At 31.1% G+C, this 45,581-nt stretch carries 47 protein-coding genes and 2 pseudogenes; 24 read left to right on the top strand and 25 right to left on the bottom strand.

All coding sequences use genetic code 11. From position 1 onward, the window contains the following. From F7B34_RS03520 to F7B34_RS03465, 12 genes and pseudogenes are all read right to left on the bottom strand, one after another. A pseudogene (locus F7B34_RS03520) lies at positions 1-261 on the bottom strand (serine/threonine protein kinase); the annotation flags it as partial. Beyond that, positions 249-650 (bottom strand): WD40 repeat domain-containing protein, encoded by a 402-nt coding sequence (locus F7B34_RS03515; protein WP_292460412.1) that lies wholly within the window; start codon positions 648-650, stop codon positions 249-251. The pseudogene F7B34_RS03520 and the gene F7B34_RS03515, both read right to left, overlap by 13 nt. Continuing rightward, positions 611-772 (bottom strand): hypothetical protein, encoded by a 162-nt coding sequence (locus tag F7B34_RS03510; protein WP_292460411.1) that lies wholly within the window; start codon positions 770-772, stop codon positions 611-613. Before F7B34_RS03510 ends, F7B34_RS03515 begins: the two co-directional genes overlap by 40 nt. 65 nt (positions 773-837) lie before the next feature. After that, complete coding sequence (locus F7B34_RS03505; RefSeq protein ID WP_367116339.1) at positions 838-2,055, bottom strand: 26S protease regulatory subunit; 1,218 nt, start codon at positions 2,053-2,055, stop codon at positions 838-840. A 76-nt stretch (positions 2,056-2,131) separates the two neighbouring features. Continuing rightward, a complete protein-coding gene (locus F7B34_RS03500; RefSeq protein ID WP_292460409.1) occupies positions 2,132-2,767 on the bottom strand; it encodes a hypothetical protein in 636 nt (211 codons plus the stop codon). A gap of 124 nt (positions 2,768-2,891) precedes the next feature. Next, positions 2,892-3,926, bottom strand: a complete 1,035-nt coding sequence (locus F7B34_RS03495; RefSeq protein WP_292460408.1) for an ATP-binding protein — start codon at positions 3,924-3,926, stop codon at positions 2,892-2,894. Between the two features lie 96 nt (positions 3,927-4,022). Beyond that, on the bottom strand, positions 4,023-4,664 hold the full coding sequence (locus F7B34_RS03490; protein ID WP_292460407.1) for a chromosome assembly protein: 642 nt from the start codon (positions 4,662-4,664) through the stop codon (positions 4,023-4,025). Between the two features lie 47 nt (positions 4,665-4,711). Then, positions 4,712-6,448, bottom strand: coding sequence for a hypothetical protein (locus F7B34_RS03485; protein WP_292460406.1), 1,737 nt, complete (start codon positions 6,446-6,448; stop codon positions 4,712-4,714). Further along, complete coding sequence (locus F7B34_RS03480) at positions 6,445-6,969, bottom strand: hypothetical protein (protein WP_292460405.1); 525 nt, start codon at positions 6,967-6,969, stop codon at positions 6,445-6,447. Before F7B34_RS03480 ends, F7B34_RS03485 begins: the two co-directional genes overlap by 4 nt. 360 nt (positions 6,970-7,329) lie before the next feature. Further along, the gene (locus F7B34_RS03475) at positions 7,330-7,521 is read right to left on the bottom strand and encodes a hypothetical protein (protein ID WP_292460404.1); all 192 of its coding nucleotides are present in this window, start codon (positions 7,519-7,521) and stop codon (positions 7,330-7,332) included. A gap of 61 nt (positions 7,522-7,582) precedes the next feature. Beyond that, positions 7,583-8,275, bottom strand: coding sequence for a precorrin-2 C(20)-methyltransferase (cobI, locus tag F7B34_RS03470; protein ID WP_292460402.1), 693 nt, complete (start codon positions 8,273-8,275; stop codon positions 7,583-7,585). A gap of 98 nt (positions 8,276-8,373) precedes the next feature. Next, the gene (locus F7B34_RS03465; protein ID WP_292460416.1) at positions 8,374-9,243 is read right to left on the bottom strand and encodes a shikimate kinase; all 870 of its coding nucleotides are present in this window, start codon (positions 9,241-9,243) and stop codon (positions 8,374-8,376) included. A 260-nt stretch (positions 9,244-9,503) separates the two neighbouring features. On the opposite strand from F7B34_RS03465, the gene F7B34_RS03460 reads away from it, so the two are divergent. The 3 genes from F7B34_RS03460 (at position 9,504) to F7B34_RS03450 (ending at position 13,263) form a co-directional block, all read left to right on the top strand. Beyond that, entirely contained in the window at positions 9,504-10,736 is a 1,233-nt protein-coding gene (locus F7B34_RS03460; protein ID WP_292460401.1) for a translation initiation factor IF-2 subunit gamma, read from the top strand. Positions 10,737-10,884: 148 nt separating this feature from the next. After that, positions 10,885-12,540, top strand: coding sequence for a fumarate reductase (CoM/CoB) subunit TfrA (tfrA, locus tag F7B34_RS03455; RefSeq protein ID WP_292460400.1), 1,656 nt, complete (start codon positions 10,885-10,887; stop codon positions 12,538-12,540). A gap of 57 nt (positions 12,541-12,597) precedes the next feature. Further along, positions 12,598-13,263 (top strand): metallophosphoesterase, encoded by a 666-nt coding sequence (locus F7B34_RS03450; RefSeq protein ID WP_292460399.1) that lies wholly within the window; start codon positions 12,598-12,600, stop codon positions 13,261-13,263. 8 nt (positions 13,264-13,271) lie between these two features. Here the strand turns inward: F7B34_RS03450 and acs are convergent, their stop codons facing one another. The 6 genes from acs to F7B34_RS03420 form a co-directional block, all read right to left on the bottom strand. Further along, the gene (acs, locus tag F7B34_RS03445; protein ID WP_292460398.1) at positions 13,272-15,389 is read right to left on the bottom strand and encodes an acetate--CoA ligase alpha subunit; all 2,118 of its coding nucleotides are present in this window, start codon (positions 15,387-15,389) and stop codon (positions 13,272-13,274) included. 173 nt (positions 15,390-15,562) lie between these two features. After that, positions 15,563-16,714, bottom strand: a complete 1,152-nt coding sequence (pscS, locus tag F7B34_RS03440; RefSeq protein WP_292460397.1) for an O-phospho-L-seryl-tRNA:Cys-tRNA synthase — start codon at positions 16,712-16,714, stop codon at positions 15,563-15,565. Positions 16,715-16,769: 55 nt separating this feature from the next. Continuing rightward, positions 16,770-17,567: an ATP-dependent sacrificial sulfur transferase LarE gene (larE, locus tag F7B34_RS03435; protein WP_292460396.1), complete on the bottom strand. Its 798-nt coding sequence runs from the start codon at positions 17,565-17,567 to the stop codon at positions 16,770-16,772. Next, the gene (gene bioB / locus F7B34_RS03430) at positions 17,561-18,583 is read right to left on the bottom strand and encodes a biotin synthase BioB (RefSeq protein WP_292460394.1); all 1,023 of its coding nucleotides are present in this window, start codon (positions 18,581-18,583) and stop codon (positions 17,561-17,563) included. The genes larE and bioB overlap by 7 nt, the downstream gene beginning before the upstream one ends. Positions 18,584-18,727: 144 nt before the next feature. After that, the gene (locus F7B34_RS03425; protein WP_292460393.1) at positions 18,728-19,948 is read right to left on the bottom strand and encodes a 2,3-bisphosphoglycerate-independent phosphoglycerate mutase; all 1,221 of its coding nucleotides are present in this window, start codon (positions 19,946-19,948) and stop codon (positions 18,728-18,730) included. Between the two features lie 239 nt (positions 19,949-20,187). Further along, positions 20,188-20,481, bottom strand: a complete 294-nt coding sequence (locus F7B34_RS03420) for a HesB-like protein (RefSeq protein WP_292460392.1) — start codon at positions 20,479-20,481, stop codon at positions 20,188-20,190. Positions 20,482-20,799: 318 nt separating this feature from the next. Between F7B34_RS03420 and psmA the strand changes: the two genes are divergently transcribed. From psmA to F7B34_RS03355, 13 genes are all read left to right on the top strand, one after another. After that, a complete protein-coding gene (gene psmA / locus F7B34_RS03415; RefSeq protein ID WP_292460391.1) occupies positions 20,800-21,579 on the top strand; it encodes an archaeal proteasome endopeptidase complex subunit alpha in 780 nt (259 codons plus the stop codon). A 96-nt stretch (positions 21,580-21,675) separates the two neighbouring features. Further along, a complete protein-coding gene (locus F7B34_RS03410) occupies positions 21,676-22,377 on the top strand; it encodes a ribosome assembly factor SBDS (RefSeq protein WP_292460389.1) in 702 nt (233 codons plus the stop codon). A 93-nt stretch (positions 22,378-22,470) separates the two neighbouring features. After that, positions 22,471-22,761: a 50S ribosomal protein L37Ae gene (rpl37A, locus tag F7B34_RS03405; protein WP_292460388.1), complete on the top strand. Its 291-nt coding sequence runs from the start codon at positions 22,471-22,473 to the stop codon at positions 22,759-22,761. Positions 22,762-22,818: 57 nt separating this feature from the next. After that, the gene (locus F7B34_RS03400; protein ID WP_292460387.1) at positions 22,819-22,959 is read left to right on the top strand and encodes a DNA-directed RNA polymerase subunit P; all 141 of its coding nucleotides are present in this window, start codon (positions 22,819-22,821) and stop codon (positions 22,957-22,959) included. Positions 22,960-22,990: 31 nt separating this feature from the next. Beyond that, on the top strand, positions 22,991-23,509 hold the full coding sequence (locus tag F7B34_RS03395) for a Brix domain-containing protein (protein ID WP_292460386.1): 519 nt from the start codon (positions 22,991-22,993) through the stop codon (positions 23,507-23,509). A 62-nt stretch (positions 23,510-23,571) separates the two neighbouring features. Then, entirely contained in the window at positions 23,572-23,901 is a 330-nt protein-coding gene (locus tag F7B34_RS03390) for a KEOPS complex subunit Pcc1 (RefSeq protein ID WP_367116336.1), read from the top strand. A 63-nt stretch (positions 23,902-23,964) separates the two neighbouring features. After that, positions 23,965-24,312, top strand: coding sequence for a prefoldin subunit beta (locus F7B34_RS03385; RefSeq protein ID WP_292460385.1), 348 nt, complete (start codon positions 23,965-23,967; stop codon positions 24,310-24,312). Positions 24,313-24,463: 151 nt separating this feature from the next. Then, entirely contained in the window at positions 24,464-26,092 is a 1,629-nt protein-coding gene (gene pyrG / locus F7B34_RS03380) for a glutamine hydrolyzing CTP synthase (protein ID WP_292460384.1), read from the top strand. Positions 26,093-26,151: 59 nt separating this feature from the next. Beyond that, entirely contained in the window at positions 26,152-27,084 is a 933-nt protein-coding gene (guaA, locus tag F7B34_RS03375) for a glutamine-hydrolyzing GMP synthase (RefSeq protein WP_292460382.1), read from the top strand. A 324-nt stretch (positions 27,085-27,408) separates the two neighbouring features. Next, a complete protein-coding gene (gene speB / locus F7B34_RS03370) occupies positions 27,409-28,254 on the top strand; it encodes an agmatinase (protein ID WP_292460380.1) in 846 nt (281 codons plus the stop codon). A 59-nt stretch (positions 28,255-28,313) separates the two neighbouring features. Beyond that, positions 28,314-29,108: a DUF2334 domain-containing protein gene (locus F7B34_RS03365; protein ID WP_292460378.1), complete on the top strand. Its 795-nt coding sequence runs from the start codon at positions 28,314-28,316 to the stop codon at positions 29,106-29,108. A 21-nt stretch (positions 29,109-29,129) separates the two neighbouring features. Then, positions 29,130-29,360: a tetratricopeptide repeat protein gene (locus F7B34_RS03360; RefSeq protein WP_292460377.1), complete on the top strand. Its 231-nt coding sequence runs from the start codon at positions 29,130-29,132 to the stop codon at positions 29,358-29,360. A gap of 52 nt (positions 29,361-29,412) precedes the next feature. Beyond that, a complete protein-coding gene (locus tag F7B34_RS03355; protein ID WP_292460375.1) occupies positions 29,413-30,573 on the top strand; it encodes a DUF2117 domain-containing protein in 1,161 nt (386 codons plus the stop codon). Between the two features lie 12 nt (positions 30,574-30,585). On the opposite strand, the gene purQ is transcribed toward F7B34_RS03355, so the two are convergent. From purQ to F7B34_RS03340, 3 genes are all read right to left on the bottom strand, one after another. Beyond that, positions 30,586-31,266, bottom strand: a complete 681-nt coding sequence (gene purQ, locus F7B34_RS03350; RefSeq protein ID WP_292460373.1) for a phosphoribosylformylglycinamidine synthase I — start codon at positions 31,264-31,266, stop codon at positions 30,586-30,588. Positions 31,267-31,342: 76 nt separating this feature from the next. Next, positions 31,343-31,642: a histone family protein gene (locus F7B34_RS03345; RefSeq protein ID WP_292460370.1), complete on the bottom strand. Its 300-nt coding sequence runs from the start codon at positions 31,640-31,642 to the stop codon at positions 31,343-31,345. A 195-nt stretch (positions 31,643-31,837) separates the two neighbouring features. Continuing rightward, positions 31,838-33,073: a U32 family peptidase gene (locus F7B34_RS03340; RefSeq protein ID WP_292460369.1), complete on the bottom strand. Its 1,236-nt coding sequence runs from the start codon at positions 33,071-33,073 to the stop codon at positions 31,838-31,840. Between the two features lie 297 nt (positions 33,074-33,370). Between F7B34_RS03340 and F7B34_RS03335 the strand changes: the two genes are divergently transcribed. The 8 genes from F7B34_RS03335 (at position 33,371) to F7B34_RS03300 (ending at position 40,752) form a co-directional block, all read left to right on the top strand. Next, the gene (locus F7B34_RS03335; protein WP_292460414.1) at positions 33,371-33,847 is read left to right on the top strand and encodes a helix-turn-helix domain-containing protein; all 477 of its coding nucleotides are present in this window, start codon (positions 33,371-33,373) and stop codon (positions 33,845-33,847) included. 70 nt (positions 33,848-33,917) lie between these two features. After that, positions 33,918-35,417 (top strand): tetraether lipid synthase Tes, encoded by a 1,500-nt coding sequence (gene tes / locus F7B34_RS03330; protein ID WP_292460367.1) that lies wholly within the window; start codon positions 33,918-33,920, stop codon positions 35,415-35,417. A gap of 291 nt (positions 35,418-35,708) precedes the next feature. Further along, positions 35,709-36,866: a phosphate ABC transporter substrate-binding protein PstS gene (gene pstS / locus F7B34_RS03325; protein ID WP_292460365.1), complete on the top strand. Its 1,158-nt coding sequence runs from the start codon at positions 35,709-35,711 to the stop codon at positions 36,864-36,866. A 129-nt stretch (positions 36,867-36,995) separates the two neighbouring features. After that, positions 36,996-37,937, top strand: a complete 942-nt coding sequence (gene pstC / locus F7B34_RS03320; protein WP_292460364.1) for a phosphate ABC transporter permease subunit PstC — start codon at positions 36,996-36,998, stop codon at positions 37,935-37,937. After that, positions 37,924-38,790, top strand: coding sequence for a phosphate ABC transporter permease PstA (pstA, locus tag F7B34_RS03315; RefSeq protein WP_292460362.1), 867 nt, complete (start codon positions 37,924-37,926; stop codon positions 38,788-38,790). Before pstC ends, pstA begins: the two co-directional genes overlap by 14 nt. A 10-nt stretch (positions 38,791-38,800) precedes the next feature. Next, complete coding sequence (pstB, locus tag F7B34_RS03310) at positions 38,801-39,559, top strand: phosphate ABC transporter ATP-binding protein PstB (protein ID WP_292460360.1); 759 nt, start codon at positions 38,801-38,803, stop codon at positions 39,557-39,559. Between the two features lie 46 nt (positions 39,560-39,605). Continuing rightward, positions 39,606-40,280, top strand: a complete 675-nt coding sequence (gene phoU / locus F7B34_RS03305; protein WP_292460358.1) for a phosphate signaling complex protein PhoU — start codon at positions 39,606-39,608, stop codon at positions 40,278-40,280. 40 nt (positions 40,281-40,320) lie between these two features. Continuing rightward, on the top strand, positions 40,321-40,752 hold the full coding sequence (locus F7B34_RS03300) for a DUF2226 domain-containing protein (protein WP_292460356.1): 432 nt from the start codon (positions 40,321-40,323) through the stop codon (positions 40,750-40,752). A 211-nt stretch (positions 40,753-40,963) separates the two neighbouring features. Here F7B34_RS03300 and rfbD read toward each other — a convergent pair whose 3' ends face one another. The 4 genes and pseudogenes from rfbD to rfbA all read right to left on the bottom strand — a co-directional run bounded on the left by rfbD (position 40,964) and on the right by rfbA (position 45,300). Then, entirely contained in the window at positions 40,964-41,857 is an 894-nt protein-coding gene (rfbD, locus tag F7B34_RS03295; RefSeq protein ID WP_292460354.1) for a dTDP-4-dehydrorhamnose reductase, read from the bottom strand. Positions 41,858-41,861: 4 nt separating this feature from the next. After that, positions 41,862-44,003 (bottom strand): GDP-mannose 4,6-dehydratase, encoded by a 2,142-nt coding sequence (locus F7B34_RS03290; protein ID WP_367116337.1) that lies wholly within the window; start codon positions 44,001-44,003, stop codon positions 41,862-41,864. Positions 44,004-44,057: 54 nt separating this feature from the next. Then, positions 44,058-44,315, bottom strand: a pseudogene (locus F7B34_RS07820) (GDP-mannose 4,6-dehydratase); the annotation flags it as partial. A gap of 106 nt (positions 44,316-44,421) precedes the next feature. Then, complete coding sequence (gene rfbA / locus F7B34_RS03285) at positions 44,422-45,300, bottom strand: glucose-1-phosphate thymidylyltransferase RfbA (RefSeq protein ID WP_292460352.1); 879 nt, start codon at positions 45,298-45,300, stop codon at positions 44,422-44,424. Positions 45,301-45,581 lie beyond the last annotated feature (281 nt).

The raw sequence follows: 45,581 nt of genomic DNA, 5'->3' as shown, positions 1-45,581 counted from the left end.
TAAGTTAGGAACTTTTAATGCTAATGGTTGTGTTCCACCCTTTCTTTTAACTTTGAATACCTTTCCAAATCCTCCTTCTCCTAGTTTTTGTAGGGGGATGTATTTATTTAACAGTTCTTTTGGGAAGTCTGGAATATTGATTATTGGTTCTGTTTTAGGTGTTGTTTTTATTTCCTTTGTTTTAATTTCTTCGGGTTTGGATTTGAATTTTTTAGTTGCTATGACTATTCCTAAAATTAGGAAAATTATTAATAATCCCATTCCTCCAAGGTTATGAGATTATTCTGTTTTTCCAAATTGTCTTTATTTTCAATATAGCTATTTGAATTTGCTGATTGTTGTTCGTTTAGTTTTTCTTCTGCTATCTCTTTGTTATTTTTTGCCAATTCATCGTTTTGAATATTATTGTTTAAAATTTTTTTATTATTAAATAAATAAACATAACCATTATTACCTCCTGCAACTATATACTTCCCATCAGGAGTTATGGAGATAGAATCAATCCAACCCTCTATTATATCGTACTTCCACAACAAATCTCCATTAGTATTGAAAAGACAAATACTGCCATTATGACTCTGACTCTTACAATCATACCCACTTCCAGCAACTATATACTTCCCATCAGATGTAATATGGACTGACCCCACATAACCTCCAGTTTATATTTCCACTCAGGATTGATATCTATACTATCCCCTGCAAAAACTACGCCAACATTTACAAAAATTCCAATTAACAACAATCCAATTATTAAATTTTTCAACTTCAAAATCTTACCTCCTAAAATTTTTAAAAATAAAACTTTTAAAAAATATTTAAATCGAAATATTTAAATTACCCCCCAAATTCCTCCCCCCATTTCTCATACTTCTCAATCTCCGATTTAGTTAAAGGACTCTTTATTTTCTTAAATGCCTCTTCAAAATCATCATCAGTTAATGCCCTAACTTTTAACTTCCTCCTCTTCAACTCCTTATAGGACAAATTAGCCATTTTATATAAATCCTTATTTACATCCCTAATCATGTTCCAAATAGCATCCTGACAGAGATTTTTTAAATCCCTACCAGAATATAATCTCTCCACACACTTATTGGCAATATCATCTAAATTAACATCTAATTTAACCCCTTTTGTGTTAATTTTAATAATTTCCTTTGTGGCATCCTTATCAGGTAAAGGAATATAAATTCTCCTTGAAAACCTTGAAAGCACGGCCTCATCTAAATCCCATGGTGTATTTGTTGCAGAAAGTGTTAATATTAACCTATCGCTCCCCTTATCTTGAAAACCATCCAATTCAGTTAATAAGGTTGATAACATCCTCCTTGATGCCTCACTAACCCCATCACTTCTTTTTGTTGTTAGGGCATCGATTTCATCAATAAATACAATACTTGGATGCATTTCCCTAGCAACATCATATAATGCACTTACAATTTTTGAAGATTCGCCGTAGTATTTACTTGATACGGATGATGCTTTAACATTGAAAAATGTTGCCTCCAAACTTCCAGCACATGCAGAAGCTAATAGCGTTTTACCTGTTCCCGGCGGTCCAAATAATAAAATTCCTTTCCATGGTTGTATTGATGCAGGTTTTTGAAGTGCTGAAATTACTATGGTTTCCATCATAAGTTGTTTTACTTCCTCCAATCCCCCTATATCATCCCACTTCATAGTGGATTTTTGTATTAAATTATTTTTCACAAAATTTTTAAACTTATCAATTTCATCCTCTGCCCCATCCTCCGTGGTGTTTGGTGAGCTCTGTTTATTTGATGATGGTTTTTTTGTAGATTTGGGTTTATTAGCTTTTGATGGATTAACTGCTTCTTCTATGTTGTTTGCTACCATTTCCCATTTTTTTGCCTTTTCTAAATAGCTTTTTTCATTGTATCCATCATATTTTGCTATTTGTCTCAATAATTTGGCACATTCTAATGCCTTTTTTCTAGCAATACTTTCGTTCTTTTTCTCCTTTGCTATTTCATATTCTTTTTTAGCTCTTTTAAATTGACTCATTAATGGACCTGAAAGGTCTATTTCCATAACCATCCCTCCACTCTAAATATAAATATTAAAAATAATTAATTTAAAATAATTAAAAATAATAAATAAAAACGTATTATTCTTCTAATATTTTCTTTAATTCCTTTTCAAAATCGTCTTCTTCTTCCTTCTCCTTTTCCTCGGATATTATTTCCTTTGCATCGTCAATATCCAATTCCCCCTCTTTAACTGCATGTATTGTATTTAAAATATCAGCAATATCCTCATCATGTTCTTCTGATGCCGAGCTCAGCATGTCATCGGTGATACCGAGAGCGTTATTTAGTGTTCCGATAATATTTTCACTGTTTATTTTCATGTTTATTAAGTGATTTTCCAACTCCTGTGGCGACATACTGTTTAATATATTCCATAACGGCGTAGATTTTAAAATCTGCTCATTTTCTTTTATTACTAAAAGATTATCTACGAATCTCATCTGTTTATTTAATAAGCCATGGACATTTTGTAATTGCTTTTTTCTTTGACTGAGAGTTTTTATTTTTGTAGCAATTGTCAATTCTTCACTTTTACTTTTAGAGCTCTTTGCCTTATTAAATAACATTGTGATTTGGTCATCTATTTTTGAGAGCTCATCTTCTAATTTTTTAACTTGAATATCCAATTTTATTTTTGATTCGTTTAGTTTATTTAGTGGCATGTCTAATGGATTTTTATTTTTGGAGAATAATCCTTTTAATTTACTTAACATTTTTATCACCTCAATGTATGAAATTATGATTATGATGATTGTAGAAGTTAGGTTATTGTAGGAGCTCTGTTATATTATTTAATTCAATTGATTGAGTTGGTTTTAGATGGGTTTTATTGCCCACTCAATTCTTCAATAGTTCTTTAATAGAATACCATTTTTTGACGGAAGTAGGTTTAATTATACCGTTTATTACATCATAAAACAGTATTTCATTTTCAACTAAAAATTTGAACTCATTTATAGTTTCTTTTTTAATAATGTCTTCATATTTAACTTTAATATCGTTTTTAAATTTGCCTAAAATTTCATTTATCTTATTTTCGTTTAATTCATCGGGAACATTTGCAATTAGATATAATAATTTATTCTTTTCTATATTTATCCACTGTTTTATGGTCTCTTCCACAGATAAACCCAGTTTTTTATTGTTTACCAATAATGCTATTTCATAAGGTAGGGAAATATAATTTATAGCATAATTTATTTCCTCTTCTGTAAATCCTTCTTCTTTTAGAATATCCCTTACGCACCCTTTTCTTAACCAGTTGATTAGGTAATATTCGGATGTGTTTTCCAATGTGGAATTGCTATATACTTCTTCAATAAACAATGTATCAGATGTTAGACAAATTACATGGCAGAGGTGTCTAACTTTTGTTAAATGAACAAATAGATTGAATAACTCATTTAGTAGAGATTTTCCTTCTTCCCCTCCATGATTGAAGTAGATATTTTTTAACTTCTGCAATTCATCAATTATTAAAATTGGTTTTTTACCTTCTTTGACAGCCTCTTTAATACTTTCTTTTATTTTGGTAAAAACCTCATTTAGAGAGAGATTGTTAAAATCAAAATTTTCCTCAATTCCAAATTTAAATATTTTTAAGTTAATTTCTAATTTGTTTAATAGGTATTTTTTATCCCCCTTCTCGAAAAAAATATTTAAAAACTCATCCTTTGTTGGTGTCGCATACTCCCTTAAATCATAATAAAAGAAAATAATATCATCTCTTTTATTTAGTTCTTCTATAACTTTTAACATAACTGTTGATTTTCCTGATGATTTTGGACCATAAACGAATAATATAGAATTTGGTTCTAATTGGCAGTAGGTTTTTAGATAGTTTAATTCTTTCTCTCTATTGTAGAATTTCATAATTTTCACCGTTTTTTAATTAAAACCAGTTTTATAGATTTAGTCATAAATAACAATATTTGAATAATCTGGTTTAAAAAAATAAAAATTAAATTATTATTGATTCTCCTTCTCTAATCTCTTAAATAATTCTTCATCGTCCTCTTCTTCCTCCCCATCAGCATCCAAATTCAAATTGCTCACAATCTCATCTGCCTCCATACTACCACTTTCAGCCTGCCCCCATGCATCAAATAGTTTTTTCTCTGCACTATCAACTTCCTCATCAAACTCATCAATTCTCATTTCAAAGACCTTATTCAACCCCTCAACAGTTTGGTCAAACTCCTTACCATCAAGTATTATATCACTTAATTTTGACTCCAAGAGCTCCGGTTGTATGCTGTTAATCTTACTCCACATTCCTATATTTTTCAATTCTTTTTCGTATTTTTTAACGATTACTAAATTATTTACAAAATTAAACTGTTTCTGATAAGTTTGGAAGGATTTATACTTTAATCTCATTTCCATTTCAATGCTTTTTATGTCCTGTGCAAGCATTTTTTTAGTTAGTTTATCAGCTCCAATACCTTCCTTAAATAATTGCTTCTTTTGTTTATCCAATGATTTTATATCTTTTTTCACCCTATCCAATTTACTTTTTAATCTAATTTTTTCTCCCTCTAAATCCCTTATTGTTAATTTTTCTATTGGATTTTTTTGGAATTTCCCTTTTATTTTATTCCATAAACTCATTGTTATCACCTATTTTATTTCTTCTTTTATTTTCATAATATTTCCAATTATTTTTTAACAAGAACAAAGCCAACTTCTTTAATATGTTTGGTTTCCCCCTTTCCAGAGGATTCATACTCATAAAATACTTTTTTTGCTACTCTCTCGTCCCCTACTTCATTAATAGCCTCTTCCAGCGTAATATACCCTTTTATAATTATATTCTCATCAATATACTTTTTCAATCTTTCAACCTTCTCTTTATCAAATTCTAAGCTCATCAATGGTGCAAATGCCTTAGCATACTCATCCACTTCATTATAGTATAAATTCCCAGTTTCAACATCAAGAAGGGCAAGAGCTATCTTTTTGGATAAATATCTCATTTTAAAGTCATCAGAATTAACAAATTTAATTACTCCATCCTCAAAACCCGTTGGTGAGGCAATTAACAATACAATTTTATCAAAACTGCCATCTTTCACATTCTCCACCACCTCAATTATTTTACCCAATGATACTGGATAAACATCAAAGCCCATTTTTTTGTAATTGTCAATGTTTGCTAAGAACATCCCCTTTAACATTGCCTCCATCTTTTTACCAAACGGATTAAGTTTTTTCTCCTTTAATACCGCCTTTATCTGTTTATTTTTAGGAAGTTCCACTGAATTGTTTGGATTAAATACCTCTTCAATGGATATTACTTTAAAAGTCTTATTTTCTACATTCACACCCGTTTTCTTCATTTCATCTAATTTTTTATCCAATCGTCCAATAAACCATTCCTCATAGGATAATGCGTTTTCTGTTCTTACAAATCTTGAACCCTCTTTTTTAGCATCCCTTATCCTTTTTAAAAGGTCAGTTAATTTCTCATTTTTCTCTTTTAAATTTGTTTTTTCTGATTCCAAGGATTTTATTTTCTCATTTAACTCATCAATAAGGTCTCTGTAATTATCTTCGATATATTCAATTTCTCTGTTTAGTTTTTCTTTTAGTTCTCTATTTTTCTCCATTTCAATTTCCATTCTTATCTTTTCTTTTTCCCCCTCAAATCTTCTTTTTAGCTCTTCCCTCATTTCCTCAATTTTTGAGAGCCCTATTTCGTTTTCCTTTTTAAATTCCTCTCTTAACCTTCTTTTTTCGGTTCTTACAAAATCACGGAGCTCGTAAATTTCATTTTCAAGTTCGTTAATTTTATTATCAATGCCGGTTATAAAATCACTAAACCAGTCTATTTCTTTCATTGCTCTGAATATAGCTTCATCCATTTTATTTTTGTATTCTTCCCATTTGGTTTTTGCATAATCCCTTATTGGAAGTTTTATTGTGTGGTCTTTTATTATCTCATCGACTTTTTTTCCTATGTTGTTGTAATACTCTTTAAGGAGATTTAGCGTCTTATCTGTGCCGTCTCTATTTGCTTTGCTTATTTCCCTTAAAATGTCTTCTGCTGTCCAGATTTCAAACACATTATACTTTAAAATATATTCTACAAGTTGGAGCTCCTTAAAACTATATCTTTTAATTGCTGGGAATTGTTCGTTATTGTGATAAAAACTAAATGCAAGTGTTGCCAATGCCCATTCAAAGTCTCTTCTTGTGCTGTTGTCAATATCTTTTGAGAATGTTCCACATTCTCCATCTTTGTATTTTTCATAGTTTTCTTTTATCCTATTCCACAAATCCACCCTTTTTTCATAAGGTTCATATATTATATCGTATCCATCACTTAATACCCTGTTTGCTTTCTGTTTTAGTTTTTCCAATTGTTCATAATTCCCCTCTGAAAACAAACTCATAATATCCCCTCAATAAACAATTTCATATCGTTATCAATTCTATTTTTTATTAAATCGACACTTTCACCATAGCCTTCAATTTCAAAGTTTATTATTAGTTTTTCATTATTTTCTTTTAATTTGATTGAAATGGAACAATTCCCTTTTTTTGTATATACTTCGTATTTTTTTGTGTTGTTTATAGAACATTCGTAGCTTGCACCGAGTTTTATCATAAGATATTTTAAAAAACTCTCTATCACCTCTTTTTTATCTGTAATCTCATAGTTTAGTGTAGTTTTTTTTGAAGATATTGTTTTTTTTAATTCTTTGATTTCGTAGATTCTTACCTTCTCTTCTGGATTTCCTTCCAAACGGGACATAATATCTTCTACAAAATCATCTATGTTGTCTATATCTGCAATTATTGCCATCTTTCTTATTTTCTCTATATTTCCCTTATTTGACCATCTTTCGATTAGGTAGTCAATTCTCTTTCTCTCAGCATCTTTGTCATAATCTACCACTATTAAATTGCTCATAATATCACAAAATACAATTTGATTTTTAGATTATATATGATTTTTGGTTTTTTGTAATAATTTTAATTTTATCCATTTTGGATAAATGGATATAATATATTACCAACATTTCAAGTACATATAATACATAATAGTGTTGGTCATATTACACTCTAACCTCTAAGACTTTCATATAAGGATAATCTCTGGTGATGAGGTTATATAATGCTAAAAGAATACTTTTTTACGAATATAACCTTTGATATTAATCCAATACTTATTCATAAAACTTCTTTAATATTAATTGGTGTGCTCTATTTTAACTCTTATCTTAGAAACTTCCGAAGGAAGTTTCTTTTTTTTCTACCTAATCTTCTTGGATTATGTGCTGTTATAGTTTCGTTTTCGTATAATTCCATCGCTTTTTTTAAATCTTTTATCATAACTCGCATCTGCACAGGATTTCTTAGTGCATCCTAATAATAATTTATCAGCTACTTTAATCATGAGTATTTGCTTGGTAAATTCTGCTCTCAATGGTATTCCTAACTTATCTACTTCCTCAGCCTTCATAATATTGTCTTTTTTATAATATTGTAGTTAGTATAGGTTATATATATTTTGACCATACTAATTATTTAATCTTCTTAATCACTGCAAGAGATAAATACTCATTCACCTCATCAAAATTAATTTCATCAATTTTCCCTATTTGAATTTTCTCATTTTCGCAGCATGCTCTGCACACAATACCCACAAGATAATCATTTTTATGTTCTTCATCAAGGAGAGCTCTAAGTTTTTCCCCCAAACTTTTAGTCTTCATAACTACGATGGTATCGAATACTCCCAAATATTTTTCCAAATCCTTCCCCTGCGGAAGTATTACAAGATTTTCATCCCCTTCAACAAGTGGAATATTTAACCTTCCCGCACCTGCAAAAGGTGAAGGTATGCCGTTTATAATCTCAACAGGAATATTATTTTCCTTTAAGTAGTTCCAAACATAAGAAAATGTGCTGTAAAGAGTAGGATCTCCTATCGTAATCACTGCCACCTCCCCATCTGTGTTTTTGATAATATTAAATGCTTCTTCCCAGTGTTTTTTTAAATAATTTAGGTCTTTACTCATAGGGAATAATAATTCCACAATATTTTTATTTTCATCTACAATATTTTTAATAATATCATAGGCAACAGATGTTTTTCCTTTTTTAGATATTGGAACAAAGATAGTATCTACTTTTTTTAATACTTTTACCGCTTTTAAAGTTAATAATTCCTCATCTCCGGGTCCCACCCCTATTCCATAAACTTTACTTACCACTATTTCACCTTTTATTTAAATTTATTTTAATATTTTATTTTAACTTTATTATTTATTTTTTTATTTACATTTTTATTTACTTTTTTCATTATATTGCCTTATTTGATTATTTCAGCTCCTTTATTATTCAACTTTGTAATGATTACATTACCGTATTTTTCAAGAACTCCTTTAACTTTCTTAGTATTCTCTTTATTACATAGTGCTATATATGATGGACCTGTTCCAGACAATCCTGCTGTCAGAGCTCCCATTTCAATTGCTTCTATGGCAATATTAGTTGGGAAGTTAAGAGCAGAAGCATATAAAATTCCATTTAAAAACAATGCATTACAGTAGTTTCCACTTAAACACTCGTTAAATGCCACTTCAACATAGTTTTTTAAGAGTTTCATCCTATTTACATCTACATTTTTATTTAAATTTGGTATAAGCACCAAAACATCTATTTCATCATTTTTTATTCCTTCTTCTTTGAAAATATCTCTTTTAATTATTTTCCTGTTTAGATTGTCTGTAATGGTAATTCCACCATAGTATGACGCCGTAGCATCATCATAAGCTCCGGTAATGGTTAAACCTTCATCAAATGACGATTTTATTGCCAAATCAAGTATAAGTTTATCATCTATTTTTTCGTTCAGAGCTCCGAAGGTTGCCAAAACTACCGCATTTGATGTTGCACTACTACTGCTTAAACCTGATTTTATTGGAATTTCTGTTTCTGTAATGACTTTCGCCGAATAATCCAGCTCAAAATAATCTAAAACATTTTTTACGCATGTTTCTATGAGATTTGTCTTTACATTGGGGTGGTCTTTTACCTTTCCCACTATGTGTTTTTTGCCATCATCCATGAGCTCGACAGTTGCCTTTACCTTTAAATCAATGCCAAATGCGGAACCTTTTCCCGTAGCTATTGCGTTTATAATTGTTCCCGATGCAAGGGATACTGCGGAGGATTTCATATTATTATCACTGTTATACATAATTCCACCAAATATACTTTACTTCACAATTAGTTATTTTATATTGTAGATAGAATATGTAATTATTTTTCTTATTTAATGTAAATTATATATATGGTGTCGTATAAATGGTATATGGTGTTAATGAATTTTAAGAGATAGAATATGTAATGCTAATTCTCTTTTATTATTCTTATTATAATGTTCTAATTATAATATGCAAATACGGAAAAAAAATAAAAAATATTTAGAGGGATAATATGGCAAAGACTAGACAATCAGAAGTAAATATTGGAATGGTTGGACACGTGGATCATGGAAAAACTAGCTTAACAAAACAGCTCACAGGCGTATGGACGGACACACACAGTGAGGAATTAAAAAGAGGTATCTCCATTAGATTGGGATATGCTGACTGCGAGATAAGAAAATGTCCAAAATGTCCAGAGCCTGAGGCATATACTGTAAATCCAGTATGTCCAAGATGCGGTTCAAAAACTAAACTACTTAGAAAGGTATCCTTTGTAGATGCACCGGGACACGAAACCCTTATGGCTACAATGCTTTCAGGAGCCTCATTAATGGACGGTGCAATATTGGTAATTGCAGCAAACGAGGAATGCCCACAACCACAAACAAAGGAGCATTTAATGGCATTGGATGCTTTGGGAATTAAAAATATAATAATTGTCCAGAACAAAATAGACCTTGTGGATGAAGAAAGAGCCAAGGAAAACTACAAACAAATAAAAGAGTTTGTAAAGGGGACCGTTGCAGAAAATGCCCCGATTATTCCGATTTCAGCACACCATGGTGCAAATATTGATGTTCTCTTAAAGGCAATTGAAGACATCATACCAACACCTGAGAGAAATACAGAGCTTCCAGCAAGAATGTATGTTGCAAGAAGTTTTGATATAAACAAACCAGGATGTAGAATAAAGGATCTTAAAGGTGGGGTCATTGGGGGGAGCATTATTCAAGGTGTTCTTGAAGTTGGAAATGAGATTGAAATAAAGCCAGGGTTAAAAATTACAGAGGGAAATAAAACCCATTGGGAGCCGATTATTACAAAGATTACATCCCTTGGAGTTGGAGGTAATAAGGTTAAAAAGGCGTATCCTGGTGGATTGGTGGGGGTTGGAACTGAGCTCGACCCTGCCCTTACAAAATCAGATGCTCTCAGCGGAAGCGTTGCGGGAGAACCTGGAACACTACCTGAAACATTGGATAAAATCACTATAAAAGCACATCTCCTTGAAAGAATCGTTGGTGCAAAAGAGGAATTGATAATCGAGCCATTGAAATCAAATGAGGTATTAATGCTGAATGTGGGGACTGCAACAACAGTTGGTGTGATACTCTCTGCAAGGGATGATATTGCAGATATAAAATTAAAACTCCCAATATGTGCGGATAAAGGGGACAGGGTAGCAATGAGCAGAAGAATAGGTTCAAGATGGAGATTGATTGGATACGGTGTAATTCAGTAAATAATTAAAAATAATTAATAAATTTTAAAATACTTTTTTAATGAATTTTATTTAATATACGTTTTGATGTTATATGATGTTAATATATATTATAAGATTAATAATATTCAATGTAAAATAATGATATTATTTTTTTACAGGTGATTTTATGATTACGGATGTTTTAATAATAGGTGGAGGAGGAGCTGCGGCAAGATGTGCCATAGAGTGTAGCAACAAAAATGTAATCATCGCAGTTAAGGGGCTTTTTGGTAAAAGTGGATGCACAGTTATGGCAGAAGGTGGCTATAATGCAGTATTAAACCCAGAAGATGATTTTAAGAAGCACTTTGAGGATACTATGAAGGGGGGGGGATATATAAATAACCCCAAACTTGTAGAAATTCTTGTAAAAAATGCTCCAAAAGAATTAAAAAACTTGGAAAAATTCGGTTCCATATTCGATAGAAACGACGATGGAACAATAGCTCAAAGACCCTTTGGTGGGCAGAGTTTCAATAGGACATGTTATAGTGGAGATAGGACTGGGCATGAGCTCATGGCAGGTTTGATGGAGTATATAAATAAACTTGAAAAAGTTAAAATTTTAGAAGATACCATGGCAATAAAATTAATAGTAAGGGATGATAGGTGCTATGGAGCTCTGTTTTTAAACATGATTACAGGAGATATTTTCCCAATATATGCAAAATCCACAGTCCTTGCAACAGGAGGGGCTGGGCAGTTATACCCAATTACTTCAAATCCTGTCCAGAAGGTTGGAGATGGTTTTGCAATGGCATATAATGAGGGGGTGGAATTAATAGATATGGAAATGGTGCAGTTCCACCCAACAGGAATGGTTGGAACAGGAGTCCTTGTTACAGAAGCTGTAAGGGGAGAAGGGGGAATTTTATACAACAAAAATAAAGAAAGGTTCATGGTAAATTATGACAAAGATAGGTTAGAGCTCTCCACAAGGGATGTAGTTGCAAAGGCAATATACAATGAAATACAGGAAGGAAGGGGAGTAAATGGGGGAGTTTATTTAGATGTATCTCATCTCGATGATGAAATCATTGAAGAACGACTTGAAACTACATTTAAACAGTTCATGGATATCGGCGTAGATATAAGAAAGGAACCAATGATTGTAGCACCAACTGCACACCATTCAATGGGCGGTGTTAAGATAAATGAAAAATGTGAAACTAATATAAAAGGACTTTTCGCCTGCGGTGAAGTTGCAGGAGGAATACATGGTGCAAACCGACTTGGTGGAAATGCACTTGCTGATACTCAGGTATTTGGAGCAATTGCTGGAAGAAGTGCGGAAGAATTTGCAGAAGAAAGCCAATTTAATTTAAAATATATAAAAGAATATGCAAATAGATTAATAATGGATATTAAGGAGGAACTTGCCAGTAAAATGGATAATGAAAATAATAAAAACGAAAACAAAAACAAAAATAACAATGAAAACAACGCCGATGTATATAATGTATTTGAATTAATAAATTCACTTAAAAGTATTATGTGGGACTATGTTTCAATAGTGAGGAACGAAGAGGGACTAAAAAAGGCACTTTCAGAGATAAATGACTTAAAAAATAAAGCAGAAAATGTAAAAATAAACGGAGTGGTTGAAATTCAAAAATACTTTGAATTGAAAAACATGATTACTGTTGCAGAAATTATTGTAAGATGTGCATTGGAAAGGAAGGAAAGTAGGGGAGCTCACTACCGTTCTGACTATCCAGAAACAAAAGAGGAATGGAAGGGAAATTTAGTTGTATGTAATGATGAGATAAAATTTTTAAAATAATGAAAAAAAGAAATAATAAATAAACAATAAATAATAGGATGATAAAAGAGGGATTTTATGCGGATAGCAGGATTAACCGACTTGCACGGAAGAATTGTGAATTTCAGCAGAGTTTTATTATATAAACCAGATATAGTTATTGTTTCTGGGGATATCACCCATTTTGGAAGGGATTTAAGGATAATTGATTATTTGAAATATATAAAGGAAAATGAAAATGTGCAAGTCTTAACAGTTCCTGGAAACTGCGATAATAGGGAATCCATAAATAAATTAAATGAATATAATATAAACATCGATGGAAAATGCGTCGAAATAAACAACATAAAATTTATAGGAATTGGGGGAAGTAATCCAACACCATTTAACACGCCCAATGAATACACCGAGAAAGAATTATACAAGAAGTTTAAAAATGCGATTAAAGGCATAAAAAAAGAGGACTTGATAAATAATTTTATTTTAGTAACTCATTCACCGCCAAAAAATACCATGGCAGATAGAGTTGGGGAGGATAATGTTGGAAGCGAATCGGTAAGAGAGATTATTGAAGAATACGGTCCATCTTTGGTTATATGTGGGCATATACATGAAAGTAAATGCATTGATAAAATAAATAACAGTTATATTGTTAATCCATCGCAGGAATCATTTTTCATATCCGATGTCTTTGACAAAAATAATAAAGTTAATGTCAAAAATATAGAATTAATTGATTTATAGATTAATTATTAATTTTCATTATTTTCAACAATAATCAAAGCATCACCAACACATCCGCCCTTTCCATCCTCTTTTACAAACAATGGATTTATATCAATTTCTTTTATTTCAGGATATATTTCCATTATTGTCCCTAATCTAACCATAATATCAATTATAAAATCGATATCTCTTTTGGGTCTTCCTCTAATTCCTTCTAAAACTTTATATGATTTCAATTCTTTCAATTTATCCAATGCATAATCCCTTGTAATTGGATGAATACCGAATGAAACATCCTTCAAAACTTCGACAAATACCCCACCTAACCCCACCATTATAACAGGACCGAACACGGCATCTCTTTTTCCCCCAACAATAATTTCAATACCTTCAATATATTCCTCAATTAGGACTCCATCAATAACCCCTTCAATTCCGTTTTTTTCCAAATATATTTTTCCGTTTTCCATGATGGTATTAAATGCTTCTTTAATATCTTTTGGTTTAACTATTACGCATCCAGCATCTGATTTATGCAGAATATCAGGGGAGGATATTTTCATTACAACATCATCTAAATTAGATGCATAATTCTCTGCTTCTTCGGGAGTTTTTGCTAAATATCTTTTTGGAACTTTCATTCCATGTATTTTTAAAAATTCCTTTGAATTATATTCATTAGGATTATTAAGAAGGTTTTTAACAATATCCTTATACTTTTCTTTTATTTTCAATAGTTCGTCTTTTATGCTGTTTAAATATTCACAACTATCTTCTTTTATTTTCATGGTGTTGTATTTGTAGGAGCTCGACAGTGCCTCAATTCCACTTTCAGGAGAAATATATGCAGGAACTCCATTTTTTCTTAAATAGCTTTTTGCTCCTTTGATGGATACCCCTCCAACGAATGATGCCACAATCGGCTTACTTATTCCTTCATTTTTCATTTTATTTTTTGTTTCAACAATCACATCTGCAACTTCCAAGGGCTTTGTCATCTCTTGCGGTGTAAGTATTACAAGCATTCCATCGATATTTTTATCGTTTTTAACGATATTTAATGCGTTTTTATATCTATTAGTATCTGCATCACCAATTAAATCAAGAGGATTTGAAATGGATGATGTTGGTGGAAGGTATTTTTTTAATTCTTCCCGCGTAGATTCTTCAAACTCCCCAATGGTTAAACCATACTTTTTACAGCTATCGGCAGCTATTACTCCAAATCCTCCCGCATTTGTAATAATTCCTATTTTATCACCTTTCATAAGTGGTTGTGTTGAAAATACATGCATTAAATTAACCAATTCTTCAAAGGTTTCCACTGTAAGGACTTTTCCTTTTTTAAATGCAGCATTATATATTTGGGCATCCCCCGCCAAACTTCCAGTATGGGATGATGCTGCCTTAGCTCCTGCTTCTGTTTTTCCACTTTTTAAGGCTATAATTGGTTTAACCTTTGCAAGTCTTTTTGCAGATTCTATAAATTTTTTATCCTTTAATCCTTCAATATAAAATACAACAACCTCCGTAGTATCATCATGAATTAAATATTCCATTAAATCGCTTTCCTGAATGTCAATTTTATTCCCAAGGCTGATTATTTTTGAGAATCCCAAATTTAAAAGGGGTGCTATATCAAGTATGGCTGTTAATATCGCTCCACTTTGGGATATAAATGTTATATTTCCCTCTTTAAAATATTCTTTGCTGAATGAGGCGTTTAATCTGTTGTGCATGTTTATTATCCCTAAACAGTTCGGACCTATTATTCGTATGTTATATTTTTTTGCTATTGTTTTTACTTTCTCTTCGAGCTCGTAATTTCCAACCTCTGAAAAACCTGCGGATATTATCACCGCTCCTTTTATCCCCTTCTTTCCACATTCTTCTAAGGTATTCGGTATAAGTTTTGCAGGTATGGTTATTACCGCTAAATCAATATTATCGGGAACCTCCAATACAGATTTATAGCACTTGATGCCCAGTATTTCGTCGTATTTTGGGTTTATTGGATAAATTTTGTTAGTGGGGTTTTTTCCAAATGCCATTAGATTTTTCATTATGGCGTGCCCCACTTTCCCCTCGGTGCTGGATGCTCCAATTACTGCAATGGATTTTGGATTAAAGATTTTATCAAGCATATTTACCCCCTAATTTTTTTAGTTAAATATTATTTTATAATATATATCTTAATCTTATAAAGTTATATCTTAACTTTAATTTATAAAAATTTTATTTTTTATTTAAAATAAAATATTAAAAATAAAAATTAAAGTGTTTTAAAAATAATAAAATAATTTTTTTTATATTAAGATTATTTTCCACAATTTTCAACAATTTCTTTAATACTGCCTACAACATACACCACCTGTTCCCAAGTTAAACCATAAACACTCATTTTTACTTCTTTTGTGGTTCCTCTCCTTATACCGCCGATTCCTCTTTTCTTCAATTCGTCGTAGAAGAAATAGCCTCTTCTTTTATCTCTCTGTGCTATTTCATCAAGCACTGGGGTTTCAAATTTGATTAAATCATGTTCCTTTGGTTTTACTCCAATTTGTTTAAATCCAATCTCTTCGAGCTTATCCACTACAAACCTTGTTTTCTTAATTTCTTCATCCCAATGTTTAACCCTTTCTACAATGTGCGGGAAGCTCGCCATAAGAGATACTATCGGAGCTCCCCTACTTGTGCATCCAAGCATTTCAACTTCTTTAATAGGGTGGGTTTTTGATGTTCTCAATACCTCCTCTGCAAATTCAGTTCTTATAGCCAATAACCCTATTGGACCAGAAGCCGCCATACTTTTATGTCCCGAACATGCTAAAAAGTCAGCATTTAATTTTTTACCTTTTACAGGCATTCTTCCAACGCTATATGCACAATTCAATAAAAATGGATAACCCCTATCTTTTGCAATTCTTCCTACTTTTTTAGCATCTGCAAGGTTTCCATAGTTTCCATCCACATGTGTAAGGAGTATTAAGCCGATATTTTTCCCTTCATCCTCTAAATTATCGATAACTTCTTTATAGCCTTCGGGATTTATTCTATATGTAGGATAGCCCTCGCTTTTTACCTCTGCATAATTTAATTTCGCCCTTTCCATAGCAACATAGGATGTGTAATGGGCGTTTTCATCAAGAACTACATAATCCCCTTCTTTACATATTGAGTGCATGACAATAAATTTACTTTCCCGAGCTCCGTGTGTTGGTCTTGATATATCCATATCTAAAAATTTTGACATGTCGTTTAAGAATTCGCAGATTGGTGGAGTTTCAACCTTATCAAGTCGCCCTCCACAGTAGTCGCAAACACTGTATCCATCCCAGTATTCATACATTACTTTTTTTGATTCCACTGGAAGAACCCCTCCTCTTTGAATGGGGTTTAAATCAATCATTTCTCTTCCGAGATGTCTTCTAATGTTTCTGTATTTATCAAGATTTATATTTTCCTCCATACAATCACCATTATATTATAATATATAATATACTTTTAATTTATTTATATTAAGATTATTTTAGATTAATATCCAATAGGCATTTTTTAAATCCTATTTCTCTAAATTTCTTATCTATTGTTTTTAATTTATCTATATCCATTTCAAATTTATAAACTTCCTCTTTATTTATTTCAATAATGGCAATACCATAAAAATGCCTTACTCTGAAATAACCCTCAATATTTAAAAATGATGCTAAAAATCTTTCGGCTTTTTCTACCATTTTTAGTTTATCCTTCGTAATGGGCGGATTTAAAACCCGCGTAGCTAAACAAGTATCTTTTTTTGGAATATCGAGATTTAAATATTTTGAAAGGTTGATTATATCATTTTTGGAAAATTTTAGTTCTGCAAGTGGTGATTTTATATTATATTCTTTATATGCCATCATCCCAGGTCTATCTTCAAACAAATCATCATAGTTTGTTCCATCCACGATGATTATGTCATCATCAATTGCATCGTTGCTTAATTTATTTTTTTCTTTTAGGAGCTCCTCCGCCATGAACTTTTTACAGTAGTAGCACCTATTTTTTAAATCGTTATTTATTTTAGATATTATATTTTCACTATCCATATAATTTAATGTTATGACTTTATGATTTATATTATGTTTTTTAGCTCGTTCTATTACATTATTTACGGCATCCTCTGAAAAAAAGCCGTTATTTAGTGTAATGGCAAGAGTGTATTTTGCGTTATCGGAGCTCACCTTGGCTACCAATGAACTATCTATGCCACCGGAATAAGACACTATCACTTTTTTTCCTTTAAAATAATCTTTTAATTTTTGGTATTTTTCCATTAACATTTAAATCCCATATCATTTATCATTTTTATATCGTCATCAATATTTCTTCCCTTAGTAGTTAAGTAGTCTCCAACCATAAGTCCATCAAGGGATAAAAGAGCCAAACTCTGCAAATCATTTAAATTATATTCCCTTCCACCGCAGAGCCGTATCTCTCTATCTGGTAAGTATATTTTTGCTATTGCTAAGGACTTTAATGCCTCAATTGGTGTAATTCTTTTTATTTTATTTTCCACAATTAAGTTATATATTTTTGTTCCCTCCATCGGATGGATAATGTTTAAAGCTATGCCATCTACATTAAGGTTTCTCAATTCCTCAAACATCTTAATTCTGTCTTTGAAAGTTTCTCCAAGTCCAAATATTCCCCCACTACAAACCTCCAATCCCAATTTTTTGGCAGTTTTTATTGTTTTTATTTTGTCATCGTATTTATGTGTGGTGCATATATTATCAAAATAATCCCTCGAAGTTTCCAGATTGTTATGTATTCTAACATTTAATTCTTTTAATTCTTTTAATCTGTCTTTATCGAGAATCCCCAATGAAGCACAGACCTTTAAATTTGTTTTTTCTTTTATTTCCTTTATTGTATCGATTATTTTTTCAAATTCGTCATCATTTACAGTTTTTCCACTTACAACTATTGAAAGCCTGTGGCTGTATTTTTCTATGTATTTTGCATATTTTAAAATCTCTTCCTTGGGTTTTAAGTCATAAATATTGATATTTACCTTATTATATATGGACTGAGAACAAAACGCACAGTTTTCAGGACATCTTCCAGATTTTGCATTTATTATGGAACATAAATCGATTTTATTGGTATTACTATTGGTACTATTATTAGTATTTTTGCTATCATCATCATTGCCGTATTTTTTATTGTTATAATATTTTTTAACGGAATATGCTATATAAAGCAAATCATAAACATCATAGTCCCAAAGTTCGATGGCATCTTTATATGTTATTTCGTTTCTAATAGATTTTTCATAAAATTGTAGGAGCTCCATGGTATCACTAAAATGAGTATATAAAAATTATAATAAAAATAGCAAATATGATAAATATATAGTATATATGGCATATAATGAATATAATGTATAAATATAATGTATAAATAGAATATATAAAATAAAAAAATATAAAAATTAAACCTATGCACCGTATTTTTTGGATAACCCCATCAAATCAAGCAGTATTGGTAATATATATTTACCTCTTATCCAGCATAACCCTCCTTTATATGTGGAAAACTCGTCGAATTTTTCCACATCATCAACCCTTACACTTTTACCCCATATTAATATAGGAATTGGGTCTGCTGAGTGGTCTTTTTCCTCTATCGGTGTAGAGTGGTCTCCGGTCAATACTATATAAACCTCGTTTTTATCGATATTATCAAGTATATATTTAAACATTTCATCTACTTTTTCAATCACTTTCTTTTTGAGTTCGTAGTTTCCGTCATGTGAGGCTTCATCTGCACCTTTCACATTGATTAATATAAAGTCATAGGTTTTAAGTCCATTCACAATAGCCCTTGCCTTATTCATGAAGTTTGTTTCAGGCGTTCCAGTAGCTCCTTCAACATCTATGTAATCCAATTTTACCATTTTTGCAATACCTTTTATAAGACCAGTTCCTGCAATACATGCTCCTTTTAATCCATATTTTTCACTGAATGGCTGAATAGTTGGAACCTTTCCAACACCCCTTGGCAATATAATATTTGCAGGAGGAAGTCCATTTTTCCTTCTTTCTTCATTTACTGGATGGTTATTTAATTTTTCATAAGATATTTTTATTATTTTATTTACTATATCAGCGGTTCTTTTTGCCTCTTCTGAATCATCCAGAGGTTTTATTTCTGGAACCTTTAATCCTTCGTGGTGTGGGTCTCCTTCGGTTATTTTATCGCTTAATTTGTCTCCCCTTAAAACAAGTGCTGCCCTATATCCACCTGATTGTTTGAAGATTACCTTAACTCCATCAACTTCAATACCATCAATTGCTTTTTCGAGCTCTTCCGTGTTTTTTATCCTTCCAGCTCTTCTGTCGATTACGACAAAATTTTCATCAACGGTGGCAAAATTACATCTAAATGCTATATCCCCAGGTTGCACATCAATGCCTACACCCGATGCTTCAAAAGGCCCTCTTCCAGTGTAGTTTTCATGAGGGTCATATCCCAATATAGCCAAATGTGCAGTATCGCTTCCGGGTCTAACTCCAACATCAACGGCATTCATTATACCACAAATACCTTCTTTTGCCATTCTGTCTAGTGTAGGCGTATTAGCTTCTTTTAAAGGCGTATTTCCCTCAGCATTTGGTCTATCACCTACTCCATCAATAATAAAAATAATAGATTTCACTATATCACCACTACTTTTTTATGAGATATAATTTTTAAATTATTAAAATCTTTTGGTTAATAGTAAAATTGACTTTAATATTTCTATTAATGTGTAAATTTACATTTAATTCACTAAAAGGGATTAATAATAAAAATATTTGCAATTGATAAGAATAAGTATGAAAATAAGAAAATTAAAAAAGAAATCAAAAAAGAAATTAATGAACCTAATCCCATAAGGGTTCTTAGGTTCAGCACTTAGCATTTTCCGCCCATACCTTTAATGGCAAGATATTTCCCATAAAACATTGATTTTTTTAATACAATATTGACTTCATTGAGGAATTGTTTTGCCAATTTGTCAAGGTATATCTTAAATTCCCCATTGTAAATTAGTTCATCACTTTCATTTGGGGATTTTATATCTATTCCAAATTTAGGTCCGCCTCATCCAAATCCTTCGAAGTATATTACCAAGGAATCAGCGTTTGCTTTTTTAATCTTTTCTTTTATAAATTCCATGGCATCTTCGGAAATGCTCACAGGTATCATAAAATATCACCATCTTTAAATAGGTAAAAATATTCAATAATATATAGCATTATACTATTAGATTTTATAATATATAAATGTTGTGTCATAATTATGAACATATGTGTATTTAAATTTTCTTATGGCATAAAGTATATTATATACAGTATATAAAAAATATATATAATAACGACATAAATTAACCAATAATTATAAAAAATATGGGAAAAGAAGATAAAAAGGCATAGTCATATATGTTAAAAAATAAAAATTTAAATTAATTTAGTTATCTTTTCCATAACTATATATTATAATTTATAAAAAATTGGAGGGATATATATGCAAATGGTTCCAGCATCAGGATATGATAGGGCAATTACTGTATTCAGCCCAGAAGGAAGACTTTATCAGGTAGAATATGCTAGAGAGGCTGTTAGGAGAGGTACCACAGCAATAGGTATTAAATGTAAAGATGGAGTTATTTTAGCAGTAGACAGGAGAATAACAAGCAGATTAATAGAGGTATGCTCCATAGAGAAAATATTTCAAATAGATGATCACATAATGGCGGCAACTTCTGGACTTGTAGCTGATGCAAGGGTTTTAATTGATAGGGCAAGAGTTGAAGCTCAGATAAACAAAATAACTTATGGAGAACCTGTAACAGTTGAGGCTCTTGCAAAAAAAATTTGCGACATTAAACAGGCATACACACAACACGGTGGGGCTCGACCATTTGGTATTTCCCTATTAATTGCAGGTATTGATAGACACAGTTCAAGACTATTTGAAACAGACCCAAGTGGGGCGTTGGTTGAGTATAAGGCAACGGCAATAGGCTCTGGAAGACCAGCTGCAATGGAAATCCTTGAAGAAAAATATAATGAAGATTTAACGATTGAAGGGGCTCTTGAACTTGCAATATATACATTGAGTAAAATTACAGGGGGAGAATTAAAACCAGAAAATGTAGATATGGCAGTGATTAAATCAGAAGAAAAAATTGTAAAAAAATTACCATTTAAAGAAATTGAAATGCATGTAAAAAAAGCATTAGATGATTTAAAGGCGGAAGAAGAAAGCGAAGAAGAATTAAATAAAAATAGTAAAAATGAATAATATAAAAAATAATAATAAAAATTTTTTTTATTTTTTAAGTTTTATTTTTAACAATATCTATTCATCGAAAGGTATATAAATAAAAAAAGGGATATTATGGTGTCGTTGGAAAAGGCTGTAATTGCACGGCTTCAATCCCATGGGGAAAAATTTGAAATATTGGTGGACCCTTATTTAGCTGCTAAATTAAAAGAAGGTCAGCCAATAGATATTTCTGACATACTGGCGGCTGAGGCGGTTTATAAAGATTCTGGAAAAGGAGAAAAAGCTTCAGAAGAATTGCTGGAAAAAGTTTTTGGAACAACAGATATTCATGAAATAGCCAAAAAAATTATATTAAAAGGCAATGTTCAACTTACCGCCCAGCAGAGAAAAGAGATGAAAGAACAGAAGAGAAAACAAATCGTTTCTTTAATTGCAAGAAACACTATAAACCCTCAAACTGACACCCCTCATCCTCCAAAAAGAATCGAAAATGCATTGGAGGAGATACGGGCAAACATTGATATTTATAAAAGTGCCGAAGAGCAAATTCCTAACATTATTAAAGACCTTAAAAGAATATTACCAATTAAATTTGAAAAAAGGGAAATTGCAGTCAGAATACCGCCAGAATATGCTGCTTCAGCTTACCATTCACTCCATGAATATGGAACAATAAAACAGGAGGAATGGCAGTCCGATGGTTCTTTGGTATTTGTTATTGAAATCCCAAGTGGAATTGAAAATGAATTCTACGGATATTTAAACAAAGTTACAAAGGGCAATGTTCAAACTAAACTCTTAAAAAGATTTTAATAAAATAAATAATTAATAGCGGTTTGAAAATTATAAAATATATTATAAAATATATATCATAAATTACATAAAAAAATAAAAATGGTGATAAAAATGACGGAATTTAGCCACACAAAAAAGATAGGTTCAGCAGGAAGATTCGGACCAAGATACGGTAGAAAAATTAGAGTTAGAGTTAGAGATGTTGAAATAAAACAGAAAAAGGATTATAAATGTCCCGTTTGTGGATTCCCGAAATTAAAAAGAGTAGGCACTTCCATATGGCTGTGTAAGAAATGCGGTGCTAAAATAGCTGGTGGAGCATACACACCAGAAACAGGTGCTGGTAAGGTAGTGGCAAAGGCTATAAGAAGAGTTATTGAGAGTAAGAACAGAGAAATCTAATTATTTAATTTTTTAATTTTATTTAATTCATTAGTTATTTTTTATTTTGGTGAGATTATGGCAGAATATAGATGCTCAAATTGTGGCAAAATAATAACCCAGGAAGAATTAGGTTTAAAGGCAAAATGTCCTTATTGCAGTAATAAAATTTTGATAAAATTAAGACCAAGAGTGGTCAAAAAAGTAAAAGCAAGATAATTAGGCAAAATATATTGCAATAGGTAATAGAATGATGGTAATTACAACATCAAGAAAACCTTCTCAAAGAACACGAAGTTTTGTAAATGATTTGGCAAGAATACTCAATGCAAAAATATTAACCCGGGGTAAAACTCCATTAAAAGATATTCTCAACGAATATAATAAATTGATTGTTGTAGGAGAATATAAGGGAAACCCTGGAAAAATAAAGTTTTATGATGTTAATAGAAATAAAATAATATCTATATTAATATCTGCAAAGCTTCAAAGAGAAGTCTGCGAAGAAGAAACTGCAAATTTGAAAGGAAAAATAAGCATGGAGTTCATGGGAAATGCCAAAAAATATCGAAAACTATTTTATGATTTTTTTAGTAATTTCAATATAGTGAATGATAATTCGCCATTTAGAATGTGTTTTGAAGGTTCTTCATCAGATAAGAATATATTTTATATACAATTTTATGAAAATGATAAAAAGATTGGACCATTAATTATTGTTAAATCTTTAAAGATTTTAGAAGTTAATAAAGATATTAATATGATATAATGTTGCTGCAATAGGCTTAATGTAATTTTATTAAAATAATTAATATAAAAAGGATAAATATTATGAACACCGATATATCCAATACTGTGGGTACATTAAATATAAATGTAGATAAATTCAATACTGATAAAGTTAATTCAGATAAGTCCATATGTTTTAGTTTGGAAATAGAATGCAGTTCAGTGGATAAGGCAAAAATAATATATGATAGCATACTTTTAGAACATCTCAATTCTCAGGTAAGGTCAAAGAGCGTTATGAAACTTGAGAATAACATAATATTTATAGAAACTGTTGCAGATGAGCTCAGTATTTTAAAGGCATCGTTGTATTCATATATTAGATGGATAAAGGTTGCGGAAAGTATTTATAAATTAACATCCGAACAATAATTATAATAGATATATAATATTTATACATCATATAAAAAATATAAATAAAAAAGGAGGGAAATTATGGAATTACCACCAAATGTTCAAAATCAATTAATGCAGTTTCAACAACTTCAACAGCAGTTGCAGGCTATTGTTTTCCAAAAACAACAGATAGAAACCCAAATAAAAGAAATAGAAAAGGCTTTGGAAGAAATGGATAAATCACAATTGGAGGAAGTATATAAAATGGCTGGTGGCATACTGGTAAAAAGAAATAAAAAAGAAGTAGGAGAAGAATTAAATGAAAAATTGGAAACCTTAAAATTAAGGACTAAAACATTGGAAAAGCAGGAAGAAAAAATGCAGAAGAGATTAATGGATTTGCAAGAATCATTACAAAAAACCCTTCAAGGTGCTAATGTAGCATAATTCTTTTTTTAATTTTAATTTTTTATATTTATTTGCATATATTTTTATATAATTTTCAACAAGATATATTCTTTATATTTTTAAGTAAAGCTACGAATGTATGTTTTAGATATCATTTATTATTACTTTATTTATTATTTGAGGAGATAAGATGAAGTATATATTTATCACTGGTGGTGTGGTTTCTTCATTGGGAAAAGGAATTACCGCTTCATCCATAGGGAGACTTTTAAAAGCAAGAGGATTTAAAATAAACATGATAAAAATAGACCCCTATTTACAGATAGATGCTGGAACCATGTCTCCCTATGAACACGGTGAGGTATTTGTCACAGATGACGGTGGGGAAACCGATTTAGACCTTGGAAACTATGAAAGATTTGTTGATATATGTTTAAAAGCAGATAACAACATTACCACAGGAAAGATATATTGGAGCGTCCTTTCAAAAGAGAGGAGAGGAGATTATTTAGGAAAAACAGTCCAAGTAATCCCCCACATTACCAACGAAATAAAGGATAGGATAAAAACACTTGGAAAAGAAAGCGACATTACAATAGTGGAAATCGGAGGAACTGTTGGAGATATTGAAAGCCTTCCGTTTTTAGAGGCAATAAGGCAATTTAAGAAGGATGTAGGAAGGGATAATGTATTGTATATCCATGTATCGCTCCTGCCATTCATAAGAACTGCTGGTGAGGTAAAGACAAAACCAACTCAACACAGTGTAAAGGAACTCAGAGGAATTGGAATTCAACCCGATATATTGGTTTGTAGAACTGAGATACCAATAGGTGAAAAAACCAAGGAAAAACTTTCATTATTCTGCGATGTTGAAAAAGAGGCAGTAATTGAAGCAAAAGATGCAAAAACAATTTATGAAGTTCCATTAAATCTTGAAAAAGAAGGCATTGCTAAATTAATTGCAAAAAAACTTAAATTAAATGAGATAAATAATGCAGAGCCAGATTTAAAGGAATGGAGAATAATAGTAGATAGAATAATAAACCCATTAAACGAAATTACAATAGGTATTGTAGGTAAATATGTGGTGTTAAAGGATGCCTATATGAGCATAATAGAGGCTTTGGTTCATGCTGGGGCTAAAAATGATACAAAAGTAAATATAAAGTGGATAAGTTCAGAAGAGCTTGAAACTGATAACTATGAAGAAATACTAGATAATTATAGGGAAAATGAAATTTTAGATGGGATACTTATCCCAGGTGGATTTGGTGAAAGAGGAGTTAATGGAAAGGTTAATGCCGTTAAATATGCTAGGGAAAATAAAATCCCATTTTTGGGAATATGTTTAGGTATGCAGTGTGCAGTAATTGAGTTTGCAAGGAATGTTTGTAATTTAAAGAATGCAAATTCCACAGAATTTGATAAAGAAACACCATATCCTGTAATAGACCTTCTTCCAGAGCAGAGGGAAATAGAGGAGAAGGGAGGAACAATGAGACTTGGGGCATATCCTGCAATTTTAAAGGAAGGAACCCTTGCACATAAATTGTATGGAAAAACAGAAGTAAATGAAAGACACAGACACAGATATGAAGTAAATCCAGAATATCACAAGATTCTTGAAGAAAATGGATTGGTTATTTCTGGAACATCACCAGATGGAAAACTTGCAGAGTTTGTAGAGCTCCCAAATCATCCATACTTCATAGCTACACAGGCACACCCTGAATTTAAATCAAGACCAAATAAACCACATCCATTGTTTGATGGGCTTGTTAAGGCTTCTTTAAAGAATAAACAAAAAAATAAATAAGAATAAATAAGAATAAATAAAATTAAAAATCTAATATGGAATGTAAATGGTGATATTATATGTTTGATGCTAAAAAATTCATTGAAGAATCCATTTCAGAAATAAAGGAACAAATAGGAGATAAAAAAGCAATAATTGCACTTAGTGGTGGAGTTGATAGTTCAGTAGCCGCAGTTCTTACCGACAGGGCAATAGGGGACAGACTTTTAGCAGTCTTTGTTGATACAGGGCTTATGAGAAAAAATGAAGCAGAGGAAATTTATAAAATATTTAAAGAGGATATGGGTCTTAACTTAAAAATAATCAATGCAAAAGATTTATTTTTAAAAGAATTGAAGGGAGTGGATGACCCAGAAGAAAAAAGGAAGATAATAGGAAGGTTGTTTATTGAAGTGTTTGAGGAAGTTGCAAAGGAAAACGGTGAAGAGGTTCTTGTTCAAGGAACTATTGCACCAGATTGGATAGAAAGTGAAGGGGCTATTAAAACACACCACAACATAGCATTGCCAAGCGGAATGGTGCTTGAAGTTGTTGAACCGTTGAGAGAATTATATAAGGATGAGGTAAGAATATTAGCTAAGGAATTGGGGCTTCCAGATAAAATAGCAAACAGACAGCCATTCCCAGGTCCAGGTCTCGCAGTAAGAATTTTAGGAGAAATTACAGAGGAAAAATTGAAAGTGTGCAGGGAAGCAAATGCCATAGTTGAGGAAGAGATAGAAAAAGAAGGTCTCGATAAAGATTTATGGCAGTATTTTGCTGCTGTGCTTGATACAAAGGCAACGGGTGTTAAAGGAGATATAAGGGAATACAACTGGGTTGTAGCAGTAAGGTTTGTTGAATCCCTTGATGCCATGACTGCAGGTGTGCCTGAACTCCCATTCAGTGTGTTGAAAAGAATAAGTAAAAGAATCACATCAGAAGTTCCAAATGTTGCAAGGGTTGTTTTAGATATTACAGATAAACCACCGGCAACAATTGAATTTGAGTAAGTTTATTTTTTTACTCTTTTATTATTTATTTTTATAATCTGAATAATTATTATAGGATATTCCTATTTTAACAATAAACAATTAATATATATATTTATCATCAAGTTCATAGTAATAAAGTTTAAATTTTGAATCACCTGCTTTAATTATCGATGAAATTTCAGAAATGTTCTCTTAAATATGTTTTAAATTTTTATAATAACATCCCCTTAGAACACCCATACTATATAGATTCAAAAAAAGAAGGAAACAAGAAATAGCAATAAAAAAGTAATTATAATTTAATTTATTGCCGCTTATGAATGAGAAGTTAGAGGTGATATTATGTATTTTGAAGATTTTTCTAAATATTTATGTGCATACTCTGATTTTAAAGATGCTGATTTTGCAATCTTTGGGATCCCATACGATGCCACAACATCCTACAAACCTGGTGCTAGATTTGGACCAGACGAAATAAGAAAATCATCATGGGGATTGGAAACATTTAGTCCAGTATTAAAAAAAGATTTAATTGATGCAAATGTATGTGATTTATACAATATTATTATCGAAGGTAGTCAAATGGATATTATTAAAAGAGTATATAATGCATCTAAAAATATTATTAAAAGAAAAAAAATACCAGTAGTAATGGGTGGAGAACATTCCATTACCTATCCCATAGTAAAAGCCGTAAAGGATATATATAATGATTTTATTTTAATACAGTTCGATGCCCATTGTGATTTAAGGGAAGAATATATGAGTAATAAATACTCTCATGCCAGTGTAATTAGAAGATGTTTTGATTTAACAAAGGATATTTATCAGTTTGGAATAAGAAGCGGGGATAAAGAAGAATGGGAATTTGGATGGGAAAATAATAATATATGTATGGATTTACCTACAAAGGAAGATATAAAAGAAATTGAATCATTGGATAAACCAATATATATTACAATAGATATAGATGTTTTAGACCCCGCATATGCTCCTGGAACAGGAACTCCTGAGCCATGTGGATTTTCTACAAAAGAATTGATGAATTCGTTATATTTATTTAAAGAATTGAAAGATAATATAGTAGGTTTTGATGTTGTTGAGGTATCACCACCATACGATGTTGGAAACATCACATCAATTGCTGCGGCTAAGATAATAAGGGAGCTCATACTAATGATAATGTAATATAGGAAATATAAAATAAGGACTTACATAAATATAATTATTTTTTTAGAGATGATACAATGAAAAACGCTGTTTACATTGTTATATTAATTTTAATAACAATTTTAACTGTAAGTTTTGCAACATTATTTTTTACAGTGCAGAATTTCAAAATGGAGTTAAATATAGACAATATGACGAATGTCGATAACAATATAAAATTTACATTTAATGAACCCAAAAAACCTATTATTCTTGTTCATGATGTGAGTCCAATATATCTTAAAGAATTAAAAGAAATTGTAAATATAATAAATAGGAACAACTATCAAAATAGAACATTTTTGTTTATAATAGTAAATCATGCCAATAAATATAATATTGAAAACTATCCAAATTTTGTAAAATACCTGCAATTTTTAGAAAAAGAAGGTTATCATTTGGAGTATCATGCGTACAATCATATAGGGGGTGAATATAATTGTAATAAAACAGTCGCTGAGAAAAAATTAAATGAATCATTTAAAATACTAAATGACTGCGGTATAGATACTAAAAAAATAAAATATTTCATACCTCCAAGATACAAAATATCAAAGGACTCAGAAGAGGTATTTTTAAATAAAAATATCAGCATTATAATGGATTATTACCTATTGAAAAAGGATAATAATTCAATGGAAAAAATTATAATTACAAATAAAGAATATACATGGTATATGCCAAAAAATCTTGTTAAAATTACAGAACTATTGGCAATTTCAGATTATAAAACATCTCAGCATCAGTTTTATCTATCCATACATCCAAAAGCCGTAAATTATGGAGGAGGTTTGGAATTTTTAAATTATTTTTTAAATACAACAAAAAATTAATATATATGGAGGGGTGTAGATATGTGCAATGAGACTCCTGAATATTTTGTAAAAAAAGGCATAGCCGCTGGAAATAATGGAAATCACGAAGCGGCATTAAAATACTTTAATCGAGCTATTGAAATCAAACCCACATACATAGATGCCTGGTTTTATAAAACACTTGCACTTAGAAATTTGGGACGATACGATGAGGCATTAGAATGTTTTAAAAAAGCTTTGATATTGGATAGATTAAAAAATAATAAATAAGAAGCATAAAAAATAAGAGATATACACTATAATGTTATATAAAGATGATAGAATGGATATAGGAATGGTTATTCATGGACCTGAAATAATCGACACAGGTTATGCAAAAAAAATCTTGAACATTTTAAAAGATTTTTCAAATGAGTATAATATACATGTGAATATAAGAGCAAAGCTTGGGGGGACTATGGGTCGGGTGGCTGTAATAGACAACAACCTGCAAGATGTAATTGATATTTCAGAAAAACTTGTTCCATCCATGAGTTTGAAAAAATTAGGAGATAATGATATTCTAATTTTAATGAACTATGGAAAATCAAAGGAAACTGGTCATACATTTGGGAAAATCGTTGTAGAGAGGTCAGGAATCTATAAACCAATAATCCAAATAGAGAGACCCGGAGAAAAGGATGGAACAATTTTAATATGGAATAAGGATAAATATAATATGAATAACATTAATAAAAATTTAAATCTTTTAATAGAATACCTCTCAAAAAAATTAAATTTGAATATAGAGGAATGTATAAGCAATGGATTAAACATATGGAATGAAGGAAACAGACTATTTAGAAAGATCCATGGGGTTGATATTGGAGAACCTGTAATGATAAATGGAATAGTGGTAGGCAGGGCAAAAGGAGCTCCTGTAATATTAGTATCTGAAAATAACAGATTAATAGATATAATTAATGGCGAAGTAAAATGGCATGGAGTTGAAAAACTGGGCGAGATTAATTTAAAAAGTGCTATTGTAAAGACAGGCATTCTAAGAAGGCATCCATCCAATACCAATAGGAATAAGAAAAATAATACTATAAAAAAAATAACAATGAAAAAAACAAACCATAAAGGAGAAATTATTTTTGTAAATCATGCAGGGGAAGATGTTTTAGAGAAAATAAAAAATAAAAATGTTTCTACTGTAATCACTGTTGGAGATGATACTACAATCATCTGCGGAGATATTTTAGCCAGATTTGGTATTAAGATAATAGGCATTACAGATGGCGATAGGGATGATATTTTAAAAAATCCAATGATTACAGAAGGTTCAAATATATTTCTAATAAAAAACTGCAAAGATGATGATGTGGGGAAGATGTTGGAAGAAAAATTAAAAAATAAAAAACTGACTTATGAGAATACACTACAATATATAAAAGAATTTTTAAACAATAATAAAATTAATTATGATGTATATAAATCTTAAAGTAAAGTAAAATTAACTAATTAACATTCCTTTAAACATGTTTAAACCATCATCTGAGCCCAATATTTTTTCACTGGCTCTTTCAGGATGAGGCATTAATAAAACACAGTTTTTCATTTCATTACACACTCCTGCTATATTGTCAACTGAACCGTTTGGATTAGCCCCTTCGGTAATTTCTCCGTTTTCATCACAGTATTTAAATACTATCATATTCTTTTTATACATCTTTTGAAGGGAATCTTCATCAGTATAAAATCTACCTTCTGCATGAGCTATTGGTATTTTTAATACATCTCCTTTTTTATAATACTTTGTAAATGGTGTGTTGTTGTTTTCAACTCTAATATATACCCATTTACATATAAATCTTGCGTTTATGTTATTTGTTAATGTTCCATATGAAAAACCAGCTTCTAAACCTATCTGAGCTCCGTTGCAGATACCCAATACTGGTTTTCCATCATCAACCATCTTTTTTAATCCTTTTATTACTGGTGTTTTTGAGCTTATGGCACCTGCCCTTAAATAGTCCCCATAGGAAAACCCACCTGGAATTACTGCACCTTTAAATTTACTTAAATCTGTTTCAGAAAACCATACCAATTTTGGATTTCCTCCTGCCAATTTAATAGCATGACATACATCCTTATCACAATTTGTGCCTAAAAATTTTACAACTGCAATATCCATAGTATCACTTAATTTTATAATATTATATTTTTTATATGTGAATTTTTATATAATTATAATATGATTAAATATAAAATTATATTCTCTTTAATTCAGAAGCTAAGACCTTTAAAAATTCTCTTGTTAATATATTAACTTTTTCAGTTCTATCTGCTATTTCCACAATTTTTACTCTCAATCTCTCTTCATCACAGTATTCGATATCTCTTGCTTTAATGGTTTTTCTCTTATCCTTTTTCGCGTTTTCCTCAGCCAATATTGTTGTGGTTACAATATATTCCTGCAAAATTTCCACAAGTTTTTCAACTGATTCAGTAGATATATTCATATTGGTGTTTTCTTTCATCAATCTCTTAACTGTCCCTTTTGGTATCATAATAAAACCTCCTGTTTAAAATATTAAATAAATATTGTATTTAAATTTATTTAAAGGTTATGTATCCTTTTTATTTTAGAAAAAATACCTAAAATAAAAAATATTTATAAAATATATTATAATCTAAATATCTAAATATACATCATAAAAGAATATTATGAAAACTAAGATGTAAATAAATTAAATATCATTATATTAAAATTTAATTAATTTAAAAACTCTATCATTTTCCCTCACAATATTGTTTAGCTTTACACCAATATTCTCTCCTTTTTTTCCAATACTTATGGTTTTATGGTTTATTTGGATGGAATTTATTTTTTCCTCCACACATCCTGTTTTATTGCCTATAATCAATATTTCGTCCCCTACTTTTAAATCATCTATAAGTTTTATCTCTGCAACTCCAACTTTTTTATAGAAATTAACAACAGTTCCAATTTCTACCTTTCTATATGGTGAAGCATTCCCTTCTATTTCATACTGAAAATCATGGTTATTGGTTAAATCTCTAAAATAAAATCCTGTGTCGTATTCTCGATTATACACTTTTTGGAGTTCCTTCTTAAAGTATGGAATTTTTTCATTATAGGTTCCATCAATCACCGAATCAATAGCTTCTCGATAGGTTTTAACTGTTCTCATTACATAATCGGCATTTTTTGCTCTGCCCTCTATTTTAAAACTATCTAACACCTCCATGAGCTCAGGCACATATTCAATCATGCATATATCCTTTGGAGATAGAAGGTATTTTCCTTCACAAACTATCTCATGGGTGCCATCAACATGTTCATTTATCAATTTCCACTTTCTTCTACACGGTTGAAGACAGTCTCCACAGTTCGCATTTTTGTTAAATAGGTATGAACTTAAAAAACACCTTCCACTTATTGCCACGCAGAGAGCTCCGTGTATAAATCCTTCGAGCTCTAAATTGTAATAACTATTGTTATATTTGCCATTATCATCATTTTTTAAATTGTTTCGAATATCTTTTATTTGGTTCAAGGTTAATTCTCTTGATAGAATTATCCTTTTTGCAAATTTTGAATAAAATTTAGCAGTTAATGAATTGGTAATATTTGTTTGAACACTTGCATGGATTCTAAGACCATACTCTTTTGCCAGTTCCATTGCTCCCAAATCGCTGACTATTACTGCATCAACTTCTGAACTATTGGCAAAATCAAAAATATCATTTAATTTCTTCAAATCATTTTCATAAACAACGGTATTTGTGCATAAATAGACTTTTTTGTTATTTTCGTGTGCAAATTTTATTCCTTCCTTTAATTCATCTCTATTAAAATTTTTAGCTGTAAATCTCATGTTTAACTCTTTTAAACCACAATAAACTGCATCTGCACCATAATTAATGGCAGTTTTTAAGCATGTTAAATCTCGTGCAGGTGCAAGCAATTCAACCATATTTTCACCAAATTATCAAAAATTATTGATATTTATATTAATAGTTATTTAGATTAATATTATACCATCATATATTTATATTATAAAAATTATATTATGACCTGTGGATAAGGACATTATTATTAATAAAATATATGGTATAGGTATATTATAAATATAATTAAATATAAATTTTGAAATATATGTGGTGATTTTATGTATGGTGAAAAAGTTGATGACTCTAAAAACCGTTTAGAAAATGAATATTATGGGGATGAAAAAAATAATAGCGATAAAACCGAGAATGAGGTAAAAGAAATTTTAGAAAAGGTAAAAAACAAGGAAAAAAATAAATCAATTGTAATCAAAAAAACCATTGAAAACATAGACAAATCATTAATAAGTAATTTGTCAAACCTTTTATCAAGTGAGGTAAAGGCTAAAATATATATTTACCTTAGAAAATATGGAAATAGCACAGTGGATGAAATAGCTCATGGAACTGGCATATATCCCTCCACCATAAGGGAGGCAATTTTGGAAATGTATAAAAGTGGAATTGTAGTCAGAGAAAAGTCTAATAAAGAGGGGTTGGGTAAAAAACCTTATATTTACTCAGCGGTGTCTCCCTCTGAACTCGTAAAAAAATTATCAAAAGGACTCCAAAATAAATTAAACGAAGTGATAATGCTCGATAAAAAAATTAAAAAGAAAGAAATTAAGATACCATTTTTGCCTGTTAAAATAGTTGTTAGTGATGGGAATAATATTAATGATGATTGTAAAAATAATTAGATTAAATATATATAATTAAATAATATAATTTATAAAAATTAAATTTATTATTTTTATTAGGGTGATTATTTTGAAGACTATATCACTATGTCCAGTATGTTTAAAAAGAATAGAGGCAGATGTATTTGAGGAAGACGGTAAGGTCATAATAGAAAAGGAATGTCCAGAACATGGAAAATTTAGGGATGTTTATTGGAATGATAGTGAGATGTATAAACGATATAATAGGTATGAATACATAGGAGAAAAAATAAGAAATCCAAACACTGATGTTAAAGACGGATGTCCATTTGACTGTGGATTATGTCCAAACCATAGATCTACAACAGTACTGGCAAATTTAGATGTAACAAATAGGTGTAATTTAAACTGTCCTATATGTTTTGCAAATGCTAATAGAACAAAAAAGGTATATGAACCATCCAAGGAAGAGATAAAAAAGATGATGATTAATTTGAGAAGTGAGGAAGTTCCTTGCCCTGCAATACAGTTTGCAGGTGGAGAACCAACGGTTAGGGAAGATTTACCAGAATTAATAAAAATGGCTAAAGAGCTCGGATTCAACCATGTTCAAGTTGCCACCAACGGCATAAAATTAAAAAATATTATGTATATTAAAAAACTAAAAGAAGCTGGATTATCCACAATTTATTTACAATTTGATGGTTTGACGGAAAAACCCTATTTAATTGCAAGGAATAAAAATCTACTACCTTTGAAATTAAAGGTTATAGAAAATTGTAGAAAAGCCGATTTCAATAGTGTTGTTTTGGTTCCAACACTTGTAAAAGGAGTTAATGATGACCAGATAGGAGATATGATAAGATTCGCAGCTAAAAACAGAGATGTTGTTAGAAATGTAAATGTTCAGCCAGTTTCTTTTACTGGAAGAATTGATGAAAATAAAAGATTGGAGCAAAGAATAACCATTCCAGATTTTATTAAACTTGTGGAGGAACAGACAAACGGAGAAATTCTAAGAGATGATTTTTATCCTGTGCCATTTGTGGTGCCAATATCGTTATTTGTCGAGCTCTGGGAAAATAGACGGGTGATAAAATTAGGAGCTCACCAACACTGTGGAGCTGCAACCTATATATTTGTAGAAAATGATAAACTTATACCTATAACAAGATTCTTTAATGTTGAAGGTTTTATAGAACTTCTTAAAGAGGTTTATGAAAACCATAATGATGAATGTCATAAATTATCCAAAATAGAAAAAGGAAAAATACTTTTAAAAATCACAAAAGAACTGCCTAATTTAGTGGATTCTTCAAAAAAGCCATCAAATATAAAATTTACGGAAATCTTAATAAAAATATTAAAGGGAGATTATAATGCCCTTTCAAAATTCCATTTTAATATGATTTTAATTGGATGCATGCATTTTATGGACCCATACAATTTTGATGCTAAAAGGGTTCAAAGGTGTGTTATACATTACGCATTGCCAGATAACAAGATAATACCATTCTGCACTTACAACACATTATATAGAAAACAGATTGAAGATAAATATTCAATACCAATTGAAGAATGGAAAAAAAGAAAAAATAAGGATATTTAAGAGCGTAAGCGAGGAAATTAGCAAATTCGAAGAATTTGTGAAATGTAATTTATTCTAAAAAATATTAATTACTAATGATTCTATTCAAAATGTATATAGTGAATTATCTTTTATTTTTTTCGTTTATTGCATAAAATACTTTATCTAATTATTTACTAAATACTATATCTTCTTATTTATATGTTCATAAAATATGAATTATAATTCCAAATAGAAAACTTTATATACCTATATATACAGTATAATTCATTGTAATTATTAAAAACATCTAATAAATAATAAGGTGAAAATGTGAAGAAAATATTGGCTTTGATATTGGGAATATGTTTAATAGTCCCAATAGTTACAATGGCTGGTTGTATGGGAAATAATTCCCAAACTCAATCTACCAATACCCAGACAAATGCTCAATCTACCTCCACTACAAAAACCATAATCTTGAGAACCACGGGTGCTACATTTCCAAAGTACCAAATACAAAAATGGATTACAGATTATCAAAAAACCCATCCTAATGTGAAGATAGAGTATGAAGGCGGAGGTTCTGGTCATGGACAGGAAGTATTTTTAAAAGGATTAACAGATATTGGAAGGAGCGACCCTCCGGTTGGAAAAAGTATGTGGCAAAAATTCCTTCAAACAGGAGATCAACCACTACAATTCCCAGAAATTGTAGGGGCTGTTGTTGTAAGTTACAATGTGCCTGAAATTGGAGATACCTCTTTGAAATTAAGTAAAGAAGCTTTGGCAAATATATTTATGGGCAATATAAAATATTGGGATGACCCAGAAATTAAAAAATACAATCCAGATATTGCAAGTAAATTGCCTCACAAAGAAATAATCGTTATACACAGAAGTGATGCAAGTGGTACAACGGCAATATTTACAACATATCTAAGTTTAATAAGCAAAGATTGGAAAGAAAAAGTTGGTGCTGGGAAAATAGTCAATTGGCCAGCAGATAAAATGGGAAGAGGAGTAGCTGGAAAAGGTAATCCTGGTGTTGTAGCTACTTTAAAAAATACGCCATATTCCATCGCATATACTGAATTATCCTATGCAGTGGAGGAAAAACTTCCAACGGCTGAATTACAGAACAGAAATGGAAAATTTGTTAAGGTAAATGACGATACAATGAAAGCAGCTGTTGCAGGTGTTAAAGCTAACATACCAAACCCAACAGAAGGATACAAAGAAGATTTAAAACAGATGTTAAACGCCCCAGGGGATAATGCCTATCCAATAGTGGCCTTTACTCACCTGTTGGTTTGGGAAAATAAAAATGGAAAACATTACAACAGTGAAAAGGTTAAAGCTATAAAGGACTTTATAACATGGGTATTGACAGAAGGACAAAAACCAGAGCATTTAGCTCCGGGATATGCCGGATTACCAAAAAGTGTTGCAGATATTGGATTAAATGCTGTAAAAAGCATTAAAGAATAAAGAATATTAACTTTTATTTTTTTATATTATCATCAAAGAAAATCTTTAATAATAGAAAATTTAACAATATAATACTTCTATTTTTTTAATTTAAAAGATAAAAATTAAAAAGATTACAGGTTGAAAATTATGGGTAAATATGAACTCCTAAAAAAAAAGATAGATGAGTTTAAATTAATAACCTTACCAGCGATTATTGTAGTTTTTATTCTTTTTATACTAATGTTGGGGTTCTACTTCTATAACGCATGGCCTGCAATTGAAAAATATGGATTAGGTTTGTTTATCCAAAATATATGGCAGGCAGCAGAAGAACCTGCAAAAGAAATTTATGGATTAGCTGCACCAATATGGGGAAGCATTTATACAGCCACAATTGCAGTTTTAATAGCCCTTCCCCTTGCTATATGTTATGCCATATTTGTTAATGATTATGCCCCTAAACAGTTAAAGTATCCTTTGATTATCATATCCGATATTATGGCAGGATTACCTACAATAATTTATGGTATATGGGGTGCTTTTATATTAGTTCCTCTTTTAAGAGACCATTTAATGAAGTTTTTATATGAACATTTTGCATTTATACCTTTATTTAGTTATCCTCCAATATCTGGTTATTCCTTTTTATCGGCTGGCATACTACTTGGGATAATGGTAGTGCCATTTGCATCTGCCATAATAAGAGAGGCTTATGCTATGATTCCTTCTGTATATAAAGAGGGCTTGGTAGCATTAGGGGCTACAAGATATGAAACCACTAAGGTTTTAATTAAATATGTAAAACCTGCAATAATATCTGGTTTTATATTGGCATTTGGTAGAGCCCTTGGTGAAACTGTTGCAGTATCTCTGGTTATTGGAAATTCCTTTAACTTAACATATAAGTTATTTGCTCCGGGATATACCATATCATCACTTATAGCAAATCAATTTGGGAATTCCGTGTTGTACAAATATATGACTTCCGTTCTTTATTCAGCTGGATTGGTTCTTTTTATAGTGGGCTTGATTGTTAATATTATAGGTCTTTATTATTTGAAGAGGTGGAGAGAGCATGTTAGCCACTGATAAAAATGTTAAATATACCACTCATAAAAGAGTTAGAATGATTAAAGATAACATATTTTTATTTTTAGTAGGCTCACTTACATTGATAACTATAATTCCACTATTTCATATAATTATTTCAATTGTAGTAAAAGGTCTTCCAATTATAATAAAAAATGGCACAACCTTTGTTTTTGGAACATTGAGTGAAGGTGGAATAGGACCAGCAATAGCAGGAACATTGATGCTAACATTTTTAGCTACCCTTATAGGACTACCGTTGGCTTTCTTAGCTGGAGCATACAGCTATGAATATCCCAATAGTTTTATAGGAAGAACCACAAAGATGCTTTTACAGATAATGTTGGAATTTCCAACTATTCTTGTAGGTACATTTATTATGGGAATATTGGTTATTCCAATGGGTTCGTTTTCAGCCCTTGCAGGAGCTATTGCACTAGCACTAATACTCACACCCTATGTTTCTGTATATACTGAGGAGGCTATGGCTGAGATACCACGAATATATAAAGAGGGAGGCTATGCCTTGGGATGCACAAGAGCTCAGGTAATTTTTAAGGTTATAACAAAAATGGCAAAGAAGGGAATATTAACTGGAATATTAATAGGTATGGCTAAGGTTTCTGGAGAAACTGCCCCTCTGTTATTTACAGCAGGTGGATTATACGAAGTTTATCCAACAAATCCATTGCAACCTGTTGGAGCTATTCCCCTTTTGATATATACCCTTGTTCAAAGCCCCTCCATAGAAGACCATCAAATAGCCTGGGGGGCTGCATTGGTAATGCTTATTATATTTTTAGCATTATTTATACCAATAAGATATGCTCTAAAAGATGAAATAAAACTTTAAAAGGGATAGTATGGAAAGTATAAAGATGGAAACAAACAATCTAAACCTATGGTATGGAGATAAACAGGCACTTTATGACATAAATCTTCCAGTTTATAAAAATAAAATTACAGCATTGATTGGGCCTAGTGGTTGTGGTAAATCCACATTTTTGAGATGTTTAAATAGATTGAACGACTTGATTACCACAGTTAAAATAGATGGTAATGTAATGTTGGATGGAAGAAATATATATGACGAAGATGTGGATGTATATGATTTAAGAAAGAGAGTAGGAATGGTATTTCAAAAACCAAATCCATTTGCCATGAGTATATACGATAACATAACATTTGGACCAAAAATTCATGGTATTAAAAACAAGACAGAATTGGACAAAATAGTAAAATGGGCTTTAAAAAAAGCTGCTTTATGGGATGAGGTTAAAGATGAATTAAATAAAAATGCCCTTTCATTGTCTGGAGGACAGCAGCAGAGATTATGTATTGCACGAACAATAGCAGTTAAACCAGAGGTAATACTAATGGATGAACCTACCTCAGCGCTTGACCCAATATCCACATTGAAAATTGAAGACCTAATGGCTGAGTTAGCTAAGGATTATACCATTGTTGTTGTTACCCACAACATGCAGCAGGCAAGTAGAATTTCGGATTACACAGGATTCTTTTTAATGGGAAAGCTCATTGAATTTGATAAAACAGAGAAGATATTCCTAGAACCTGCTCATAAAGAAACTGAGGATTATATAAGTGGTAGATTTGGATAATATTTATTAAATAATTATTCTATTCATAAATTTTAAGGTGATAGGTATGACAAGAGAGATACTATATACAAAAATAGAAGAAGTAGAGAACGATGTAATGGATATGGGAACATTGTGTATGGATGCTTTAAAAAATTCAGTGGAGTCTTTTTTAAATGATGATAAGAAACTTGCAAAAGAAGTAAGAGAAAATGATGATATAATAGATAGAAAAGAAATGGAAATTGAAGAAAAATGTGTTTCTATAATAGCACTTCAACAACCTGTTGCATCTGATTTAAGGACAATATTGACAGTTATTAAAATAATCTCAAAGCTTGAAAAAATAGGGGACAATGCCTCCAAAATAGCAAAAATTACCCTGAAATCAAAAGTAAATGAACCCGTAGAAAACGAATTATTAAATGTAATGTTGGATTACCTTGAAATAATGTTAAAAGATGCTCTTGTATCTTTTAAAACTAGAAATGAGGTTCTTGCAAGGGATGTGTATAACAGGGATAAAAAAATAGATAAGTTGTACAACCAACTGTATAGAGCTATGATTAGTTATATAATCGAGAATCCAAAAAATACCACAAAAGCTACCGAAATTATATTTGTAGGAAAATATTTAGAGAGATGTAGTAATTTAATAGCTTCAATAGGTGATAGAGTAGTTTATATGATAAAAGGGGAGAGGATAAAAGAGGAAGAGTTTGATTTTAAACATTTTGAATAAAAAATATTTTTATATTTTATTTTTAAAGTGGGGGGACATTATGGTTAATAACTCCAGCACCTTTAATATAAAAAATAATAATGAAAGAGAGGAACTCTTAAAAAAACTTGGCATTAGAGAACCATCCGAGGAAGAAATACATAAATTAATTAACTTTGAAAATGAAGGGCTGGATAAGTTAAAAAATGAAGTATATGAAAAATTGGATTTTTTTCTATCTGCCCAGGATGGTATACGATATTACAACATAGATGTGAATAGCAAGATAATAGCGGAAAATAAAATATTGGTAGATTACATTGTGAGAATAAACTGCAAAAAGTTTTTAGGTATGATAAATAAAGTGAGCTTGAACCACCTAAAAAAAGGAATTGAGAGAATTATTGGTGAACTACTCCGATCTTACGGACGGAGCTTCCTGCTTCCGACCCGTAGTCTCCACAGGCGTCACTTCGGACTGTCCCAGCCCTAGGCTACCTTTTCTTTTCGGTAGCAATAAATATTGTGAGAATAGTTATATAAATAATTTTCGGCTTTCATCCCCTCCCTTATCTTCGAGCGAAGCGAGGAGATTAAACAAAATGCTTCGCATTTTGTAGCTCACCAACTTTGTTGGTGATTTTAAAAATCTTTGATTTTTAAGACGGAAGGGGACTTCTCGCCGAAACAAGTTAAAAAATTATCTAAATAATCTTTTTTAATTCATTTAAACACTCATCAACTTTCTTTAATTTAATGTCCAGCAATTTCTCAGATTTTTCGCTGATTAATGAAGTGTCAGCTGGTCGATTTGCTTTCCATCCCAATTCGGAGCTCCGTATAGGTTTTATCAAACTCTTATCTAAACCAAATATTTCAGCAACCTTCAATGTAAATTCATATCTACTTACCTTTTCGCCCCCTCCAAAGTGCAATACTCCATTAACATCCCTTTCATAAATTTTGACAATTCCATCCATGAGCTCAGGCACATAAGTTGGGGTATTCCACTGGTCAATTACTGTATTCACTTCCTTTCCCTCTTTTAAAGTGTTTAAAACCCACATGAAAAAATTGACTTTAACAGGACTTATGCAGTAAGGGACAGAGATTCTTACAATAGATGTCAAATCATGATTTAATTCATTTAAAACCTTTTCCCCTTCTGCCTTTGTCCATCCATAGTAATTTATAGGGTTTATTTCATCATCTTCAACATAATTGCCTTTTTCTCCATCAAAAACATAATCTGTGGATATATGACATAAAGGGATATTAAGCTTTTTACAGGCTTCACCGATATATTTAGCAGCAAGGGCATTTGTTTTATATGCAATTTCCCTTTCAGTTTCGCATAAATCCACATTGGTAATAGCCGCAGTATTTATAACAAAATCCGGATTTATATCCACAATGGTTTCTTTTATTTTATTTTCATTGGTAATATCTATAAAATGTTTATTTATATTCTTATATCCATCAAAAAATCCTTTATCACTTCGTGTAATTCCATGAACTTCAAAGCCCAAATCATTATATTTCTTTACGAGCTCATATCCTATCATACCCAATCCAATAATTGCTATTTTTTCTCCCACATTATCACCATTTCAATTTCCAAGGGGTTGGATGAAGAACCTTATCATTAATTAGAGGTTTCCACCACCATTCATTATCGATATACCAATTGACAGTTTCCCTTAACCCCTCTTTAAAATCATATTTTGGTTTCCATCCGAGCTCCCTCAATTTTGAAGAATCTAAACTATATCTAACATCATGCCCGGGTCTATCCTCCACAAATTCTATTAAATCTGATGGTTTATTTAGGAGCTCCAATATCATTTTAACAATTTCAATATTCATTTTTTCATGATTTGAAGATATATTATAAACTTCTCTTTTTTCCCCTTTTTCCAAAACTATTTCAATTCCCCTGCAATGGTCTAACACATACAGCCAATCCCTAATATTATCTCCTTTACCATATATTGGGATTTTTAAATCTTTATTTGCCCTAATTATTGTTTTTGGAATTAATTTTTCCGGAAACTGGTATGGGCCGTAATTATTTGTGCATCTCGTTATCTTCGCATTTAAGTTATAGGTCCTTGCATAACCTAAAACAAGCATGTCTCCCCCAGCTTTACCTGCTGAATATGGGGATGATGGCATTAGCCTATCATTTTCTGTAAATGAACCCTCTTCAATATCGCCATATACTTCGTCAGTATTGTGAAGCAGAATTGGCACATTTCCTCCAAAAAATTTGTGATTCTCATCTATTACAATATCATATACCATTAAGTTTTCGTTAAGTCGTGTAATTTTTTTGACCTTTGCAATCCCCACATCTGATTCAACATACTTATTTTTTCCATCCATCCATCTTTTTGCAATGTCTTTTCCAATTAATCTGTTCTTTTTGAGATTATACTTCGCTACGATATTATTAGGTAATTGGTGTTTTACTAATTCCATAGGGATACACTTAGAATGAGGCGTCCTTACTAACTTATTTTTCTCATAATTTTCAGATGAGACTGCTAAATCGTGCATGACTAAGTCATATTCTTCTCTTTTTTGGAATTCCCCTCTCATATTTTTACATACTCTCTTAACATACCTTGAGTTTATCTCTTTAAGCCTAGTCAGCCATATTAAACTAAATATTAGGGTTTGATTTTTTGAAGTGAATGTTCTACTACCATCTTTTCTGATATGGGCGTCTCCTTCATAACCCTCAAGCATCTTAGTTATATGATCTCTTGAGAGTTTCCACACCCATGAAGGAATACGTTTGTTTTCGGAGGTACCCCCCCACTCTGAGAAAATAGAATGCAAAATTTCTCCACTAAACTCCAATTGGTATGTGTCTTCATATTTCTTTTTCCTAATAACTGCTTTTTTATATTCAAAATACTTTTCTAGCAATTTTTTTGCTTTTTTGAGTGATTCAATATCTTTTGTAGTTATTGTAACTTTTTTTAGCTTTCTTTTAAATTCTTTTTCCGTATTAGAGGCATGTCCCTCCGCCAAATACAAACCAAAGAGCCACATTAATTCAGGGGTGATTTCTATTTCCTCAATCTCCTGTGGAATATTAAGCTGTCTCCTATAAAGCACATAAGCAGTCTCTTCAAAACCATTCCTTAATTCAGTTAAACCCTTCTCCGTTATCCTGTATTTCCCATCCACAACCTCAATTAATCCCTCCTCCACCATACTTTTAAGCGACTGAGAAACAGGCTTTCTTAAACTCTCAGCAAGTTCTTTCCATGTTTTAAGTCCATCCTTCAGAATTTTCAGTGCTCTTTCTATAATTTTTAAGCTCTTCTTAATGCGTTCACTTGTTTTGATTTTATTCATGTCTAGGTAATCCTTTATCCTGAGAACATGATTTGATTCAAAATTATTCTTGTTGAAAGCTAGCAATGTCACCAGATATTCCCCTTCTTTCAGCTCAGTAACATATTTTTCTTTTATCCCATCTTCCGTGAATACAAACACAGAATGAGAGCCTGTAGCTTTAATCCTTCCCCCACCTTCATACTCTATTTCGTAAATCTCATCAGTTGGGTGTTTAACTATGCCCAAAATTGGCATAAAGGTAGCCTTGAGGTCCCCATCAATCGTAAGTGCTTCATAGAGATGACAATTATCCTCATTGAGGAAATCTATCCTATCTAAAAAGATCCCACCAGTCTCATTATTCCTTAGCAACACAGGAGTATCCCCAGTCACACTACTTACATGAACAAAATTAACCTCTGGATTGGATTTCCTAATGGCCTCTAAAATTGTATAAACTCCTATAATATTACTTTCTAAAAACGAATAAGGGTCGGATATGCTTCTATCAACATGAGTCTCTGCTGCCATATTTACAACAGCATCTACTTCCTTAATTAAATTAGATACCAATTCAAAATCGTTTATGTCTCCTTTAACAAAGGAATACCTCGAATTGTCAATATCCTTTAAATTTTCCAAGTTTGAACCATAGCCAAGTTTATCAAGGTTTATTACATCTAAATCTTTATATTTATTTAACATATATCTTATAAAATTACTTCCAATAAATCCTGCTCCACCAGTGACTAACATTCTCATTATTTCACCAATTCTTTATTTACTTTTTTTCTTACTTTATTTCATTCAATCACTTGTCATTTGCAAGTTTTTCCAAGTATTTTCCATAATCAGTTTTTAATAATGGTTTGGCAAGTTTTAGGAGCTCATCCTTTGTTATCCATCCGTTATGATATGCTATCTCTTCCAAACATCCAACCATCAAACCCATTCTTTTTTCAACAGCAGATATAAAATTACTTGCCTCTAAAAAACTTTCATGAGTCCCGGCATCAAACCATGCCGTCCCCCTTGGTAAAAGTTTTACCTTTAATTTATTTCTTTTTAAATATTCATTATTTACATCGGTTATTTCCAATTCGCCCCTCCATGAAGGTTTTATATTTTTCGCAATATCGATAACATCATTATCGTAAAAGTAAAGACCAATTACTGCATAATTTGAAGGCGGATTTTTCGGTTTTTCAATTATTTCCTTTACATTTCCATTTTCATCAAATTCAACGACCCCATATCTTTCAGGGTCTTTTACATACTGACCAAACACCACACCCCCACCATCTTTTAGGAGCTCCTCTTTTGCATCAAGTAAAAATCCTGTCAATCCACTTCCATACACAATGTTGTCTCCAAGTATTAGGCATACGCTGTCATTCCCTATAAACTCCTCCCCAATAATAAATGCCTCTGCAAGCCCTTTCGGTTCTAGCTGTTCTTTATATTGTATATTTATTCCCAAATGCCCACCATTTCCTAAAAGTTTTTCATATCTCGGCAAATCCTCAGGTGTTGTTATTATCAATATATCCTTAATTTTAGATAGCATTAAAACAGATAGTGAATAATATATCATAGGTTTGTTATATATTGGCATCAGATGTTTATTTCCAGCATAGGTAATGGGATATAACCTAGTACCAGAACCTCCCGCTAAAATTATACCTTTCATTATTTCACCACTTTTAGAATGATATGTTTTCAGATGATATAGATAGTTGTAACTAAATTTCTTATATATGGCTTTTATATGAGTTATTATATAAAAACCATAACGGGAATGAAGCAGTGATGATATATATTGAATTACTCTCCCTTACAGGAGGGGTTAAACGAAAACCGAAAGGTTTTCGTAGCCTCGCCTTCGGGCAAGGCTTCCTGACTCATAGGGGATTTTAGCCAGAGATTACCATTATATGGGGTATAACTCTGAGTGAATTATTCCCCTCCGTC

The organism is Methanothermococcus sp., assembly GCF_015523155.1.
GTDB lineage: Archaea > AGJL01 > Methanococci > Methanococcales > Methanococcaceae > Methanofervidicoccus.
This window is presented reverse-complemented; position numbering and strand designations above follow the sequence as displayed.

Bases quoted from the DNA above. Each gene is read 5' to 3' on its own strand.
- guaA (WP_292460382.1), top strand. From the start codon at position 26,152: ATGTTTGATGCTAAAAAATTCATTGAAGAATCCATTTCAGAAATAAAG.
- F7B34_RS03400 (WP_292460387.1), top strand. From the start codon at position 22,819: ATGGCAGAATATAGATGCTCAAATTGTGGCAAAATAATAACCCAGGAA.
- phoU (WP_292460358.1), top strand. From the start codon at position 39,606: ATGACAAGAGAGATACTATATACAAAAATAGAAGAAGTAGAGAACGAT.
- psmA (WP_292460391.1), top strand. From the start codon at position 20,800: ATGCAAATGGTTCCAGCATCAGGATATGATAGGGCAATTACTGTATTC.
- F7B34_RS03490 (WP_292460407.1), bottom strand. From the start codon at position 4,664: ATGAGTTTATGGAATAAAATAAAAGGGAAATTCCAAAAAAATCCAATA.
- acs (WP_292460398.1), bottom strand. From the start codon at position 15,389: ATGCTTGATAAAATCTTTAATCCAAAATCCATTGCAGTAATTGGAGCA.
- F7B34_RS03385 (WP_292460385.1), top strand. From the start codon at position 23,965: ATGGAATTACCACCAAATGTTCAAAATCAATTAATGCAGTTTCAACAA.
- rpl37A (WP_292460388.1), top strand. From the start codon at position 22,471: ATGACGGAATTTAGCCACACAAAAAAGATAGGTTCAGCAGGAAGATTC.
- rfbA (WP_292460352.1), bottom strand. From the start codon at position 45,300: ATGAAAGGTATAATTTTAGCGGGAGGTTCTGGTACTAGGTTATATCCC.
- pyrG (WP_292460384.1), top strand. From the start codon at position 24,464: ATGAAGTATATATTTATCACTGGTGGTGTGGTTTCTTCATTGGGAAAA.
- tfrA (WP_292460400.1), top strand. From the start codon at position 10,885: ATGATTACGGATGTTTTAATAATAGGTGGAGGAGGAGCTGCGGCAAGA.
- F7B34_RS03495 (WP_292460408.1), bottom strand. From the start codon at position 3,926: ATGAAATTCTACAATAGAGAGAAAGAATTAAACTATCTAAAAACCTAC.
- pstA (WP_292460362.1), top strand. From the start codon at position 37,924: ATGTTAGCCACTGATAAAAATGTTAAATATACCACTCATAAAAGAGTT.
- F7B34_RS03480 (WP_292460405.1), bottom strand. From the start codon at position 6,969: ATGAGCAATTTAATAGTGGTAGATTATGACAAAGATGCTGAGAGAAAG.
- purQ (WP_292460373.1), bottom strand. From the start codon at position 31,266: ATGGATATTGCAGTTGTAAAATTTTTAGGCACAAATTGTGATAAGGAT.
- pstC (WP_292460364.1), top strand. From the start codon at position 36,996: ATGGGTAAATATGAACTCCTAAAAAAAAAGATAGATGAGTTTAAATTA.
- F7B34_RS03395 (WP_292460386.1), top strand. From the start codon at position 22,991: ATGATGGTAATTACAACATCAAGAAAACCTTCTCAAAGAACACGAAGT.
- larE (WP_292460396.1), bottom strand. From the start codon at position 17,567: ATGTTAATGGAAAAATACCAAAAATTAAAAGATTATTTTAAAGGAAAA.
- F7B34_RS03360 (WP_292460377.1), top strand. From the start codon at position 29,130: ATGTGCAATGAGACTCCTGAATATTTTGTAAAAAAAGGCATAGCCGCT.
- F7B34_RS03485 (WP_292460406.1), bottom strand. From the start codon at position 6,448: ATGAGTTTGTTTTCAGAGGGGAATTATGAACAATTGGAAAAACTAAAA.
- F7B34_RS03460 (WP_292460401.1), top strand. From the start codon at position 9,504: ATGGCAAAGACTAGACAATCAGAAGTAAATATTGGAATGGTTGGACAC.
- F7B34_RS03475 (WP_292460404.1), bottom strand. From the start codon at position 7,521: ATGAAGGCTGAGGAAGTAGATAAGTTAGGAATACCATTGAGAGCAGAA.
- pstB (WP_292460360.1), top strand. From the start codon at position 38,801: ATGGAAAGTATAAAGATGGAAACAAACAATCTAAACCTATGGTATGGA.
- F7B34_RS03345 (WP_292460370.1), bottom strand. From the start codon at position 31,642: ATGATACCAAAAGGGACAGTTAAGAGATTGATGAAAGAAAACACCAAT.
- speB (WP_292460380.1), top strand. From the start codon at position 27,409: ATGTATTTTGAAGATTTTTCTAAATATTTATGTGCATACTCTGATTTT.
- F7B34_RS03410 (WP_292460389.1), top strand. From the start codon at position 21,676: ATGGTGTCGTTGGAAAAGGCTGTAATTGCACGGCTTCAATCCCATGGG.
- F7B34_RS03365 (WP_292460378.1), top strand. From the start codon at position 28,314: ATGAAAAACGCTGTTTACATTGTTATATTAATTTTAATAACAATTTTA.
- F7B34_RS03500 (WP_292460409.1), bottom strand. From the start codon at position 2,767: ATGTTAAGTAAATTAAAAGGATTATTCTCCAAAAATAAAAATCCATTA.
- F7B34_RS03450 (WP_292460399.1), top strand. From the start codon at position 12,598: ATGCGGATAGCAGGATTAACCGACTTGCACGGAAGAATTGTGAATTTC.
- F7B34_RS03390 (WP_367116336.1), top strand. From the start codon at position 23,572: ATGAACACCGATATATCCAATACTGTGGGTACATTAAATATAAATGTA.
- F7B34_RS03340 (WP_292460369.1), bottom strand. From the start codon at position 33,073: ATGGTTGAATTGCTTGCACCTGCACGAGATTTAACATGCTTAAAAACT.
- F7B34_RS03355 (WP_292460375.1), top strand. From the start codon at position 29,413: ATGGATATAGGAATGGTTATTCATGGACCTGAAATAATCGACACAGGT.
- pscS (WP_292460397.1), bottom strand. From the start codon at position 16,714: ATGGAGGAAAATATAAATCTTGATAAATACAGAAACATTAGAAGACAT.
- F7B34_RS03505 (WP_367116339.1), bottom strand. From the start codon at position 2,055: ATGGAAATAGACCTTTCAGGTCCATTAATGAGTCAATTTAAAAGAGCT.
- F7B34_RS03465 (WP_292460416.1), bottom strand. From the start codon at position 9,243: ATGAAATCCTCCGCAGTATCCCTTGCATCGGGAACAATTATAAACGCA.
- F7B34_RS03300 (WP_292460356.1), top strand. From the start codon at position 40,321: ATGGTTAATAACTCCAGCACCTTTAATATAAAAAATAATAATGAAAGA.
- bioB (WP_292460394.1), bottom strand. From the start codon at position 18,583: ATGGAGCTCCTACAATTTTATGAAAAATCTATTAGAAACGAAATAACA.